Here is a 56,707-nt window from a genome sequence, read left to right as displayed (position 1 = left end):
CGCCTATGCCGGCGACCCTATCCTCTCCTTAATGGAGCGTTTCAAAGAAGATCCTCGCAGCGACAAAGTGAACCTCAGCATCGGTCTGTATTACAACGAGGATGGCATCATTCCTCAATTAAAAGCCGTTGCCGAAGCCGAAGCGCGTCTGAACGCTGTTCCACACGGTGCTTCTCTTTATCTGCCGATGGAAGGGTTAAACGCCTACCGCAACACCATCGCTCCGCTGTTATTCGGTGCCGATCACGCGGTGCTCGCGCAAAAACGCGTGGCGACCATCCAGACGCTGGGCGGCTCGGGTGCGCTGAAAGTGGGAGCAGACTTCCTGAAAAAATACTTCCCGGATTCAGGCGTGTGGGTCAGTGACCCGACGTGGGAAAACCACGTTGCGATCTTCGAGGGCGCAGGTTTCAACGTGGCGACCTATCCGTGGTTCGACAGCGAAACGAACGGCGTGCGCGTTGAAGCTCTGCTGGAAAAACTGAACACCCTGCCGGCGCGCAGTATTGTGCTGCTGCACCCATGCTGCCATAACCCGACCGGGGCGGATCTCACCAACGCCCAATGGGATGCGGTGATTGAGGTACTGAAGGCCCGCGACCTGATTCCGTTCCTCGACATCGCCTACCAGGGCTTTGGCGCGGGCATGGAAGAAGATGCTTACGCCATCCGCGCCGTGGCCAGCGCCGGGCTGCCTGCTCTGGTCAGCAACTCCTTCTCTAAAATCTTCTCCCTTTACGGTGAACGCGTTGGCGGTCTGTCCGTGGTCTGTGAAGACGCCGAAGCGGCGGGTCGCGTCCTGGGCCAGCTGAAGGCGACGGTGCGCCGCATTTACTCCAGCCCGCCAAACTTTGGTGCGCAGGTGGTGGCGACGGTTCTCGGTGACGAACAGCTGAAAGCGTCCTGGCTTGCCGAAGTGGAAGCGATGCGTAAGCGCATCCTGGCCATGCGTCAGGAGCTGGTTAACGTGCTGAAAGAGGCCGTGCCGGGACATAACTTCGACTATCTGCTCAAGCAGCGCGGGATGTTCAGCTATACCGGTCTGAGCGCGGCGCAGGTCAATCGTCTGCGGGAAGAGTTCGGCGTCTACCTGATCGCCAGCGGCCGTATGTGCGTGGCGGGCCTGAATGCCAGCAACGTTCATCGCGTGGCGCAGGCGTTTGCTGCTGTAATGTAAGTATTCACTTACTTGCATGCTCTATGTAGGCCGGGTAAGGCGCAGCCGCCACCCGGCTTTTTTTGTTTGCGCCGGTGCCAATCATTACCCGGTGGCGCTTCGCTTACCGAGCCTACACGCCTCTTCCACGCTTTGTGATCGTCTTCTTTTTATTCAGCTTCATAAGCAAAAACTCCTTCCCTTCACCTCCCGCTGGGGTTATGGTCGGATAGTTTTTTGACCATCCGCTCAAATTAAAACGATAACAAACTGAATATTCAGGGGAAAATATGCGCAAGATCACACTGGCGCTCAGCGCCGCCTGCTTATTGTTCTCGCTTAACAGCGCCGTCGTCGCGCGAGCTTCTGCCCCGACGCCGCTTTACACCGGCACCACCGCCGCCATTCTCGCCGAGCAGGCGCCCATTCACTGGGTTTCCGTGGCCCAAATCGAAAACAGCCTGATCGGCCGCGCGCCAATGGCCGTGGGTTTTGACATTGACGATACCGTACTGTTCTCAAGCCCTGGCTTCTGGCGCGGGAAGAAAACGTATTCACCCGACAGCGAAGCGTATCTGAAGAACCCGGAATTCTGGGAAAAAATGAATAACGGCTGGGATGAATTCAGCATCCCGAAAGAGGTTGCCCGTGCGCTTATTGCTATGCACGTGAAGCGCGGTGACAGCATCTACTTTGTTACCGGCCGCAGTCAGACCAAAACCGAAACCGTCTCTAAAACGCTGCAGGATGATTTCCAGATCCCGGCGACCAGCATGAACCCGGTCATTTTTGCCGGTGACAAAGAGGGGCAAAACACCAAGACCCAGTGGCTGGAAAAGAAAAATATCAAAGTATTCTACGGCGATTCGGATAACGACATCACCGCCGCGCATGACGTGGGGGCCAGAGGGATCAGGGTATTGCGCGCCTCTAACTCGACCTATCGACCGCTGCCGATGGCCGGAAAGTTTGGCGAAGAGGTGATCGTCAATTCGGAGTATTAAGTACCCGGCAGCGGGTTTGACTCTTTTTTAATCAAATCTCGCTGCTGCGGGTTTTACCTTTCGTCTTCTTGCTGCACACTTAGAAAGATTCATCTTTCATCACGGAGCAGCACATGTGGTACCAACAGACCCTGACCTTAAGCGCTAAACCACGCGGATTTCACCTGGTGACGGATGAAGTCATCGGGCAACTCCGCGATCTGTCGCGGGTGAAAACGGGTTTGCTGCATCTGCTGCTTCAGCACACGTCAGCCTCTCTCACGCTTAATGAAAATTGCGATCCCACCGTCCGGTCCGACATGGAGCACCATTTTCTGAAGAGTGTCCCGGACAACGCGCCTTACGAGCATGACTATGAGGGGGCGGACGATATGCCTTCCCATATTAAATCTTCCCTGCTGGGCGTGTCGTTGATGCTGCCGGTTCACAACGGGCGGCTGCTGTTGGGTACGTGGCAGGGGATCTGGCTGGGAGAGCATCGCATTCACGGTGGTTCGCGTAAAATTATCGCCACGCTACAAGGGGAATAAAGATGACAATTTCGGAGATACTTCAGTACTGCATGAGCAAGCCCGGCGCGGAGCAGAGCGTTCATAGCGACTGGAAAGCCACGCAGATAAAAGTGGGAGATGTCCTGTTTGCGATGGTGAAAGAGGTGGAAGGCCGTCCGGCGGCGTCGCTGAAAACCAGCCCTGAACTGGCGGATTTGCTACGCCAGCAGCATGATGACGTGAGGCCGAGCAAGCACCTTAATAAGGCGCACTGGAGCACCGTCTATCTGGATGGGTCGATTCCTGGATCGCAGATTTACTACCTGGTGGACGCGTCCTATCAGCAGGCGGTTGAGCTGCTGCCGGAAACCACCCGACAGCAACTCTCCGTGTGACAATTACAGCAACGGTTTAAGGAAGCGCGCGGTGTGCGAGGCTTCGCACTCTGCAACGGTCTCTGGCGTACCGGAGACGAGAATTTCACCGCCGCCGCTGCCGCCTTCCGGGCCGAGATCGACAATCCAGTCCGCGGTTTTAATCACGTCCAGGTTATGTTCGATGACCACGATGGTGTTGCCCTGGTCTCTGAGCTGATGCAGAACCTCGAGCAGCTGCTGGATGTCGGCAAAGTGCAGGCCGGTGGTCGGCTCATCCAGAATGTAAAGCGTCTGACCGGTGCCGCGTTTTGACAGCTCACGCGCCAGCTTCACGCGCTGCGCTTCACCGCCGGACAGCGTGGTGGCGGACTGCCCAAGACGAATGTAGGTCAGGCCGACGTCCATCAGCGTTTGCAGCTTACGCGCCAGCGCGGGCACAGCGTCAAAGAACTCGCGCGCCTCTTCGATGGTCATGTCCAGCACTTCGTGGATGGTCTTGCCTTTGTACTTAATCTCCAGCGTTTCGCGGTTATAGCGTTTGCCTTTGCACTGGTCGCACGGCACGTAGATATCCGGCAGGAAGTGCATCTCAACCTTGATCACGCCGTCGCCCTGGCACGCTTCGCAGCGACCGCCGCGCACGTTAAAGCTGAAGCGTCCTGGCGTATAGCCGCGTGAACGCGCTTCCGGCACACCGGCAAAGAGTTCACGTACGGGCGTGAAGACGCCGGTATAGGTTGCCGGGTTAGAGCGCGGGGTACGGCCAATCGGGCTCTGGTCGATGTCGATAACTTTATCAAAATGCTCCAGACCCTGGATGTCGCGGTACGGTGCAGGCTCGGCCAGCGTCGCGCCGTTTAGCGCCGTCTGCGCAATCGGGAACAGCGTATCGTTGATCAGCGTCGATTTGCCGGAACCGGACACGCCGGTGATGCAGGTAAACAGGCCAACCGGCAGCGTCAGGGTGACGTCTTTCAGGTTGTTGCCGCGCGCGCCGGTCAGCTTCAGCACTTTTTCCGGATCTGCCGCTACGCGCTGTTTCGGCACCTCAATCTTACGCTTGCCGCTCATGAACTGACCGGTCAGCGACTCGGGCACCGCCATGATGTCTTTCAGCGTCCCTTCCGCGACCACCTGGCCGCCGTGTACGCCAGCGCCAGGGCCAATGTCGATGACGTGGTCAGCCGCGCGGATCGCATCTTCATCGTGCTCGACCACGATCACCGTGTTGCCGAGGTTGCGCAGGTGGACCAGCGTGCCGAGCAGGCGCTCGTTGTCGCGCTGGTGCAGGCCGATGGACGGCTCATCCAGCACGTACATCACGCCGACTAAGCCCGCGCCAATCTGGCTCGCCAGACGGATACGCTGGGCTTCACCGCCGGAGAGCGTTTCTGCCGAGCGGGAAAGCGTCAGGTAGTTCAGGCCGACGTTCACCAGGAATTTCAGGCGATCGCCGATCTCTTTCAGCACTTTTTCGGCGATTTTCGCGCGCTGGCCGGAGAGCTTCAGATTGTTGAAGAAGTCCATCGCATGGCCGATGCTCATGTCTGAGATGGTCGGCAGCGCGGTGTTTTCCACAAACACGTGGCGCGCTTCGCGACGCAGACGCGTACCTTCACAGGTGGCGCAGGAGCGGTTGCTGATGAATTTCGCCAGCTCCTCGCGCACCGCGCTGGATTCGGTCTCTTTGTAGCGGCGCTCCATGTTATGCAGCACCCCTTCGAACGGGTGGCGGCGCACGGAGGTATCGCCGCGATCGTTCATATACTTGAACTCGATGTTCTCTTTGCCGGAACCGAACAGGATCACTTTGTGCACGTTCGGACTCAGGCTCGCCCACGGGGCTTCGACGTCGAACTTGTAGTGCTCCGCCAGCGATTTCAGCATCTGGAAGTAGTAGAAGTTACGCTTGTCCCAGCCGCGAATGGCCCCGCCCGCCAGCGACAGCTCCGGGTTCTGAATCACACGGTCCGGATCGAAATATTGTTGAACACCCAGGCCGTCACACGTCGGGCACGCGCCCGCCGGGTTGTTGAATGAGAACAGGCGCGGCTCGAGCTCGCGCATGCTGTAGCCGCAAATCGGGCAGGCGAAGTTGGCGGAGAAGAGCAGCTCTTCCGCTTTTGGGTCGTCCATATCGGAGACCACGGCCGTGCCGCCAGAGAGTTCCAGCGCCGTTTCAAAAGATTCCGCCAGACGCGTGGCGAGATCGTCGCGCACCTTAAAGCGGTCAATCACCACTTCGATGGTATGCTTCTTCTGCAGCTCCAGCTTTGGCGGGTCGGACAGGTCACACACCTCGCCGTCGATTCGGGCGCGGATATAGCCCTGGCTTGCCAGGTTTTCCAGCGTTTTGGTGTGTTCGCCTTTTCGCTCTTTGATGATCGGCGCCAGCAGCATCAGGCGTTTGCCTTCCGGCTGCGACAGCACGTTATCCACCATCTGGCTTACGGTCTGGGCCGCCAGCGGGACGTCGTGGTCCGGGCAGCGCGGCTCACCCACGCGGGCATACAGCAGACGCAGGTAGTCATGAATTTCGGTAATGGTACCGACCGTTGAACGCGGGTTATGCGAGGTGGACTTCTGCTCAATAGAGATAGCAGGGGACAACCCTTCAATGTGGTCGACATCCGGTTTTTCCATCAGCGACAGGAACTGACGCGCGTACGCAGAGAGCGATTCAACGTAACGACGCTGTCCTTCGGCATACAAAGTGTCGAAAGCCAGTGAGGATTTGCCAGACCCCGAAAGCCCGGTCACGACAATGAGTTTGTCGCGAGGGATTATGAGGTTGATATTCTTGAGATTGTGGGTGCGGGCGCCCCGAACTTCGATCTTATCCATTCACCTTTCCCGGTTGGAACACGGATTGCCTGATTTGTTTGAAGGACAAACGGCTGTCAGAAACGGCTAATTATGACACAATTTGACCTGTTTGAATATACAGTATTGGAATGCATTTTCTGATTGGCTGTGTAACAATGTAGAGTCCGCGAGAGATTTCTGAACCGACTACGCAACTATGCAAATTGCCGCGTGGAAATGGTACACTCGCGCGTTTACACTATTAAGAAACGTATTCAGGAGACACGAACATGGCCAGCAGAGGCGTAAACAAGGTGATTCTCGTCGGTAATCTGGGCCAGGACCCGGAAGTACGCTACATGCCGAGTGGTGGCGCAGTTGCCAACATTACGCTGGCTACTTCCGAATCCTGGCGTGATAAAGCGACCGGTGAGATGAAAGAGCAGACCGAATGGCACCGCGTAGTGCTGTTTGGCAAACTGGCCGAAGTGGCCGGTGAGTATCTGCGTAAAGGTTCTCAGGTCTATATCGAAGGCCAGCTGCGTACCCGCAAATGGACCGATCAGGCCGGCGCTGAGAAGTACACCACAGAAGTCGTGGTCAACGTGGGCGGTACCATGCAGATGCTGGGTGGCCGTCAGGGCGGTGGCGCACCGGCAGGTGGCGGTCAGAGCCAGCAGCAGGGCGGTTGGGGTCAGCCTCAGCAGCCGCAGGGCGGCAACCAGTTCAGCGGCGGCGCACAGTCTCGTCCGCAGCAGCAGTCTGCTCCGGCGCCGTCTAACGAACCGCCAATGGATTTCGACGACGACATTCCGTTCTGATTTCCGCGTGCTGAAAACAAAAAACCCAGACTAGCGTCTGGGTTTTTTTATTCCGTCAGGGATCAGGTAATCACCATCGGCCAGTCTGGCGGCGTGTGGCTCATCGCCTCAACCATCACCACTTTAATATTTTCCCAGACGGCGGCGATATCCAGCAGGGTGATGCCAAGCAGGCCCGTTGCAAACCAGCAGGCCGCACCCAGCCCCAGCAGGGTGCTGATGACAGCAAGACCCGCATAGTCAGATTTACGAAACTGAATGTTCAGCGTGCTGGCTAAAAACATCAGTACCGCACTCAACAAAGGCCAGCGCAGGAGAACCATGCTGGTAGTAATGGTTGCCATAAAACCCATCCTCTATAAAACAGACGAACTGAATGAAACGGTGTTTCTCGTTACAAAATATGTGTGAACTATATCACATTTGTTGATTTATTCGCCAGCATCTGAACGATCAAAAAAGAGGATTTTATTCCTCAGAAAAGGCGATTGCGCGGGCTGGTCCTGCCTTCGGCGCACGAGGAGGCGGAGCCACAGCTTGCCGAAAATGCCCTTCGGGCAAGTGGGGATAGCGCAAATTCAGTTTTTATAAGAGGGGCGTTATTCTCCGCCAATACTCAAAATATTGTGGTGTAGGCTGACTATTTATAAATCAACGAACACAATGCCTCAGAGCAAATAGCATAAAACGTCATGATGAAATTGTACTTTTTTCATGCTGTCAGACGTTTGGCTTAATCAACGATTGTCTGTTGTGTTATCTTCCCGTCTGCCTGACGGGCTGGATAATTATTTTCCTTAATTGAAACGGAACGAATACTTACAGTTTAACTTACGGGAAAATATTATCGGCATAACGAAATTTAAGATTTTTAATACTAAAAGTCAGTTGCTAACTTCGCATGATTCATGCAACGTAATCACCTGTTTAACAAAGCATCCGGCCTTAAGTACTACAGGCGTACAACATGCAGGGATATAGGGCGGGAAATGAATCGTAGCGCGCGGCGCAAAATGCTCAGGGTGGTAGGGATCATCATGGTAGTTATGCTGCCGGTGATGCTTGCGCTATGGTTTGCCCAACTGCGTGCCGTGTCTGAAACAAGCGCCCAGCTACGCACATTTGCTGAACTGGCTTTAGACAAAACAGAGCTGGTTATTCAACAGGTTGAGCTTGCCAGGGACGAGGCGGTAAAATATCAGGGCGAGCTTTGCACGCCGGGACACCGTCAATATATGCTGAACGTTGTTCGTGGTCGCCTGTTTGTCGCCGATTTAATTTACGCTGAAGGTCAGAATTTTCTTTGTTCGACCGTTTTTACACCGGATCACCCCTACGCCATTCCTGTCGCTAATTACACGCGTAAACCTGACGTCGCTATCTATTATTATCGCGATACCCCATTTTATACTGGCTATAAAATGACATATATGCAGCGCGGAAATTATGTGGTGGTCGTCAATCCGCTTTCATACAGCGAAGTCATGTCCGCGGATCATTCTCTCTCCTGGGGTGTGTACGACACGGTAACCAATGCTTTCTTTTCCGTCAGCCAGAAAGCCAATGTTTCTTTATTAAATTCGATGATTCGGGATAAGGAATCGGTATTTCAAAAAGATAACCGCTTTTATACGATCGTAACATCTCCCAAAAGACCGATTGCGGCCATTGTCTCGACATCAAATAAACGCTTTTATGAAACGCTTTATCACCAGGCGACGTTGACGCTACCGCTGGGCATGATCTGCAGCATTATTATTTTGCTGGTATGGTCCCGTACCCATCGTGAACTCAATTCGCCGGGGCGCTTACTGCACCGCGCGCTGAACAAACGACAGCTTTGCGTACACTATCAGCCGATTATTGATATTAAGAATAACCAGTGTGTGGGCGCGGAGGCGCTGTTACGCTGGCCTGGCTTTAACGGCCAGGTGATGAGCCCGGCTGAGTTTATTCCGCTGGCGGAAAATGAGGGGATGAGCGAGCGGATTACGGACTATGTCGTTGAGGAGGTGTTCAACGATCTGGGCCATTTCCTGGCCGAGCATCCGCATCTCTATATTTCGATTAACCTGTCGGCCACGGATTTCCACTCCTCGCGGCTGATCGCCATGATTTCCGACAAGGCCCGCCACTACGCCGTCCGTGCGCAGCAAATCAAAATAGAAGTGACGGAACGCGGTTTTATCGATGTGCCAAAAACCACCCCGGTGATTCAGGCTTTCCGTCAGGCGGGTTATGAAGTCGCGATCGATGATTTCGGTACCGGTTACTCGAACCTGCACAACCTCTACTCGCTGAACGTGGATATTCTGAAAATCGATAAATCGTTTATCGATACCTTAACGACCAACAGTACCAGCCACCTGATCGCCGAGCATATTATCGAGATGGCGCAAAGCCTGCGGCTGAAAACCATTGCGGAAGGGGTAGAGACGGCAGAGCAGGTGAGCTGGCTGTTGAAGCGCGGCGTCCAGTTTTGTCAGGGATGGCACTTCGCGAAAGCGATGCCGCCCCAGGAATTTATGACCTGGCAGCAGCAGCCTTTGCACTGAGGGTGATTAATTCAACTGGTGGCGATAGTCGCTCGGCGTGCGGTCAAACTCGCGGCGAAACACGCGGGAAAAGGTTTGTTGCGACACATAGCCCAGATCCATCGCGATATCAAAAATGGGCCGCTGCGTTGAGCGTAGCGCCTGCGCCGCCAGCAGCAGTCTGCGCTGGCGAATGTACTCACCCAGCGTCTGATGCATGACCGTGCGGAACATTCTCTGTAAATACCATTTCGAATAGCCCGACTTTTTAGCGACCACATCAATGTTCAACGGTTGGTCGATATGTTCATCAATCCATTCAATAAGCGTCTGAATAATCTGCTGATGCGACATAAGGTTGCCCCTCTGTAGATACAACTATCTCGGTTAATTCGTCGTTTTCTCTGCGGGCGAGTATAATTCCTCAAGTTAACTTGAGGTAAAGAGGTTTTATGGAAAAGAGATTGCCGCGCATTAAAGCGCTGTTAACCCCCGGTGAAGTGGCGAAGCGAAGCGGCGTTGCGGTATCCGCGCTCCACTTCTATGAAAGCAAAGGGTTAATTAAAAGCATCCGCAACGGGGGCAACCAGCGTCGCTATACCCGCGACGTGCTCCGCTACGTGGCGATTATCAAAATTGCGCAACGAATCGGAATTCCCCTGGCCACGATCGGCGAGGCGTTTGGCGTGCTGCCGGAAGGGCATACGCTGAGCCCGAAAGAGTGGAAAGAGCTGTCGTCCCAGTGGCGTGAAGAGCTGGACCGGCGTATTCATACGCTGGTCGCGCTGCGTGACGAGCTGGATGGCTGCATCGGCTGCGGCTGCCTGTCGCGTAGCGATTGTCCGTTGCGTAACCCCGGCGACAGGCTGGGCGAGCAGGGGACGGGGGCGCGGTTGCTGGAAGAGGATTGAGATTGTGCGGCCGGTTTGCCGGGTGGCGGCTGCGCCTTACCCGGCCTACAAAACCGGGAACGTAGGCCGGGTAAGCGAAGCGCCACCCGGCAAAAGCATTATAAAGAACTAAAGCGCCACATAAGGGCGCTTTAGTTTTTCCCGGTCTTTGTCTTTCACTCTATCCCGCTGGTTCACGGGAGGGTTTCCCCCGACATCAGCACCCCTCAGTGTCGAGCTGGTTGGGGAGGTTCCGGATTGTGCTGACACTTTAATTCTATGCAAGACCCGTTTTTTCGCCAGCCTCATCGACCGTTTTTTCGACGAATTTTTTTCGCGGTGTTGTTCAATTTTCTATAGTTAAAAAGTATGAATAACAGGAGAAAGCCATGCTCACGGTACACCACCTTAACCAGTCGCGCTCGCACCGCGTGATTTGGGCGCTGGAAGAACTCGGCCTGCCTTATGAGATCGTTCACTACCAGCGCGAAAAGAACATGCTGGCACCGGAGGCTCTTAAAAAGGTGCATCCGTTGGGCAAATCGCCGGTTATCGAAGATAACGGACTGATCCTTGCGGAGTCCGGCGCCATCCTGGAGTACCTGCAGGAGACGTACGATCCCGAGTCACGCCTTAAGCCTTTAGACCCGTCGCATAAGGTGCAATACCGCTTCTGGCTGCATTACGCCGAAGGATCGCTGATGCCGCTGCTGTTAATGAAGCTGGTCTTCAACAGCCTCGGCAAGCCGCCGGTGCCGTTTGGTATCAGAACCCTGGGCAAAGCGCTGGGGCAGGGGGTGCAGAAAGCGTATCTCAACCGTCAACTGGAAACCCATGCGCGCTTTATTGAGTCACATCTTGCCGAAAACAGCTGGTTTGCCGGGGATTCGCTCAGCATGGCCGATATCCAGATGAGCTTCCCGATCTTTGCGCTGCTGGCGCGCGGCGGTATCGCTAATCTGCCGCATATTCAGGCGTGGAAGACAAAAGTTGAGAACACCCCAGGCTGGCAAAGAACCCTGGAACAGGGGGGACCGTTATCTATCCCGGGCGAGGACTGAAATGTAAACAAATTGCGCATAGACGATAACGTTTGCGCATCCTCTGTTTATTTCTTCAGCGTCATAAGGGAATTTTAGCGAAAAACGAGAAAGTTCAGTTGAAAAGGGCGGGGATTACGCTAGATAATCGTTTGCCTTAATTTGACCACCCGTTTGTAAGCGCGGAGCTAAACGTTTGCTTTTTTTGTGACGCCCTTTCGTCACAAACGCAACACAAGGATTTGACGTTTAGCTGGCAGTGGCGTCTCCACCTCGCTTACGGACTTCCTAAAAAACTCTCAGGGGATGTTTTCTATGTCTACGCCATCTGCGCGTACTGGCGGTTCACTTGACGCCATGTTTAAAATTTCGGCCCGCGGCAGCACCGTGCGCCAGGAAATTGTTGCCGGTTTGACAACGTTTCTGGCGATGGTTTATTCCGTCATCGTTGTGCCGGGCATGCTGGGCAAAGCAGGCTTCCCGCCAGCGGCTGTCTTTGTGGCGACCTGTCTTGTGGCCGGCGTGGGCTCCATCGTGATGGGTCTGTGGGCGAACCTGCCGCTGGCGATTGGTTGCGCCATTTCCTTGACCGCGTTTACCGCGTTCAGCCTGGTGCTGGGTCAGCACATCAGCGTACCGGTTGCGCTGGGTGCCGTGTTCCTGATGGGTGTGCTGTTTACCGTGATTTCAGCGACCGGCATCCGTAGCTGGATTTTGCGCAACCTGCCGCAGGGCGTGGCGCACGGTACCGGTATCGGTATCGGCCTGTTCCTGTTGCTGATCGCCGCCAACGGCGTTGGTCTGGTCATCAAGAACCCGCTGGACGGTCTGCCGGTAGCGCTGGGCCACTTCGCCAGCTTCCCGGTGATTATGTCGCTGATCGGTCTGGCGGTGATTATCGGTCTGGAAAAACTGAAAGTCCCGGGCGGCATTCTGCTGACCATTATCGGCGTTTCTATTGTCGGCCTGATTTTCGATCCAACCGTACACTTCTCCGGTATCTTCGCCATGCCGTCGCTGAGCGATGACAAAGGCAACTCCCTGATTGGCAGCCTGGATATCGTTGGCGCGCTGAACCCGGTGATCCTGCCAAGCGTGCTGGCGCTGGTCATGACCGCCGTGTTTGACGCGACCGGTACCATTCGTGCGGTGGCCGGTCAGGCGAACCTGCTGGATAAGGACGGTCAGATTATTGATGGCGGCAAAGCGCTGACCACTGACTCCCTGAGCAGCGTCTTCTCCGGTCTGGTGGGCGCGGCGCCTGCGGCGGTGTACATCGAGTCCGCAGCGGGTACGGCGGCAGGCGGTAAAACCGGCCTGACGGCGATCACCGTCGGCGTGCTGTTCATGCTGATCCTGTTCCTCTCTCCGCTCTCCTATCTGGTTCCGGCGTATGCGACCGCGCCAGCGCTGATGTACGTTGGCCTGCTGATGCTGAGCAACGTAGCGAAAATCGACTTTGCGGACTTCGTGGACGCGATGTCTGGCCTGATTACCGCGGTCTTCATCGTCCTGACCTGTAACATCGTGACCGGCATTATGATCGGCTTCGCGTCGCTGGTGATTGGTCGTCTGGTCTCCGGTGAATGGCGCAAGCTGAACGTCGGCACCGTGATTATCGCCGTTGCGCTGGTAGCGTTCTACGCGGGCGGCTGGGCAATCTAAGTTGTCCATTGATGCGAAAACGGGTGGCTCAGGCCGCCCGTTTTTATTTTCAGGACTCATCCTGTTGCCTTTTGCGTTACTCTGGAGAAGATAGAATAAAAGGCACGACGCCTTCCGGAGTACATAAGCAACACAGCAAACAGGGAACGCATGGAAATCTTCTTCACAATACTCATCATGACCCTTGTGGTCTCGCTATCCGGGGTGGTTACACGCGTACTGCCCTTTCAGGTCCCCCTGCCATTAATGCAAATTGCCATCGGCGCGCTGCTGGCTTGGCCGACGTTTGGCCTGCACGTGGAATTTGACCCCGAACTGTTCCTCGTGCTGTTTATCCCGCCACTGCTGTTTGCCGATGGCTGGAAAACGCCCACCCGCGAATTCCTTGAGCACGGGCGCGAGATCCTCGGCCTGGCGCTGGCGCTGGTGGTGGTCACCGTCGTCGGGATTGGTTTTCTGATCTACTGGGCGGTACCGGGTATTCCATTAATACCGGCTTTTGCGCTGGCCGCCGTGCTGTCGCCAACCGATGCCGTGGCGTTGTCCGGCATTGTGGGTGAAGGTCGTATTCCGAAGAAAATCATGGGGATTTTACAGGGTGAGGCGCTGATGAACGACGCCTCCGGCCTGGTCGCCCTGAAGTTTGCCGTGGCCGTTGCGATGGGCACGATGGTCTTTACCATCGGCGGCGCAACCCTGGAATTCTTCAAGGTGGCGATTGGCGGTATTCTGGCGGGCTTCGTGGTGAGCTGGCTGTACGGCCGCTCATTGCGCTTCCTCAGCCGCTGGGGCGGCGATGAGCCCGCAACGCAGATCGTACTGCTGTTCCTGCTGCCGTTTGCCTCTTATCTGATTGCCGAACATATCGGCGTGTCGGGCATTCTGGCTGCGGTTGCGGCGGGGATGACCATCACCCGTTCCGGCGTAATGCGTCGCGCGCCGCTGGCCATGCGTCTGCGTGCCAACAGCACCTGGGCCATGCTGGAATTTGTCTTTAACGGCATGGTGTTCCTGCTGTTGGGCCTGCAACTGCCGGGCATTATGGAATCCTCGCTGGTGGCGGCGGAGGCCGATCCGAACGTTGAGGTCTGGATGCTGTTTACCGACATCGTGCTGATCTACATGGCGCTGATGCTGGTGCGTTTCGGCTGGCTGTGGACGATGAAAAACTTCAGCGTACGTTTCCTGAAGAAAAAGCCGATGGAGTTCGGCTCGTGGACAACGCGTGAGCTGCTGATCGCCTCTTTTGCGGGCGTACGCGGGGCGATCACCCTTGCCGGTGTACTCTCCATTCCGCTGCTGCTGCCCACGGGCGACGTCTTCCCGGCGCGCTACGAGCTGGTCTTCCTGGCGGCGGGCGTGATTCTGTTCTCCCTGTTTGTCGGCGTGATTATGCTGCCGATTTTACTCCAGCATATTGATGCCGGTGATTCGACCCAGCAGCATAAAGAGGAGCGTATTGCCCGGGCGGCCACCGCCGAAGTGGCAATTGTCGCGATTCAGAAAATGGAAGAGCGTCTGGCCGCGGATGCGGAAGAGAACATCGACAATCAGCTGCTGACGGAAGTCAGTTCCCGCGTGATTGGTAACCTGCGCCGCCGCGCGGACGGGCGTAACGATGTGGAAAGCTCGCTGCAGGAGGAAAACCTGGAGCGCCGGTTCCGCCTGGCGGCGCTGCGCTCCGAGCGCGCCGAGCTGTACCATCTGCGCGCCACGCGGCAGATCAGCAACGAAACGCTGCAAAAGCTGCTGCACGATCTGGACCTGCTGGAAGCGCTGTTGATAGAGAATCAGTAGCGCTGTTTTTGCCCGGTGGCGCTGCGCTTACCGGGCCTGCGTGCTCGATCGGTTCCCTCTCCTTGTGGGCTGCGGGTTTCCCACAAAATAATGCCTGCACGGACGACCCCCTCTCCCTTGAGGGAGAGGGCTGGGGTGAGGGGGAACATACGGCTGTGGAGGTCATTCCGTTCACTTTATGTTCCTTGCTACTCTGTAACGACATGACCGGTGAACGTGCCAGGGTGGCTCAATCGCCACCACCCTGGCGACCCGGGCTCCCGGCGGTAAATCGCCGCTTCGCGGTGCCCTCAGCTTATTCCTTCAGGCTATCGGGTCGGGCATGAGCCTGCATCCCTGCAGGCCACGCCCTCTCGGCGCATCCCTGCGCCTCGCCCCGGCCTTACGGAAACGCTTCGGCGATTTACAGCCGGACCAGGGTGTCGCTGTAAGCCATTAATTTTGCAGGAGAAGTGTTCATCGCTTCAGGCAAAAAATTACTGGGGATTCCTCAGCCCTGTGGGAGAGGGTTAGGGTGAGGGCACCCAAAACCCCTCACAACACTGCAGCCACGCCTGCGCGCTCTGCGATAAATACACCCCTTCGCGCCAGATCATCCCCAGCTGCCAGTGCAGGTCGCTCTCCAGCGGGATCCAGCGCAGCGTGTTTTTATCCAGACGCTCGCAAATCGGCTGCGGCAGGATGGCAATCCCCACGCCGGCCTGCACCATCGCCGCCAGGAAATCCCACTGTCCGCTGCGCACCGCTATGCGCGGCTTGACGTTATGCTGGTTAAACAGCGTCATCAGCTGGCGGCTGAGGGCGAAGTCTTCGTTGTAGATCAGCAGAGGGTGCTCGCCGAGCAGTTCAGGTCTCACCGAGTCCAACTTCAGCCAGTCGCCGGAGCGGGGAACCAGCACGCACAGCGGGTGGCTAAAGAGCGGAAGCGTCGCCAGACCGCTCTCTTCCTCAACGGGGAGGACGGTCATTGCCACGTCGAGCTCGCCGTTGGTGACGGCCTGCTGGACGGTTAACCCACCAAACTCCGAAATCTTCAGCTCAACGCCGGGATAACGCTGGCGAAACAGGCTAATCGGCCCGGCCATCATCATCCCCACCATGGGCGGAATGCCGAGGCGAAGCACTCCTTTCTTCAGATGATTGATATCGCCCAGCTCTGCTTCCAGCTGGCGAAACTCCGCCAGAATCGCCAGCCCGCGTTCGAATACTACGCGTCCGGTGTCGGTCAGCAACAGCTTGCGCCCGTCGCGGATCAGCAGGGTACAGTTCAGTTCATCTTCGAGGTTTTTCAGCATCTTGCTGATGGTGGGCTGGGTAACAAACAACTTCTCCGCTGCGCGGGTAAAACTTTGCTGACGAACCACTTCGACAAAATAGCGCAGCGTTCTTATGTCCATGATTATTCCTCGAAACTATACCTTTGATGATTTTAATTCATTTCAGTCCATACCGTGCGCTCTCTATACTGGCGCCTCGTCTCATTTTTGAGGAAAACCCCCATGGCCGTGGCGTTAAGCCGTGTTACGCCTGCCGTTGTGCAACGACTCCAGGTCCCGGTGCAGGTACTGCTCTACGCGGGACTGTTTGTTTTCGCGGAATATCTTGTCGGCTGGCTGCATCTGCCGCTGCCCGCCAATCTTGTCGGGATGCTGCTAATGCTGACGCTTATTCTGTGCCGCGTGATCCCCCTTAACTGGGTGCGCGCCGGGGCGCGCTGGCTGCTGGCGGAGATGCTGCTGTTCTTTGTTCCGGCGGTGGTGGCGGTGGTGAACTATGCGCAGCTGCTGATGGTGGACGGCTGGCGAATCTTTGCGGTTATCGCGCTAAGCACGCTGATGGTGCTGGGGGCGACCGCCTGGGTGGTGGATAAAGTGTATCGCTTTGAAATCAGCAGGCACAAACATGACTAATTTTCAGGTCAGCGTCTTGTGCCTGATTGCGACGCTGGCGATCTACTTTGCCAACAAGCGGCTGTATCGCCGCTTTCATGCCCTGCCGCTGATGCCGCTGGTCTTCACGCCGATCCTGCTGGTGCTGATGCTGGTCTTCGGCCATATCTCCTGGCAGAACTACATTGGCGAATCCCACTGGCTGCTGTGGCTGCTCGGCCCGGCGACCATCGCTTTTGCCGTCCCCGTTTACGACAACCTGGCGATTATCAAACGCCACTGGATGTCGCTCAGCGCGGGCGTGATCACCGCCACGGTGGTCGCGGTGTGTAGCTCCGTCTGGCTGGCGCGGCTGTTTACGCTGCCCGATGAAATTCAGCGCAGCCTGGCGGTGCGTTCGGTGACCACGCCGTTTGCGCTGGCGGCCGCTAAACCGCTCGGCGGGCAGCCGGACCTGGTGGCGCTGTTTGTTGTCGTGACGGGTGTGTTCGGTATGGCGGTCGGCGATATGTTGTTCCTGCGCTTGTCGATCCGGGAAGGGATGGCGAAAGGCGCGGGGTTTGGCGCGGCGTCGCACGGGGCTGGCACGGCACGTTCGTATGAGCTGGGGCAGCAGGAGGGCGTTGTCGCAAGCCTGGTAATGATGCTCTCAGGCGTAGTGATGGTGCTGATTGCGCCGCTGGTGGCGTGGGTGATGTTTTAAGCTCCCCGGCCAGAATGACCGGGGAGAAAGGCTTAGTGCGCGCGGCCCTGCTCAACGCCCAGGCCGGTTTGAGAACGGATGAACTGGGCGCGGAATTTCTCTCGCTCCAGGTTACCCTCCGGCGAATTGTCGGTGGCCGAGAAGAACCAGATGCCGATAAACGCCACGGCGATCGAGAACAGCGCCGGGTATTCATACGGGAAGATAGCGCTTGCGTGACCGAGGATCTGCACCCAGATGGTCGGGCCCAGAATCATCAGGATCACCGCCGTCAGCAGCCCCAGCCAGCCGCCAATCATCGCGCCGCGCGTGGTCAGCTTCGACCAGTACATGGAGAGCAGGATGATCGGGAAGTTACAGCTTGCCGCAATCGAGAAGGCCAGCCCCACCATAAACGCGATGTTCTGCTTCTCAAACAGAATGCCTAACAGAATCGCCACGACGCCCAGCACCAGCACGGTGATTTTCGAGACCTTCAGCTCGTCGCGCTCGCTCGCGCCTTTGCGGATAACGTTGGCGTAGAGGTCATGCGACACCGCAGACGCGCCGGCGAGCGTCAGCCCAGCAACTACCGCAAGAATGGTGGCGAAGGCCACGGCGGAGATAAAGCCGAGGAACAGGTTACCGCCCACCGCGTCCGCCAGGTGCACCGCCGCCATGTTGTTACCGCCAATCAGCGCGCCCGCCGCGTCTTTAAACGCCGGGTTCGCCCCCACCAGCATGATCGCGCCAAAGCCGATGATAAAGGTCAGTATGTAGAAGTAACCCATAAAACCGGTGGCGTAGAAGACGCTCTTGCGTGCTTCACGCGCATCGCTCACGGTGAAGAAGCGCATCAGGATATGCGGCAGGCCCGCGGTACCGAACATCAGGCCGAGACCGAGCGAGAGCGCGGATATCGGGTCTTTCACCAGCCCGCCCGGGCTCATGATCGCTTCCCCTTTCGGGTGGACCGCCATCGCTTCGGTGAACAGGTTATTGAAGCTGAACCCGACGTGCTTCATCACCATAAAGGCCATAAAGCTGGCGCCGAATAGCAGCAGGACGGCTTTGATGATCTGCACCCAGGTGGTTGCCAGCATGCCGCCGAACAGCACGTACATCACCATCAGCACGCCAACCAGCACCACCGCGACGTGGTAGTTCAGGCCGAACAGCAGTTCGATCAATTTACCCGCGCCGACCATCTGCGCAATCAGGTACAGCGCCACCACCACCAGCGAACCGCAGGCGGAGAGGGTGCGAATCGGCCCCTGCTTCAGGCGATAGGAGGCCACGTCAGCGAAGGTATAGCGGCCCAGGTTACGCAGGCGTTCGGCAATCAGGAACAGGATGATCGGCCAGCCGACGAGGAAGCCGAGGGAATAAATCAGGCCGTCATAGCCGGATGTATACACCAGCGCGGAGATCCCGAGGAACGAGGCGGCGGACATAAAGTCACCCGCAATCGCCAGCCCGTTCTGGAAGCCGGTAATGTTGCCGCCCGCGGTGTAGTAATCGTTACGGGAGCGCACGCGTTTCGACGCCCAGTAGGTGATGTACAGCGTCAGCAGGACGAAAATCAGGAACATCACAATGGCCTGCCAGTTGGTTGGCTGGCGCTGGACCTCGCCGGTAATGGCATCCGCCGCGTGGGCGGCAAAGGGAAGCGTGGCGGCGAGCGCCGTCAGAACTCTCTTCATGATGCTTTTACCTCTTGCAGTACCGCTTTATTAAGTCGATCGAATTCACCGTTCGCGCGCCAGACGTAGACGCCGGTCAGCAGGAATGAAATCACAATCACGCCAATGCCAATCGGAATACCGCGCGTTACGCTGGTCCCCTCGTGCAGCGGGGTGCCCAGCCAGTGCGGGGCAAAGGCGATCAGCAGAATAAAGCCGACGTAGATAACCAGCATGATGATGGAAAGGATGAAGGCAAACCGTTGCCGCTTATCGACGAGCTCCCTGTAGTGCGCACTATTCTCTATCTGCTGACAAATATCGTTATTCATCACAGAGTCTCCAAAGGTAAGGTAGGTTTGTTTTTAGTCCCCTCTCCCTTTTGGGGAGAGGGTTAGGGTGAGGGGAGGAAGGTGCGGTCTGATGCCCTCACCCCAGCCCTCTCCCACAGGGAGAGGGAGAAAACACTAGGAAGGCATCGCGATGGCCTGCTTCTCTTCGAGCAGTTTTTCCACCACGCCAGGATCCGCGAGCGTTGAGGTATCACCGAGGTTGCTGGTGTCTCCAGCCGCGATTTTGCGCAAAATACGACGCATAATTTTGCCGGAACGGGTTTTCGGCAGCGAGTCGGTCCAGTGCAGCACGTCCGGCGTCGCCAGCGGGCCAATCTCTTTACGCACCCAGTTGCGCACCTCAGCGTAGAGCTCAGGCGACGGTTCTTCACCGTGGTTCAGAGTGACATAGGCGTAAATCGCCTGGCCTTTGATGTTGTGCGGAATGCCCACAACCGCCGCTTCGGCAATCTTCGGATGCGACACCAGCGCCGATTCAATCTCAGCGGTGCCCAGACGGTGGCCGGAGACGTTCAGCACGTCGTCCACGCGCCCGGTTATCCAGTAATAGCCGTCTTCGTCACGACGCGCGCCGTCGCCGCTGAAGTACATGTTTTTAAAGGTCGAGAAGTAGGTCTGCTCGAAGCGATCGTGATCGCCGAACAGGGTACGCGCCTGACCCGGCCAGGAGTCTGTGATCACCAGGTTGCCTTCGGTGGCGCCTTCCAGCGGGTTGCCTTCGTTATCCACCAGCGCAGGCTGCACGCCGAAGAACGGACGGGTTGCGGAACCGGCCTTCAGCTGCGTGGCGCCCGGCATCGGAGTGATCATGAAGCCGCCGGTTTCGGTCTGCCACCAGGTGTCCATCACCGGGCATTTCTCGTTGCCGATTTTCTTCCAGTACCACTCCCAGGCTTCCGGGTTGATTGGCTCACCCACGGAACCGAGGATGCGCAATGAAGAGCGGTCAGTGCCTTCGATGGCTTTATCGCCTTCCGCCATCAGTGCGCGGATCGCCGTTGGCGCGGTGTAGAGAATGTTGACCTGGTGTTTGTCGACCACCTGACACATACGCGCCGGGGTCGGCCAGTTTGGTACGCCCTCAAACATCAGCGTTGTTGCGCCACAGGCCAGCGGTCCGTACAGCAGGTAGCTGTGTCCGGTAACCCAGCCCACGTCGGCGGTACACCAGTAGATGTCGCCCGGATGGTAGTCGAAGACGTATTTGAAGGTGGTGGCCGCATAGACCAGATAGCCGCCGGTGGTGTGCAGGACGCCTTTCGGCTTACCGGTGGAGCCGGAGGTATAAAGAATGAACAGCGGATCTTCTGCGTTCATCTCTTCCGGCTGATGCTGGTCGCTCGCGTTCTCAATCAGGTCGCTCCACCACAGGTCGCGCCCCTCGGTCCAGTCGATTTTGCCGCCGGTACGCTTAAGGACGATGACGTTACTGACCGTTTTGACGTTCGGGTTTTTCAGCGCTTCGTCGACGTTTTTCTTCAGTGGGATACCGCGTCCGGCGCGCACGCCTTCATCGGCGGTGATCACCAGTTTTGAACTGGAATCGACAATACGGCCCGCAACCGCCTCTGGCGAGAACCCGCCGAAAATCACCGAGTGGATCGCGCCGATACGCGCGCAGGCCAGCATGGCCACCGCAGCTTCCGGCACCATCGGCATATAGATAGCGACCACATCGCCTTTTTTAATGCCCTTTTCCAGCAGGACGTTGGCGAAGCGGCACACGTCGCGGTGCAGCTCTTTGTACGTAATATGTTTGCTTTGCGAGGCGTCATCGCCTTCCCAGATGATGGCCGTCTCATTCCCGCGCTCGGCGAGGTGACGATCGAGGCAGTTCGCCGCCAGGTTCAGGGTGCCATCTTCATACCATTTAATGGAGACATTGCCGGGCGCAAAGGAGGTGTTCTTCACCTTCTGATAAGGTTTGATCCAGTCAAGGATATGGCCCTGCTCACCCCAGAAGGTGTCCGGGGCGGTGATAGATTGCTGATATTTCTCGTGGTACTGCTCCGGGGTGATCAGGCAACGGTCCGCAATATTTGCGGGAATGTCGTGTTTATGTATTTGGCTCATGGCTTTTTTTCTCCTTGTAAGATGTTAATAATATGTCGCAAAAACGTTAATTGTAGGGGCTTTACAAGCTTTGTTTATTATTTGGGCTACAGATCACGCATTGTTTGAATAGTATGAAAATTGAGCGAATGAAACTTTGAAGGAAAATAATTGATGCTGACGATTATTCACATTTATGTTTAAAAAAGCGTTTTTATAACAAAAGGTTATTTATCAGAATTAGAACAAACTCCCGTCATCGTCGCTTTTGTGAGTGAAACGCGTCGTTCTTTAAGGCTTGCGCAACAGGTCGCGCAAATGATACTCATACGCCGCGTTAAAAAATCCCATAAACCAACGCAACACAATTCATACCCTTTCAGTATGTCTCCCTGTTCATGCAGTTTGAGTGAACAAGGCGCTTCATTGAGGAAGTCAGTTTCTATGAAAAACGTTAAAGTCAGCCTTGCCTGGCAGATCTTAATCGCCCTTGTGCTGGGCATCTTGCTGGGCAGTTACCTCCACTATCATAGCGACAGCCGCGAATGGCTGATTGCGAACTTGCTTTCACCGGCAGGGGATATCTTTATTCATCTGATCAAGATGATTGTGGTGCCGATTGTGATCTCGACGCTGGTGGTCGGTATTGCGGGCGTCGGCGATGCGAAGCAGTTAGGCCGTATTGGTGCGAAAACCATTATCTATTTCGAAGTGATCACTACGGTTGCGATTATCCTCGGTATCACGCTGGCGAACGTGTTCCAGCCGGGGTCCGGGATCGATATGTCGCAGCTGGCAACGGTGGATATTTCGAAATACCAAAGTACGACCGCTGACGTGCAGAGCCATGCGCATGGCCTGATGGGCACTATCCTGTCGCTGGTGCCGACCAATATCGTGGCGTCGATGGCGAAGGGCGAGATGCTGCCTATCATCTTCTTCTCGGTGCTGTTTGGTCTGGGGCTCTCTTCCCTGCCGGCGACGCACCGTGAGCCGCTGGTGACCGTGTTCCGCTCTATCTCCGAAACCATGTTTAAAGTGACGCACATGGTGATGCGCTATGCGCCGGTAGGGGTGTTTGCGCTTATCGCGGTGACCGTGGCGAACTTCGGTTTTGCCTCCCTGTGGCCGCTGGCGAAGCTGGTGCTCCTGGTGCACTTCGCCATTCTGTTCTTCGCGCTGGTGGTGCTGGGGATCGTGGCGCGCCTGTGCGGGCTGAGCATCTGGATCCTGATTCGCATCCTGAAAGATGAGCTGATTCTGGCGTACTCCACGGCAAGTTCTGAGAGCGTGCTGCCGCGCATCATTGAGAAGATGGAAGCCTACGGCGCGCCTGCCTCTATTACCAGCTTCGTGGTACCGACCGGCTACTCCTTTAACCTGGACGGTTCGACGCTGTACCAGAGCATCGCCGCTATCTTTATTGCGCAGCTGTACGGCATTGACCTGTCGCTGTGGCAGGAGATCGTGCTGGTGCTGACGCTGATGGTGACGTCCAAAGGTATTGCAGGCGTTCCGGGCGTCTCCTTCGTGGTGCTGCTGGCGACGCTTGGCAGCGTCGGTATTCCGCTGGAAGGTCTGGCGTTTATCGCCGGTGTGGACCGTATCCTCGACATGGCGCGTACCGCGCTGAACGTGGTGGGGAATGCCCTGGCGGTGCTGGTTATCGCCAAGTGGGAACACAAATTCGATCGTAAAAAAGCGCTGGCGTATGAACGCGAGGTGCTGGGTCGTTTTGATAAGACGGCTGACCAGTAATGTTAAAAGCCGGGTGGCGGCTTCGCCTTACCCGGCCTACACAAGCCGTAGGCCCGGTAAGCGCAGCGCCACCGGGCAATGCTTTACTCTCCGCTCAGCGCATCAAACTCTTCGCATCCCGTATCAAACCCTTCAGTGCAGCTCAGGTTCAACCAGTACAGCGCTTTCTGTTTATTGGGCGTGATAAAGCCTTTCTCACCCTGCCTGAACAACATCCCCGCCCAGTACTCGGCGTAGCCCGTGCGTGAAAGTGCCGAGCTCCGCTTGAACCACGAGGCGGCCTGTACGTCGTCCTGGACCACTTCAACGCCGTTGGCATAAATCAGCCCCAGCAGCATTTGCGCATCTACCGCAGAGTCGTTGTCGATATCTTCGGTCGCCGTTTGCAGCAGTTTGATGGCCTGGGGATAGTCGGTTGTACCTGCCTGAGTGTTGACCAGCACGCGCGCCAGCATGATCGCGCCGCGTTTGCTGCCCGCGATGGTTGCCTGCTGCGCCAGTGCCTTAGCTTGCGCATAATTTCCCTGGGTAAAGAGGATTTGAGAGAGCAGCCCCATGGCGTCGACATCGCCACCTTTAGCGGCTTTCTCGGCCCACAGCGCGGCCTGCTTGCTGTCACCGGAGCTAAAGTATGTATCGGCCAAATAATACTGGGCACGGGCGTCACCCGCTTCAGCCTGTTCTTTGTACTGACTGCCAATCTCGTCGGCACGGACAAGCGATGTAAAAAGTAACAACAACAGAAAAATATGTTTCATGGGTTCTTATCATCGGGGTACACGCCGCGCAGTATAATCGCGGCGACAGAAGAAAAAAATGGGTGCATTAAGACCTCAGCATCCTGCAAGCCGGGCGGAACAGTGGTTCCGCCCGTAGAGGTTAGCCTGCGTTACAGGCTAATTTTGCCGCCACCTCCTGATGTTCACCCTTTATTGAAAACTCGCATAACTTACCTCGAGTAATAAAGGTAAAGATCACTATCGTCAGGCAAATAATAAAGACGATGCCTAACGCAGTTTTTAATGGCGTCATGCCTTTTACTCCTTGTCAAAAAAAGAATAAGAGGCTACTCTCAACTTGTCGGAGTTGAGGGAGAGTAGCCTCGGGTAAATGAAAATTTCCCGGGGCTTTCTACTTTCTGTCCCTCAACAATGCTCAAGACAGAAAGTCTTAAGCACCCGCCGCACATCTTATCCCTCTGAATTAAAATGCAAAGATGTAATTCTTTTTCGCGAAAATTACATTATTTCTGCGAGCCGCTTTCCAGAATAATAATTCATATATTTGATGAGTTAATCGGAAATAAAAAGGGAGTGAATATCTCACTCCCTTTATTCACTGATTAATTAACGGCTTCAGCCCATTGCGCTTTCGCGCAGTCGGGCTTTCAGCTTGTTATATTCGTCGATGACATACTGTTCCGCAGCGTGCTGATCCGCAATCGGCTCCACGCGTACGGCGCAGTATTTATACTCCGGCGTTTTGGTTATCGGACTTAAGTTCTCCGTCACCAGCTCGTTACAGGCGCCAATCCACCACTGGTAGGTCATATAGACCGCCCCTTTGTTCGGACGATCGCTGACCTGCGCTCGGGTAATGATCCGGCCTTTGCGCGAGTTCACCCACACCAGCGCTTCATCCTCAATGCCGAGGCGCGCTGCGTCGGCGGTGTTGATTTGCGCGTAGCCCGGTTCGTCCGCCAGCGCCGCCAGCGCGGCGCAGTTACCCGTCATCGAACGACAGGAGTAGTGGCCCACTTCACGCACGGTGGAGAGCACCATCGGATACTCGTCGGTGAGTTTATCGATCGGCGCGACCCAGTCGCAGGTGAAGAACTGCGCCAGCCCGTTCGGGGTGTCGAACTTCTCTTTAAAGAGGTATGACGTCCCCTGATCGGCTTCGGACTCATCGCGACACGGCCACTGGATGTATCCCAGCTCACCCATTTTTTCGTAGGTTGCCCCGTAGAAGTCCGGGCACAGATTGCGCAGCTCGTCCCAGATCTCCTGAGTGTTGTTGTAGTGCATCGGGTAGCCCATGCGGGTGGCGATTTCGCTGATGATCTGCCAGTCCGTTTTCAGGTCCCACTTCGGCTCGACCGCCTTAAAGAAGCGCTGGAAGCCGCGGTCCGCCGCCGTGTAGACGCCTTCATGCTCGCCCCAGGAGGTCGACGGTAAAATCACATCCGCCGCCGCCGCGGTTTTGGTCATGAAGATATCCTGGACAATCACCAGCTCCAGATCCTCAAACCCCTTGCGCACCGCAGACAGCTCGGCGTCGGTCTGAAGCGGATCTTCACCCATGATGTAGGCCGCACGTACTTCGCCGTGCGCCGCGCGGTGCGGCAGCTCGCTGATGCGATACCCGGTGTGTTCCGGCAGGCTTTCCACGCCCCAGGCCTTCGCGAACTTAGCGCGGTTTTCCGGGAACTTCACGTACTGGTAGCCCGGGTAGGTGTCCGGCAGCGCGCCCATATCGCAGGCGCCCTGGACGTTATTCTGACCACGTACCGGGTTAACGCCGACGTGCGCTTTACCCAGATTGCCGGTCAGCATCGCGAGGCTTGTCAGAGAACGCACGGTTTCCACGCCCTGATAGAACTGGGTCACGCCCATTCCCCACAGGATGGCGGCGGTTTTCGCCCCGGCATACATCCGTGCCGCCTGGCGGATCTCCTGCGCGCTGACGCCGGTGATTGTTTCCACCGACTCTGGCGTATAGCCTTCGACAATTTTCCGATACTCTTCAAAACCTTCCGTACGGGTCGCGACAAACGCCTGGTCGTACAGGTTCTCCTCAATAATGACGTGCCCCATTGCGTTCAACAGCGCGATGTTCGAGCCGTTTTTTAACGCGATGTGCATATCCGCAATGCGCGCGGTTTCAATTTTGCGCGGATCGCAGACGATGATTTTCGCCCCGTTCTGCTTAGCGCGAATAACGTGGTTCGCGACGATAGGGTGAGAATCCGCCGGGTTATAACCAAAGATGAAGACGAGATCGGTGTTATCTATCTCGTTGATGGCATTACTCATTGCGCCGTTACCGACCGACTGGTGCAGACCTGCAACCGATGGGCCGTGTCAGACGCGAGCGCAGCAGTCGACGTTATTGGTTCCAATAACGGCGCGCGCGAATTTTTGCATCACATAGTTGGTTTCATTCCCCGTCCCGCGTGAGGAGCCGGTGGTCTGAATCGCATCCGGGCCATACTTGGCCTTGATGGCGCTCAGACGCGTGGCGACGTAATCCAGCGCCTCGCTCCAGGAGACGGCTTCCAGCTTGCCGCCGCGCTCGCGGCGGATCATAGGGGTTTTCAGGCGCGGGGTGAGGATTTGGGTATCGTTAATAAAATCCCAGCCGTAGTAACCTTTCAGGCATAGCGTGCCCTGGTTGGTTTTCCCCTGTGCGGCCTCCGCCCGGACGATTTTGCCGTTATCGACCACCAGGTGGATCTTGCAACCTGAGGCACAATAAGGGCAAACCGTGACGACTTTTTTCATCAGTCTGCTCCAGTTAATCGAATCATTCGCACCCACTATGCAGCTTCTATGCCATGTTTTTTGTATGGGTATACCCTGACTTTACGGTCCCTTCGCGGTGAAAACCCTGACAAAAAGCAGCCAATCGTCAAAATTGACGTGTCGACAGGGCAGCGGATGTGACATGGGTTGAATTTCCGTCACTGAAAAAACCATTTGACTGGAGCCGACGGCAGAATGGTTCAGACTTAACATAATCCCCTGACGGAAGCATACGATGAAACCGGCGATCCTGGTGGTTGATGACGATACGGCAGTCTGCGAACTGCTTCAGGACGTGCTGAGCGAGCACGTCTTTAGCGTGCTTATTTGCCATAACGGCCAGGATGCACTGCGGCAGGTACAACAGGAGCCGAATATCGCGCTGGTGCTGCTGGATATGATGCTGCCGGATATCAACGGCTTACAGGTTTTGCTGCAGCTGCAAAAGCAGCGCCCGGCGCTACCGGTGATTATGTTAACCGGGCTGGGCAGTGAGTCAGACGTGGTGGTGGGGCTGGAGATGGGGGCCGACGATTATATTGGCAAACCGTTCAACCCGCGCGTGGTGGTCGCCCGCGTAAAAGCGGTATTGCGCCGTACCGGCGTACTGGCGGCGGAAGTCCCCGCAGCGCCCGTAGCGGGCATTGCTTTTAACGGATGGACGCTTGATACCACCCGCTGTGAGCTGAGCGATCCGCAGCGTAACCCTGTCCCCTTAACCCAGGGCGAGTACGGCCTGCTGCTGGCGCTTACGCAAAATGCCCGTCGGGTGCTGAGTCGTGACCAGCTGCTTGAGCTGACCCACAGCGAAAGCGCGGACGTGTTCGACCGCACGATTGACGTGTTGATCATGCGCCTGCGCCGGAAGATAGAGGCTAACCCGCATCAGCCTGCGCTCATCAAAACCATCCGTGGGCTGGGCTATGTGTTTGCCACCGACGTTTCCCATAGCGAGAAAGCGGCCTAAGTATTCTCTTTGATAAACAGCTGCAGCTCGGCCAGCGTTTTCGCGCCGTCAATCGCGTTGGCGGCCAGCAGGCTGGCCCGCGCGCAGGCGTGTGCAAGATAAATGCTCTCCGTGAGCGGCAGCGATTCATGGCAGCCGTATAAAAACCCCGCGCAAAACGCATCGCCCGCGCCAACGCTGCCGACAATCTCTTTCTGCTCCAGCAACCATGATGGGATCCAGCGGCCTTGCTCACCCGGTGCTTCGCCCCATGCGCCTTCCGGACAGTGGATCACCACCCGCTGACGCACGCCTGCCGCCAGCAGCTGCGTCGCGGCATCGGCGATATGGGCGATATTCAGCGCATCGTCGGCGTCGCGCATCTCCAGTCCGCTAAACTCCCCGGCTTCCAGCTCGTTAATCACCAGATAATCAAGGTGGCGCAGGGCTGGGAGCACCAGCGGCTGATAGCGCGGGTCGCCCTTGCGGGAAACCAGATCGAGCGACGTTTCATACCCCTGGTCGCGCATCTGCGCCAGCAGGCGCGCGCTGCGGGTGCCAAACTCGTCATCGGGCATATCCAGGCTGTCGAGCAGCAGCAGGTAGCCGAGATGGAAGATCTTCATCGATCCGTCTAAGCGATCGAAGGCGGGAAGATCCAGCAGGCGGTTGGCGCCCGGCGAGTGGAAGAAGGTGCGCTGTCCGCTGGGATCGGTCATCACCTGCGACATGGAGGTCGGGGCAAAGGTGGTGCGCTGAACCCGCTGGCGGTTGACGTGGTACTGGTCGAGCATCGCCAGAATGTAATCCCCGTCGGCATCTTCGCCAATCAGCCCCACCGCCTGCAGCGGCAGGCCAACGTGCATTTTCGCCAGCGTCAGCAGCACGTTGAGCGGCGCGCCGCCGGTGGAGCGTTCGCTGTGGGTAATTTCCGCCAGCCAGCCACGCTCCGGCCACTGCACGATCTGGTGGACGTGATCCACCAGCATGTTGCCTGCGGCGATGATGCCTTTGCGTTCCATTATGCCTGCCCCGTGCTGCCGAAGATGCGCATCTGTTCGGCGACCGTATCGGCAATCGCCTCTTCTATCCCCAGCAGCAGTTCAGCAAATTCATCGTACAGCGGCTGGCGGTTCGCCATGCGCTGCTCAACGGCGGCGAGTGCGGCCTGCGACATGCCGGTGTAGAAGTTGATTTTATGAATGCCGAGCTCGATGGCGCGGCGGAAGTCGGCATCGCTAATCCCGGAGCCGCCGTGTAAAACCAGCGGCAGGCCCGTCTGCTGGCGAATGGCGTCCAGGCGTGGGAAATCGAGTTTTGGCTCGCCCTTGTATTTGCCGTGCGCGTTGCCGATGGCAACCGCCAGCGCGTCAATGCCGGTTGAATCGACAAACTCGCGCGCCAGCTGCGGGTCGGTAAAGAACGCTTCATCCGCATGCCCGTACAGCGCGCCGCCTTCATCGCCACCGACCGCGCCCAGCTCCGCCTCCACCGACACGCCGACCGCGTGGCACATCTTCACCACCTCCCGCGTCTGGCGAATATTCTCCTCATAGCTCAGCGTAGAGCCGTCGAACATTACCGAGCTGAACCCTAAGCGCAGGGCGCGCACCACCGCCTCGAAATGCAGGCCGTGGTCGAGGTTGAGCACCACGGGAATATCGTGACGGGCGGCTTCGAACTTAACCGCTTCGACAAGCGAATCCAGGGAGACGTATTTAAAATGCACTTCGGCGATGTTGATAATAAACGGCGAGCGTTCCTGCTTCGCGGCGGCGAACAGCGCGCGCAGGAAGTGGGAGTCGAGCACGTTAAACGCGCCCAGCGCGTAGCGATGCGCCCTGGCGTGCTCCAGACCGTCGGCAAGAGAGATCAATGGCATCATTTACTCCTTATATCCGGAACAGGTTGTACTCGTTGCACAGCACCAGCAGCGCCGGTTCGTCTTCTTCGATGTTGTTATAGCGGGCAACGGGCTGCAAAAAGTGGTTGTCGTGCTCGTCGTCGTTTACCGATGACACCTCCCCAACCAGCACGTCGCCGAAGCCGCGTTCGCCCCAGAAGCTGTGGTACAGAGTGGGTGTCAGGCAGATGCTTTCCCCTGGCGTGAGGCGCAGCTGGCTGCCGGGCGCGTGGGTCTGACGACAGCCGTCGACGGTGACCGTCACGTCGGTGTTTTCCGTCTCTTCATACGCCCCGGCATTCCATAACTCAATAATCAGATTCCCGCCGCCCCGGTTGATGATGTCTTCCCGCTTGCGCCAGTGAAAATGCATCGGCGTCACCTGGCCGTCGCGCACGTGCATAATTTTTTCGGCATAGCACTTTTCATAAGGCACGCCGTTGGGCGAGCCGTTGCGCAGGGTAAACAGCGTCAGGCCCTCAGCGGCAAAGCTGTTGCCGCCGAACGCCGTCACGTCCCAGCCGAGCTTGAGGTCGAACACTTCCTGCCATGCGGCCTGGTCAAGCTGCTGCCATTTTGTGGGCGGGAAGCTGGCAAACGGCGGGAGGTGCACGTCGTGCATGGAAAAAAACTGTCGCGTGTGGCCGAGAATTTCATTGATGTCGGAGCGTTTCATGGGGACTCCTGGCTTTTTTTGCAAAACCCTAGCCCTCACCCTCAAGGGGGAGGGGGAGTAAGTTCCCTCTCCCTGTGGGAGAGGGTTAGGGTGTGGGCATCAGGCCGCAACGAGGTTACTTAACCGTCCAGCCCTTATAGGTCCCGACGTTCTTTTTATCGATCATCGTCACCGGGATCAGCACCGGCGCTTTCGGCGCAGGTTTGCCCTGTAGAATGTCATAGCCGATCTCCACCGCTTTTGCCGCCATCACCTGCGGATCCTGCGCCGGGGTCGCGACAAACAGGGAGTTTTCGCGCTTCAGCGCTTCCTCACCGTCCGGGCTGCCATCCACGCCGACGATAAAGAACTCGTTGCGTTGAGCCTGTTTCGCGGCCAGATCGGCACCGATCGCCGTCGGATCGTTAATCGCAAACACGCCGTCGATCTTCGGATTGGCCGCCAGCAGGGAGGTCATGACTTCCAGACCGCCTTCACGACTGCCCTTGGCGTTTTGGTTATCCGAGAGCACCTTGATATCCGGATGTTTTTTGAATTCCGTCTGGCAGCCTTCCACGCGGTTTTGCACCGCAGAGACCGGCGGTCCGTTGATGATCACCACGTTGCCTTTGCCTTTCAGGCGATCGGTAATGTACTTACAGGCCATTTCGCCCGCCTGGGTGTTATCGGAGGTGATGGTCGCATCCGCCCCTTCCGCCGCCACGTCAACCGCAACGACCACGATCCCGGCGTCCTTCGCGCGCTTCACCGCCGGGCCGATCCCTTTGGAATCCGCGGCGTTGAGGATGATCATGTCCACCTTCGCGGCAATGAAGTTATCGATCTGCGCCACCTGCTGGCCCAGATCGTAACCGCTGGAGACCAGCGTCACCTTGACGTTATCGCCAGCCAGCTTGCGCGCTTCCAGCTCGGCACCTTTGGTGATCTGCACGAAGAACGGGTTGGCCAGGTCGCCCACCGTCACGCCGATGGACTTCAGATCTTTTGCCTGCGCAAACGGCGTTGCGGCAAGCAGCGCGCCAGCACAGAGCGCGGTCACTAACGGTTTCAAACGCATGTTGTTTTCCTCGAAGCTGTAGGGTTTTGTTGTTATGCACTTTGATGGTGTCGGGTACGGTATTTGTCGATCAGCACCGCTATGATGATCACCGCCCCTTTGATCACCAGCTGCCAGAAGTAGGAGACGCCCATCAGCGTCATGCCGTTGTTGAGGGTGGCGATGATCAGCGCGCCGACCAGCGTGCCGGTGATCGTGCCGATCCCGCCGACGAAGCTGGTGCCGCCGAGGATCACCGCCGCAATCGCATCCAGCTCGTAGCCCGTGCCGAGGTTGCCGTTGGCGCTGTAGAGGCGCGAGGCGCTCATCACGCCGCCAAGCCCGGAGAGCAGGCCGCTCATGCCGTAGACAAACAGCAGCACCAGCCAGACCTTGATGCCGGTCAGTCGCGCCGCCTGCATGTTGCCGCCCACTGCATAGATATGTACGCCTAGCGTGGTGCGGCGCAGGATGAACCAGCAGATAGCAATCACCGCAAGGGCAATGACTACCAGCCACGGGATCGGGCCGAGGTAGTTATTGCCGATCCACTCGAAGCTGATGTTGGAGTTAATGACCGTCGTGCCGTCCGCCAGCAGATACGCCGCGCCGCGCAGCGCCGTATAGGTGCCGAGCGTCACGATGAAGGGCGGCAGCCCGGCAAAGGCCACCAGCGCGCCGTTGAACAGGCCCAGCACCATGCCGAGCATCAGCGCGGCCGGAATGGAGAGCATCGCAAATTCAGGGATAAGCGAGACCACCATCGCCGCTACCGCCGTGGTGCCCAGAATCGAGCCCACGGAGAGGTCAATCCCGCCGGTTAAAATGATGAAGGTCATTCCCGCCGCCAGCACGATGTTGATCGACGCCTGACGGGTAATGTTGAGCAGATTGCTCTCGGTGAAGAAGTTCGGGGCGATAAAGCCAAATACCGCCACAATCAGGATAAGAATCGGCAGGATGCCGACCGTTTGCATCAGATCGCTCATCAGCATTTTTTTGGCGGAGGCGGATTTCGCCACCTGCTGCGGATGGGTTGGAGTTGTCATGATTGCACCGCCTGATGATGAGTGTCGTTCACGCCGGTTGCCAGCGTCATAATGTTTTCCTGAGAGATGTCGCGCCCGTGGAGTTCACCCGCAATGCTGCCTTCCCGCATCACGTACACCCGGTCGCTCATGCCCACCACTTCCGGCAGCTCGCTGGAGATCATTAAAATCGCCACCCCTTTGCGCGCCATCTGGTTCATGATGCGGTAGATCTCGCTTTTCGCGCCGACGTCCACGCCGCGCGTGGGTTCGTCCAGAATCAGAATGCGCGGACCGATGGCCACCCAGCGGGAGATCAGCAGCTTTTGCTGATTGCCGCCGGACAGCCCGCCCGCGCGCACCTGCGAATGGGGTACGCGGATGTTAAGCAGGGCAATGGCGTCATCGGAAATCGACTGGGCTTTTTTGCGGTTTAACATACCGAAGGTGGCGTCGCGCTCCAGCGTCGCCATGGTGATGTTCTCCTGCGCCGCCAGCTCCAGAAACAGCCCCTGCTCCTTGCGGTTCTCGGTGAGAAAACCGATGCCGTTTTCGATGGCCGCACGCGGGGAGTGGATCACCACCGGCTCGCCGTCGACCTCAATCATGCCGCCGGTGGCTTTACGCACGCCGAAAATCAGCTGCGCCAGCTCGGAGCGTCCGGCCCCCACCAGGCCCGCCAGCCCGACGATTTCGCCGGAACGGACCTGCAGGCTGCACGGCTGTACCTTTTTACCGTCGGTGAGGTGGTGGACGTTGAGGCGCGGGCTGCCGAGGGGAATATCACGCTCTTTGTTGAACAGATCGCTTAACGGGCGGCCCACCATCATGCGCACCAGCTCGGAGGCGTTCAGCTTGTCGCGCGTCAGGCTGCCGACGTACTGCCCGTCGCGCAGAACGCTGACGCGGTCAGAAAGTTCATACACTTCCGCCATGCGGTGGCTGATATAGATGATCGCCATCCCTTCATCGCGCAGGCGCAAAATCAGTTCAAACAGGCGATGCGTTTCCCGCGAGGAGAGGGCGGCGGTGGGCTCATCCATCACCAGAATGCGGCTGTTGCGGTGCAGCGCGCGGGCGATTTCCACCTGCTGCTGCTCGGCGATGGTCAGCTTCATCACCAGGTCGGTGGCATTGAACTGTGCGCCGAGGCGCTCAATCACCGCCTGCGCCTGGGCGGCCATCTCTTTGCGCTGCACCATCCCGCCGCGCGACAGCTCGCTGCCAAGAAAAATATTTTCGGCAACGGTCAGGTTGGGCGCGAGCTGCATCTCCTGATAAATCAGGGTAATGCCTGCGGCCAGCGCATCTTTCGGCCCTTTAATGTGAAACGGCTGACCGTCGATCAGGATCTCACCGCTGGTGGCGGTATAGGCTCCCGCGAGGATTTTCATCAGCGTGCTTTTTCCCGCGCCGTTTTCGCCCATCAGCGCGTGGATCTCTCCGGGAAAGACCGTCAAATCCACACCCTTGAGCGCGTGGAAACTGCCAAACGTTTTGGCAATGCTGCGCATCTCTAATACCGGGGTTCTGCTCATGGCGGATCTCCTGCGAATGCCGATATCTGCACTTCATCACAGGTGCGTAAATGCAAAATGTCAGAAGCTGTTCATATTTGTCATAGTTATGAATAGCTAATGTAGATCACAGTTATTGAACTACCCTCACCCCGGCCCTCTCCCTGAAAGGGAGAGGGAGCAAATCATTCCCTCGCCCCTTTGGGGAGAGGGTTAGGGTGAGGGGACACCAAACCGCACAGGAGCCCAAGCCCATGCCATCACGCCGTCCGCCCTTTTTCGCCAGCGCCCGAGGCCGCCTGCTGATTTTTAATCTGCTGGTGGTCGCCGTGACGCTAATGGTGAGCGGCGTGGCGGTGCTCGGCTTTCGTCACGCCAGTCAAATCCAGGAGCAGGTTCAGCAGCAAACGCTGGACGATATGACCGGCAGCATGAACCTGGCCCGCGATACCGCCAACGTGGCGACGGCGGCGGTGCGGCTTTCGCAGGTCGTCGGGGCGCTGGAGTACAAAGGCGAAGCCGAGCGCCTGAAGCAGACGCAAATGGCGCTGCGCCGCTCGCTGGAACAGCTTGCGGAAGCGCCGCTGGCGCAGCAGGAGCCGGCGCTGGTGGCGCGTATTATTCAACGAAGCAATGAGCTACAGCAGAGCGTGACGGAGATGCTTGAGCGCGGACAGCGGCGCCATCTGGAGCGTAACGCGCTGCTGAGCTCGCTGTATCAAAGCCAGAGCTACCTGCGTCATCTGCAGGACATCAACCGCCGTTACGACAGCAACGTGCCGGATGCGCAGCAGCTGATGGAGATGGACCGGCTGATCGCTGCCGCCATCGACACCCCTTCGCCGCGCGCGACCGTTCAGCAGCTGGACGCCGTGGCCGCAGCGCTGCCCCGGAGTGCCGTACAGCCGGTCGTGAAGGGAGTTCTGCCTGATTTTAATGCCGAGTTAGGCAAGCTCGCCCCGCTGTCGAAGCAGCTGGAAGAGAGCGATCTGGCGATAAGCTGGTATATGTTCCACATCAAGGCGCTGGTGGCGATCCTCAACAGCGACATTAATCAGTACGTCGGGCAGGTGGCGCAGGCTTCCCGGCTTCGCACGGCCCAGAGCCATCACGAGCTGCAGTCCATCAGCGTGTTTATCAGCTTCTTCGCCGTGCTGGCGCTGATCATCACCGGGTGCGCCTGCTGGTATATCTACCGCAATCTGGCCTCTAACCTGACGGCTATTTCCCGGGCAATGTCGCGCCTTGCTCACGGCGAGCAGGATGTCTCCGTTCCCGCCCTCCAGCGGCGCGATGAGCTGGGCGAGCTGGCGCGCGCGTTTAACGTGTTTGCCCGCAATACCGCCTCGCTTGAGCACACCACGCGCCTGCTGAAAGAGAAAACCACGCAGATGGAGATCGACCGCGTTGAGCGTCAGGGGCTGGAAGAGGCGCTGCTGCACAGCCAGAAGATGAAGGCGGTCGGACAGCTGACCGGCGGGCTGGCGCATGATTTTAACAACCTGCTGGCGGTAATCATCGGCAGCCTTGAGCTCACCGACCCCGAATCAAAAGACGCGCCGCGCATTACCCGGGCGCTGAAGGCGGCCGAGCGGGGTGCCTTACTGACGCAGCGCCTGCTGGCGTTTTCCCGCAAGCAGTCCCTGACGCCGCATGCGGTAGAGATGCTGCCGCTGCTGGAGAACCTCCGGGAGCTGATGCGCCACTCCCTGCCTGCTACCCTCACCCTGGAGATTGAAGCGCAAACCCCGGCGTGGCCCGCGTGGATTGACGTTAGCCAGCTGGAAAACGCCATCATCAACCTGGTGATGAACGCGCGCGATGCGATGGAAGGGCAAAGCGGGGTGATTAAAATCCGGACCTGGAATCAGCGCGTCACCCGCAGCGACGGGCGCAGGCAGGATATGGTGGCGCTGGAGGTGATTGACCGCGGCAGCGGCATGTCGCAGGAGGTGAAATCCCGGGTCTTTGAACCGTTCTTCACCACCAAGCAGACCGGAAGCGGGAGCGGATTAGGCCTGTCGATGGTCTACGGCTTTGTGCGCCAGTCCGGCGGCCGCGTGGAAATTGAAAGCGTGCCGGGGCAGGGAACGACCGTTCGGCTTCACCTCCCGCGCTCGGTGCTGCCTGCTGCGGCAGACGATGAAGCGTTGTCAGCCACCGCCTCCGTCGATAGCGAGCGGCTGGTGCTGGTGCTGGAAGATGAAGCCGATGTTCGGCAAACCCTGTGCGAGCAGCTGCATCAGCTCGGCTACCTGACGCTGGAAGCGGACAACGGCGAGCAGGCGCTGAATATGCTGGAGGCTGCACCGGATATTGGCATGTTTATCAGCGACCTGATGCTGCCCGGCAGCCTCAGCGGCGCCGAGGTGATTAACCATGTGCGCAGCCATTACCCGCAGCTTCCGGTGCTGCTGATCAGCGGCCAGGACCTACGGCCCGCGCATAACCCTCAGCTGCCGGACGTCCAATTGTTGCGTAAGCCGTTTACGCGGGTGCAGCTGGCGCAGGCGCTGCGCAAGGTTATGGTAATTTGAGATTCCTCCGCTACCCCGGCTTCCCGCCGTTCATTATCGTAAGGCCAGTTCACCTGCGAGTCTGGCCTTATGAAACGTTACTCAACTGCTCTGTTATTCGGTCTGCTGTCACTCACCAGCCAACTGGCTCATGCCGATATTGTTGATGATGCTATTGGCAACATTCAGCAGGCGATCAACGATGCCTATAACCCCAGCAGCAGCCGCAGCAATGACGACGACGATCGTTATGACCGCAGCCGTCAAATCGACAGCCGACAGTACGACGATCGTCGTCGGCAGCTTGAAGACAGACGCCGTCGTTTAGATGAACGTCAGCGTCAGCTGGATGACGATCGCCGTCGGTTAGAAGAGGATGAGCGCAGGTTAGAAGACGATTACGATCGAGGCTAAGTGCGGCCTGTTGCCCTCAACCACTAGAGAGGGAGAAAAGCTAATCCAGCACCAGCACCATCCCGTCATAGCCCGCTTCTATGCCCTGCGGCAGCGGGTTATCCATCATCCACACGTCAAACTGATGGCTGATATGCGTCAGGATCACCTGCGGGCAGCCAATTATCTCGTTTAACGCAATCACGGTATTTAAGTCGCAATGGTTTCGCGGCGTTTCCTCGCGCGGCTCATGGCTGCAGTCGATAATCATCGCCTGCGGCTGGCTGTTGAGCAGGAACTTCACCGTTTTTTCCGGCAATCCGGCGGTGTCGGAAAGCCAGGCCACGCGGCTGTGGGCCGATTCCAGCAAATACCCGAAGGTCAGTTTTGAATGGTTGAGCGGCAGCGGCGTGACCCGCAAACCCTGAAGCTCAAACATCACAAACGGTTCGACCGTGTGGCTGAAATCCAGAATGCCGGGGTGCTTAAACAGGTCGTCGCATCCGGCGTCGTCCGGCGGACCGTAAACCGGGATCGTCGCCCCCACGCCCCAGCGCAGGGGGAACAGCCCCTGAACGTGATCCATATGGTAATGGGTGAGCAAGAACTGCTGGAAGCTGCCCGCCGGCCAATCGTCCATCAGGTGCGGAATACCGGCATCCAGCAGGGTGACGGCATCGTTGAATTTCACCACCGCGCTGCACGGGCGACGGCGATAGTTATCCTGCAGGCGCGCCCGGCGACACGCCGCGCAGTCGCAGCCAAAGACCGGCACCAGCTGGGCGCCACCCGTTCCCGTCAACGTGATGGTCAGACTCATAGCGCACCTCTACAGCGGTTTGGTGAATCGGAAATGGCTCTGCGTGTATCCTTCACGAACGTAAAAACGGTGCGCGTCGGTGCGCTTCACGCTGGTGGAAAGTTCGGTCAGCTCCGCGCCGGCCTGTCGCGCTACCTCTTCCGCCCAGGCCAGCAGCTGACTTCCGACCTTTAACCCTCGCGCCTGCGGCATCACCACCAGCTCCTGGATCTCGCCGATCCAGCGCGCATGGTGCAGGTGAAACTGCATGTGCAGGCCGATCATGCCGATGACCTGTCCCTCTCTCTCCGCAAGCTGGTAGCGCATGTTGCGATCCTGCAGGTTGGCAAGAAACCCGGCGTGGAACGCCTGATGGTCGAACTCTGCCTGCTTGAGCTCGCAGATCAGGGCGTAAACACTCTGCGCATCGTCGGCTGTGGCGGGGCGAAGCTGGCAGTCAGGCATGCTGTTTCTCCTTCTGACGGATAAGCGATAAAAAGGTATCGACTGACTGTAGCAAACTTCCGTCGTTATTGAGGATGTAGCAGCCCGACGGGGCATAGCGGGCCGCACGCTCAAGCCGCAGATCGATCTCACGGGCTGATTCACGCCCCCGACTCTGCAACCGGCTGCGCAGAACGTCCGGCGAAACCTGCAGGCAGACCGGCAGCAGGGCCGCCTCATAGCGGGCGCGCGCTTGCGGCAGATGCGCACGCGAGCCGTTAACCAGCACGTCGAACCCCGCATGCAGCCAGAGGTCGATTTCGATGCCCACGCCATAGTAATAACCGTTGGCGTGCCAGCTCAGCGCCAGCAGGTTTTGCCCGGCGCGGATGAAAAACTCCTGCTCGCTCAGGGCGATATGATTTTCGCTCCCGGCATGGGCCGCGCGGGTAATATAGCGATGCGCGACCAGCAGCTGCGGATGTTCCCGCTGCCGTAAGGCGGACAGCAGGCTGTCTTTACCGGAACCCGAGGGCCCCATTAACCAGATGAGCCTTCCCATCAGAACACCCTTTTTCCCTGACGCCAGACGTGGTCGATGTGAACGTGCTCGCCCTTGCGGTGGGCCAGCACCAGATCCGCGCGTTTACCCTCGGCGATTTCCCCGCGATCCTGAAGATTAAGCGCCGAGGCCGGGTTTTTCGTCACCAGGCGAATCGCCTGCGGCAGCGTAAAGCTGTTGCTCTCGTCGTCGGCGACCCGGAACGCCGCATCCAGCAGGCTGGCGGGGTAGTAGTCGGACGAGAGAATATCCAGCAGGCCGAGCGAGGCAAGCCTGCTTGCCGCGACGTTGCCGGAGTGCGATCCGCCGCGCACGATGTTTGGTGCGCCCATCAGCACGTTCATGCCGTGCCTGCGGGAGGCTTCAGCCGCTTCAAACGTGGTGGGAAATTCGGCGATTACGCTGCCAAGCTGGTGGGATTCGCGCACGTGATCGTGCGTGGCATCGTCATGGCTGGCCAGCGCGATATTGCGGTCACGACACATCGCGGCAATCCTGAGACGGTTTGGCTGCGACCACTGGGCGGCAAGCGCCAGCTGCTCTTCCTCGTAGCGCGCCATCTCTGCGTCGTTGAGGGAGTATTTGCCCTGATAGTATTCGCGATACTTTTCAATGTTGGCGAACTGGCGCTGCCCCGGCGAGTGGTCCATCAGGGAGACCAGCGACACCGGCTCGCGCCCGACCAGTTTTTCAAACAGCGGCAGGGTGGTGTGGTGCGGCAGCTCGCAGCGCAGGTGCAGACGGTGCTCGGCGCGGTTGAGGCCGCGCTTTTGCGTCTCCTCCACGGCGTTGATCATCTTCTCCAGATTCTCCAGTCGATCGCCGCCGTCGCGCACGTCGCCAATCGCCACCGCGTCCAGCACGGTGGTGATGCCGCTGGCGACCATCAGCGCGTCGTGGCTGCTCATCGCCGAGTGGGCGGGCCAGTCGACCTTCGGGCGCGGGGTGAAGAATTTGTCCAGATTATCGGTATGCAGCTCAATCAGCCCCGGCAGCAGCCAGCCGCCTTCACCGTCCATCGCTTCAGGGGTACGGCTTTGGGTTTCGGCAAAGGCGCGAATAACGCCTTCATGAACTTCAACCGAGCCATTAACGACTTCATTTTCCAGCACCAGCCTGACGTTATTGATAATCATGCGTGGACCCCCATCGGGTGCAATCTGTCCGCCACGCGGCTGCGTACGGCGTCGTCGTGGAAGATCCCGACGATCGCCGCGCCGCGCGCTTTGGCCTGTTCGATCAGCTCCACCACGGCCGCGCTGTTTTTGCCGTCGAGCGAGGCGGTGGGTTCATCCAGAAGTAAAATCGGGTAGTCGACGATAAACCCGCGGGCGATATTGACGCGCTGCTGCTCGCCGCCGGAAAAGGTCGACGGGGCGAGATGCCACAGGCGCTCCGGCACGTTGAGGCGCGTCAGCAGGCTGGCGGCTTTGGCGGCGCAGGCTTCTCGCGGCACGCCCAGATCCAGCAGCGGCTGCATCACCACGTCCAGAGCGGAGATCCGCGGGATCACCCGCAGAAACTGGCTGACCCAGCCGATCGTCGTGCGGCGCACTTCCAGCACTTTGCGCGCGGGGGCCTGCACCAGATCGACCCATTCATCGTTGTGGCGAATGTGAATGTGGCCTTCATCCGGCAGATAGTTGGCGTACAGGGAGCGTAGCAGGGTGGATTTTCCGCTGCCGGAATGGCCGTGCAGCACCACGCATTCGCCGCTGCTGACCTCTAACGAGGCATTTTGCAGCACCGGCAGGCGCACGCCGTTTTGCTGGTGGAGCACAAAGGTCTTACTTACGTTTTGTACGTGGATCATGTTGGCCTCTTAATTCTGTAATACCGAGGACACCAGCAGCTGGGTGTACGGATGGTGCGGATCGTCGAGCACCCGGTCGGTTAACCCACTTTCCACCACCTGGCCCTGCTTCATTACCAGCAGGCGGTCCGCCAGCAGGCGCGCAACGCCTAAATCATGGGTGACAATCACCACCGCAAGGTTCAGCTCCACCACCAGACCGCGCAGCAGGTCGAGCAGGCGCGCCTGCACGGAGACGTCCAACCCGCCGGTGGGTTCATCCATAAACACCAGCTTCGGGTGGGTGACCAGGTTGCGGGCAATCTGCAGGCGCTGCTGCATTCCGCCAGAGAAGGTCGTCGGCAGGTCGTCGATGCGCGAGGCGGGGATTTCCACCTCTTCCAGCCAGTGCTGGGCGGTGGCGCGGATGTTGCCGTAGTGGCGCGCGCCGGTGGCCATCAGGCGTTCGCCGATGTTGCCCCCGGCAGAGACCTGACGGCGCAGGCCGTCCATCGGGTGCTGATGTACCACGCCCCATTCGGTGCGCAGCAGGCGGCGGCGTCCGGCCTCGCTCATGCCGTACAGCGAGGCGCCCTCATACAAAATGTCGCCTTTCTGCGGCGTCAGGCGCGCGGAGATGGACTTCAGCAGGGTGGTTTTGCCGGAGCCGGACTCGCCGACGATCCCCAGCACTTCGCCCGGCCACAGCTCGAACGACACGTCGCTAAAGCCTTTGCCCGGCGCATACAGGTGAGTCAGGTTATTAACCGAAAGCAGCGGTTTCATTGGCTGTTCGCCTCGCTCTGTTGGCGGCAGTAATCGGTGTCGGAGCAGACAAACATCCGTTTGCCCGTATCGTCCAGCACCACTTCGTCCAGATAGCTGTGTTTGGATCCGCAGATGGCGCACGGCTCGTCCCACTCCTGCACCGTAAACGGGTGATCGTCGAAATCCAGGCTTTCGACACGCGTGTAGGGCGGGACGGCGTAGATGCGTTTCTCGCGCCCGGCGCCGAACAGCTGCAGGGCGGGCATCATGTCCATCTTCGGGTTATCGAATTTTGGGATTGGCGACGGGTCCATCACGTAGCGCCCGTTCACCTTCACCGGGTAGGCGTAGGTGGTGGCGATATGGCCGAAGCGGGCGATATCCTCATACAGCTTCACCTGCATGACGCCGTACTCTTCCAGCGCGTGCATGGTGCGGGTTTCCGTTTCGCGCGGCTCGATAAAACGCAGCGGCTCCGGGATCGGCACCTGGAAAATCAAAATCTGATCTTCAGTGAGCGGGGTTTCCGGGATGCGGTGACGGGTCTGGATCAGCGTTGCGTCTTCGGTTTTTTCGGTGGTATTGACGCCGGTTACGCGCTGGAAGAAGCTGCGGATCGACACGGCGTTGGTGGTGTCGTCGGCACCCTGGTCGATGACCTTCAGCACGTCCGCCTCGCCGATCACGCTGGCGGTGATCTGAATACCGCCCGTGCCCCAGCCGTAGGGCATCGGCATTTCGCGGCCGCCGAACGGCACCTGATAGCCCGGAATGGCCACCGCTTTTAAGATGGCGCGGCGGATCATGCGTTTGGTTTGCTCATCCAGATAGGCAAAGTTGTAGCCGCTTAAGTTAGCCATTTTTGCGCTCCCGTTGCAGGCGTTTCAGCAGTTCCAGTTCGGCCTGGAAATCGACGTAGTGCGGCAGCTTGAGGTGCGAGACGAAGCCAGCGGCCTCAACGTTATCCGCGTGGGCCAGCACAAACTCTTCGTCCTGCGCCGGGCCTGCAACGTGCTCGCCGTAGTCCGGTGCCTGCAGGGCGCGGTCGACCAGCGCCATGGCCATGGCCTTGCGCTCGCCGAGGCCGAACACCAGCCCGTAGCCGCGGGTAAAGTGCGGGTCTTCGTCTTCCGGGGCGACGAAACCGTTCACCATTTCACACTCGGTCATTAGCAGTTCGCCGACGTTCACCGCAAAACCCAGCTCTTCCGGTACGATTTCAATGTCGATATAGCCACTGCGAATTTCGGCCGCAAACGGGTGGTTGCGCCCGTAGCCGCGCTGGGTGGAGTAGGCCAGCGCCAGCAGATAGCCTTCGTCGCCGCGCATCAGCTGCTGCAGGCGGGACGAGCGCGAGCACGGGTAAACCGGCGGCGTGCGGGTGATGTCATCCGGCTGCGCGCCTGAATCTTCTTCCGTCTTCGCCAGGCCCTGTTTTGCCAGCAGGCTGAAGACGTGCGGAGACGGTTCCTGTTCGGCGTCGGAGGTGCTGAGCTGCGGCGATTCGCCGTTCGCCAGCAGGGTGAAATCCAGCAGGCGGTGGGTGTAGTCGTAGGTGGGGCCAAGCAGCTGGCCGCCGGGAACGTCTTTATAAACGGCAGAAATGCGGCGTTCCAGGCGCATCTCCGCCGTATTCACCGGCTCGCTGACTGCCAGTTTCGCGAGCGTGGTGCGGTAGGCGCGCAGCAGGAAGATGGCTTCCACGTTGTCGCCGCTGGCCTGCTTCAGGGCCAGCGCCGCCAGCTCGCGGTCGGCGATGCCGCCTTCGGTCATCACGCGGTCGACGGCGAGGTTTAGCTGCTGTTCAATCTGGGCGACGCTCAGCTCGGGAAGCCGTTCATCGCCCCGTCGTCTGTGCGCCTGTAGCGCATGGGCGGCGGCGATGGCCTTCTCACCCCCTTTGACGGCAACGTACATCAGCACACCTCCACGTGGGTGGTCCGCGGGATTGCCAGCAGGCGCTCGCCGCAGGTCAGGATCAGGTCAATGCCCAGCGGGAACGGGTGCGGGCGCTCGGTCAGCTCGTGAATGATGCACTCCGGCAGCTGCGGCGCGACCATGCGCTCGTCGGCGATGCCTGCCCCCGTGAGGCGCAGCATGCGGCCGCCGCTCAGGCTGGAGACCTGCAGGATCAGCGTGGCGCTGGTCTCCGGGGCGACGGCGCTGCCTTCGCTCAGGGCGTTCAATTGCTCATGGCTGATTTGCTCGTCAGCCACGGCAAAAACCGCCTGCTGGGGCTGATCGACCAGCGGCGCACCGGTGTGAAAACGCAGGTTCTGGCTGGCGATATCGTTCGACAGCGCGCCCGAAAGCCACACCGGTGTGTCGTTGTCGGCAAGCGTCAGCAGCACGCTGGTGGTCGCCAGGTTCAGCGGCAGCCAGCCCTGGGAGAGCTGGTGCAGCGAGACGATCACGCCCGGCTCGCTCATCGCTTTCAGCAGGCGACGAAAACTGTGTTGGGCATCCTGGACGGCCAGGGTAAAAGCAGGTTGAAGCGTCATGCGTTGTCTCCGCGAACGAGCGTAAAGAAGTCGACCCGGCTGGTGTTCACTTCGGCCTGACGTGCGGCAATGCGCGCGGCGCGGTCGGCTTCCAGCGGGGCAATAAGGGTTTCCATTAACGTCTGGAAATAGGGTTGTTCTTGTAAAAGCGCGTCGATCACCGCGCAGCGCTCGGCGTGCGCTTTGTCGCGCCCCAGCACGTAGCTGTAGCCCAGCGTGCCGCTGTTCAGGCGGATTGCCGCGCGGGTGAGGGTGGCGTCTCCGGCGAAAAAGCGTTCTCCGGTGCCGCCCATGCGCGCCTGGATCTGAACGAGGCCGATCTCCGGGGCGCGAAGGGTGTCGTAGTCTGGCGTCAGGCTGAGCGCGTTCATGCGGGCAGCCAGCGCAGCAGGCTGGCTATGGGCCAGCACGCGCATCCAGCGCTGTCGGGTGGCGGTGTCGAAGTGCATTCAGTGCTCCATGGTGAATTCGATCATGTCGGCGCGGGTCAGGCTGACGGAGTATTCCGTCGCGTTGATCTCGCCGTCACGGTGGTTGAGGGTGCGCACGCAGAGCAGCGGGGCCATATTGGGGATTTCGAGCACTTTGCTCTCTTTCGCCTGCGCGCGACGGGCGCTGATGCGGGTCTGGGTGCGCTTGAGCGCAATGCCGGTCGCATCCTGAAGAAAATCATGCAGCGAGCCGCTGGAGAAATGCTGGAGCACGGGCCAGAGGGCGAGGTCCGCAAAGTAATGGTCTATCTGGCATACCGCCACGCCGTTAACGCGACGCAGGGTACGCAGGTGAATGACATCGTCGCCCTCCTGAATGCCCAGCGCGTCCGCCACGTGGCTGGAGGCCGGGCGCAATACCGAGAGCAGCTTTTCGCTGGTCGGGTGGCTGCCCTGATCCAGCAGGTTCTGGCTAAAGCGCGCCTGGGCGTTCAGCGGGTAGTCGAACGGGCGCATCAGCACCAGCACGCCCACGCCCTGGCGGCGCTGGACCCAGCCGCGCTCGACCAGCTGGTCAATGGCGCGACGCAGGGTGTGGCGGTTCACTTCATAGCGGTCGGCAAGCTGCTGCTCGGCGGGCAGGTAGTCCCCGCAGCGGTAGTGCGTGCGCAGCTCCACTTCGAGCTTTGCCGCAATCTCTTGCCAGCGGGTCGGGTAACTGGTCGGATGTCTGGATAAGTGCATAGAAAACAAAGCCTCGCTTCTCAGATGAAGTGCTTACGCAAACGTTGAGAGAGGAAATCCAGCAGGCTGACGGTGACGATGATGAGCACCATCAGGGCGCAGGTTTGCTGGAACTGAAAACCGCGAATCGCTTCCCACAGGGTGACGCCAATCCCGCCTGCGCCCACCATGCCGACCACCGTCGCGGAGCGGACGTTGGACTCAAAGCGGTACAGGGAGTAGGAGATCAGGAGCGGCATGACCTGCGGCAGGACGCCGTACAGGATCTCTTCGATTTTGTTGGCACCCGTTGCGCGGATGCCTTCCACAGGGCCGGGCTCGATGGCTTCGACCGCTTCAGAAAGCAGCTTGGAGAGCACGCCGGTGGTGTGGATGAACAGTGCCATCACGCCGGCGAACGGACCCAGGCCAACGGCGACCACGAACAGCATCGCAAAGACCATCTCGTTGATGGCGCGACAGGCGTCCATCAGGCGACGCATCGGCTGATACACCCACCACGGCACGATGTTTTCGGCGCTCATCAGGCCAAAGGGAATGGAGAGAACGACGGCAAGGGCGGTGCCCCAGACGGCGATTTGCAGGGTGACCGCCATTTCGCTGAGGTAATCCTGCCACTGGCTGAAGTCCGGCGGGAAGAAGTCGGCGGCGAAGGTCGCCATGTTGCCCGCGTCTTTGAAGAGCAGCAGCGGATCCATTTCCGCGCCCTTCCAGGAGATAACCAGCACCGCCAGCAGGATGGCCCAGCTTATGAGCGAGAACCAGCTGCGCTTCGGCGGCGGGAGGGTGATGGTTTGCATGTTGGCTCCTTTGGGTTTAGTCCCCTCTCCCTTGAGGGAGAGGGTTAGGGTGAGGGGGAAATGTGCGCGCTGATGCCCTCACCCCGGCCCTCTCCCACTGGGAGAGGGAGAAAGGCACTACTGCACCGCTTTATTCACGCTCGTCATCGCACCGAGCGCGGCGGTCAGGCGGTCGAGGTCTTCCAGCTGGGCTTCAATTGCGGCCACTTTGCTGGTCTTCTCCTCGTCCTTCAGCCCTTTGTTGTCCTTCACGCCCTGCATCTCTTTAAACAGCGCCAGCTGGCGAATCGGGACCAGCTGCAGGTCGCTTGACGGGCGGAACGGTGCCCAGCCCAGACGCGCCAGGACCGCTTTCTCTTCCGGCGTTTTGCCATAGGTCATAAAGAAGTCGTACACCTTGTCCTTGGTGCTCTCGGAGAGATTTTTACGCCAGACGATCGGGTCGCCCGGGATCAGCGGCGATTTCCAGATAACCTTGATCTCTTTCAGCTTGTCCGGCGCGGAAGTTTTCAGCTTGTCGAGGTTCTCGGTGTTGTTGGTAGCAACGTCCACCTGCTTGTTGGCCACGGCCAGGGCGTTGGTTTCGTGGCTGGCGTTCACCGTGCGTTTGAAGTCGCTGGCGGAGGCGTTGTTTTTGGCGAAGACGTAGTAGCCAGGGACAAGGTAGCCGGAGGTCGAGTTCGGGTCGCCGTTGCCGAAGGTCAGCTCTTTGCGTTTGGCGAGCATGTCGTTGAGGTTGTTGATCGGGCTGTCTTTGTTGACGATCAGCACGCTCCAGTAGCCCGGGGAGCCATCTGCCGCGACGGTCTGGGCAAAGACCTGGCCGTTCGCGCGGTCCACCGCTTCCATGGCGGAGAGGTTGCCGTACCAGGCGATGTCCACTTTATTAAAGCGCATCCCCTGGATGATGCCCGCGTAGTCCGGGGCGAAGAAGGCGTTCACTTTGATCCCCAGCTTAGTTTCCATATCTTTCAGGAACGGTTCCCACTGAGGCTTCAGGTTCTGCTGTGATTCCGTCGAAATAATGCCGAAGTTCAGCGCTTTTTCCTGCTCTTGTGCATACGCCGGGCTTAACAGGGTGCTGAGGCTGAACATGCTGGTAAAGGCCAGCGCGGCAACGGCTTTGTAGCTCATGTACTTTCCTCGGATCGGGTTTAATTAAGCAGCCTGCGCGTTCTCTTCGACGCGGTTAATGCTGCGGTAGAGATGGTCAAAACGTTCGTTATCAAACTGATGGCTCGCGCCATCAAAGAACACATGTCCCTGACGCAGGGCGACAATGCGTTCGCAGTAGCGCAGGGCGTAATCCACCTGATGCAGCGTGACCACTACGGTGATGCCGTCGTTCTGGTTAATGTCGCGCAGGGTTTCCATCACGATGCGGGCGGACTCCGGGTCCAGCGAGGCAATGGGTTCGTCTGCAAGAATGATTTGCGCTTTCTGCATCAGCGCGCGCGCAATCGCCACGCGCTGCTGTTGCCCACCGGACAGGGTGGAGACGCGCTGGTGGGCAAAATGCGCCATGCCGACGCGGGTCAGGGCCTGCAAGGCTTCCTGCTTCTGTGAAGGAGAGAACCAGCGCAGACAGGTGCGCCAGAACGGGGTGCTGCCGAGCGCGCCAATCAGCACGTTCTCCAGCACCGTCAGGCGGTTCACCAGGTTGAACTGCTGGAAGATGTAGCCCGTCTGGGCGCGGCTCTTGCGGATATCGCTGGCGAGACGCCCCGCGCGCTGCACGGTATTGCCCAGCAGCTCGACGTGGCTTTCCGGCGTTTTATCGCAGGTGATAAGACCGCTTAAATGACGCAGAAGGGTGGATTTACCGGAACCGGATGGCCCCAGCAGCGCCACCATTTCGCCCTGCTGGACGGTCAGATCAACGGCATGCAGAGCCTTATTGTGATGGAAGGTCTTGCTCAGTTTCTCGACGCGGATGACGGTTTGCATGTGCTGGGCCTCACGATAAATGTGGCCTCATGCTGGCGCATCAATGTGACATTTGGGTTAAGTCTGGGTTGCGGGAGTTTGAAGAGTTGAAGTGAAAGCGATGACAGTCACCATAGGCCCGGTCAGCGCAGCGCCACCGGGCGCTGTTGCCGGCTGCGCTGCGCTTATCCGGCCTAAGACGTTTGCTGCTGCTTAACGACGTTAATCATCCACGGCACGCCGTATTTATCGGTGACTTTACCGAAACCGTGTGCCCAGAAGGTTTCCTGCCAGGCCATGTCGATATTCCCGCCCGCGGCGAGGTTGTCGAACCAGCGTTTGCCTTCATTAACGTCCTGGGTGTCGAGAACCAGCGTGAAGCCCGCGTACTGCGCGTTGCTGCCCGGCGGCATCCCGTCGCTCATCATGATATCGCTGCCCGCAATGCGGACGTTGGAGTGAGCGATAGCCGAATCCGGAAATTGCATACCGGACGGACAGCCTTCTTCGCTGTTATCGCTTTTTGGCATTTCGCCGAAGGTGATTTTATAGAGAAGCTCTGCGCCGACGGCTTGCTGGTAGAAAGAAGTGGCTTCTGCACAGTTGCCGGCAAAAGAGATGTAGGGACTTAACGGCATAATCTTTACCTCACGTAAGAAAAGCCCGTTAAGTGTAGTTCCCGAAAACCCGGTAAGCGAAGCGCCACCGGGCGGGTAAATCAGTTCTTTTTCACGAACTCTGATTTCAGCTTCATCGGACCGAAGCCGTCAATTTTGCAGTCGATATTATGATCGCCTTCAACCAGACGGATATTCTTCACTTTGGTGCCGATCTTCAGCATGGAAGAACTGCCTTTCACTTTCAGATCTTTAATCACGGTTACGCTGTCGCCGTCCGCCAGCAAATTGCCGTTCGCATCTTTTACGACAAGTGCATCAGCATCGTGTGATGGTTCGGCATCGTTCCATTCGTGAGCGCATTCCGGGCAGATGAACATGCCATTATCTTCATAGGTGTATTCAGAATTGCATTTTGGGCAGTGTGGGAGTGACATATCGGTATCCTCAAAAAGTGTAAACGCGCTGGAAAGTGCCAGCTAAATGACGGCAGCGTGCCGAAAAAGGCGGCAAGTATAGCGCAAATCCACACGTTTGTCGGTGACATTGTGAATTAAAAAAATGCAAAAAGCGTATCGGGAGTGACACTTCCTGTCAGTCAGTTAAGCGATGCTTACCTCATTAACACGTTGGGAAGAAATGACGCTAAATATATCGAATATTTTATTGCAGCAAATTGCTACGCTCCTTCATTTCGGATAAGGTGAAGCGACACATTGTTATTTATCTCCTGACTTCGCTGCCATCCATATCTTTTGGCAGGGGCGTATTACCTCTCTTTTTAGGTGGGTAAATAATGATGATATATCCTGAAGTTTCTTAAAATTGGGCTACGCTTTTTTCCTTTGGCCGTCAGGCCAGGAGGGGAGCTATACACGCCATGCAAGGATAGCGAATTATTTCTGATTATCATCAATCAGTTATATTTCGGCGGACATGTTTTCCACACGTGATCATATAAGCCTGAACAACATAATTAATACCAGTGGCTTAATAAAAGTAATAAATTTGCGTTAAGGAAAGGCTTTTATCATGCACACACAGACCATTTTTGAATTAAGCCAGGAAGCTGAGCGTTTGCTACAGCTCGCCCGGCAAAACCTTGATACGTTGAAATCAATGCCGACTGCGATGCTGGAGAGCACCGCGGCTGCTATTACGGGTGAAAAGAACAACGTTTTACCTTTGCATTTTAGCGCGCGCGGTGTCGAAGCGCAGCAGGCGATGCTGAATAATGAATTACGAAAAATAACCCGGCTGGAAATGGTCCTGGCTATTGTTGGCACTATGAAAGCGGGGAAATCGACCACCATTAATGCGATTGTGGGGACCGAAGTGTTGCCGAACCGCAATCGTCCGATGACGGCGCTTCCTACCCTGATTCGCCACACGCCGGGTCAGAAGGAGCCGGTGCTGCATTTCTCACATGCCTCGCCCATTGATGAATTGATCCAACTGCTTCAGAAAAAGCTATGCGATTACGATCGCGGAAAGCTGGCCCAGCATCTGGAAATTGATAAAGACATGAATACGCTGCTGGAGCGCATTGAAAAAGGAGAGGCTTTTGAGAAGCATCACCTGGGCGCGCAGCCGATATTTCATTGTCTGAAAAGCCTCAACGACCTGGTGAGGCTTTCCCAGGCGTTAGGGGTGGAGTTTCCGTTCTCTGAGTATGCGGCTATCGAACATATTCCGGTGATTGAAGTGGAGTTCGTGCATCTTGCGGGTCTGGATGCTCATCTCGGACAGCTGACGCTGCTCGATACGCCCGGGCCGAATGAGGCCGGACAGCCGCACCTGCAAAAAATGCTAAGCGAGCAGTTGTCCCGCGCGTCGGCGGTGCTGGCCGTGATGGATTATACCCAGCTTAAATCCATCTCTGATGAAGAAGTCCGCCAGGCCATTTCCGCGGCGGGAAAATCCGTGCCGCTGTATGCGCTGGTCAATAAATTCGATCAGAAAGATCGCAATAGCGACGATGAAGAGCAGATCCGGGCGATGATCTCCGGCACCTTAATGAAAGGCAATATTTCGCCTGGCCAGATCTACCCCGTTTCGTCCATGTGGGCCTATCTGGCGAACCGCGCTCGCTACGAGATGAGTACCCACGGACAACTGCCGGATCATCAGGAGCAACCCTGGGTACAGGACTTTGCCGAAGCGGCGCTTGGGCGACGCTGGCGTACGGCGGACCTGGACGATATAGACCATATTCGTCATGCTGCCGATTTGCTCTGGGAAGATTCGCTTTTCGAACAACCGATACGCAAACTGATTTACGCCGCCTATGCCAATGCCTCGCTTTACGCGCTGCGTTCGGCCTCGCACAAGCTGCTCAACTACGCACAAAATGCCCGGGAGTACCTCGACTTCCGCTATCAGGGGCTGACGGTTGCCTTTGAGGCTCTGGAACTGAATATCGCACGTCTGGAAGAGGACATGGCGCTTCTCCAGACGCGTCAGAGCGTGGTGAGCGATGAGGTGAAACATGAAGTTGAGGAGGCGCTGAACGCCACCGCGGACTTTATGGGAGCGCAAAAAACCGCGCTTAACCAGGCGATTGGCGAGGTGTTCAGCGCTCAGCATATTCTTGATTTAGCAGGCATCGATCGGCAGAACCCTCACGGTGACGAGCTGAAGCAGCTGGTTCTGGACGATGAAGGGCAGGCGCAGATCGCGCTGAGTAAAATTCGCTCCTCCTGCGAATTGGTGATGCTGGATGCACAGACGAAAATCTGCCGGGAGCTGGCGTTACGCTTCGACCAGCTTGAATCTACGCTGGCGCGTTCCCTGAACGAAGCCATGCGCCCCATCGAAACGCGTATTAAAGAGCATCTGAGCCATGCGGGTTTTCGGGCGCGAATCAGTTTCCCGGCGTTTCAGGCTCACCAGCTCAACTTCAATACGCGGGCGCTGTTTAACGACGCGATAGCGCAGGATGACAGCCAGGCAGGCCCGTCATCAGGCGGGAGCAGCATGCGAGAAACGGTCTCTCGCTGGCTCAATAATCCGGGCTGGGGCTGGGATGAGTATGTGGAAACGCGCACGCGATATGTTATCGATATTGCGCAGCTACATGACAAATTTAAGCAACATATTGAGCTGTTTTGTGAACAAATACGTAAAGCTTTGTCCGCGCAGGTCGATGTCTCTGTTACGGCAGGAATGGCGACGTTCTTTGCAGAATTCTCGCTGTGCCTGACCGGGTTACAGGAAAGCTTGCGTGATAGCCTCGCAGTGCGTCAACAGAATGAGCATTCAACCCGAGCGCTCTGCCAGCTGTTGAAGCAAAGTATTACGACTGCGGCGTGGATACAGGAAGATACCCGACTGTTACGCGATGATATTCAAACTCTATTCGCGGCAGAGCAACCATGACAACACCACTACTGGACGGCCCCGGGCGAACGCTGGAGTGTATTAATCCAAAATTTATGGTCGATCTGGTTCAGGGAGTGGACGCGGCGCGTCATCCTCACCTGGGACCACAACAGCTTCAGTTTCGTGAGCGTTTGACTCAAGAAATCATGACGCATACCCGGCTGCGCCCCTGGGCGATGGCGGGTATGCTCAATGAAAATGCGGCGCTGCGCCTGGGGCTGGCGGAAAAACTGGCCGGCATGCTTGACCCGGGTCATCTCGCGCTGACTCTGATGGCAGAGAAACTGATTGCTTTGCGCCAGCAGACGCACCCGCGCGCCCAGCAGTCCCCCGGGCTGATGCAGCAGTACGCTGAACTTGCTTCTCATTTTACCCAACGCGCCGCCTATAAAGAGAAGGCGCTAACCCAGCGCGGGCTGACGGTGCAGGCGGGCGAGCACAGCGAGCAGATTTTTACCCGCTGGCGGGCCGGGCATTATGATGGCTGGTCGCTGGCCGGGCGCTGTTTTATCGTCCTGGAAGAGCTGCGCTGGGGGGCATTTGGTGACGCATGCCGCCTCGCGAATGAAGATGTGGCGGCAATGCTTAAGGATAACCTGCGCAGCATGGCGGCTAACTATCTGGCACAGGGCATCAATGCGTCCCCCACGACCCGCCATTTCTATCACCAGTGGCTGACAACGCCGGCCTCTCCGGGTTTAATCGATCATAAAGACATGCTGGGCTGGCTGGGGGACTGGTGTCAGGCGGATCAACATCCGGTGAGCTGGTCAGTGACGCAAAACTGGCAGACCGTCGCGCTGGGTATGCCGAGGCTTTGTTCGGCAAAACGGCTTGTGGACGGGATGGTGGAAGAGATTTTTGGGTAAATCCCTCACCCTCTCCCCGTTGGGAGAGGGAATGGTGCGGTGTGTTAATGATTCATTTCTATCGGCTTCGGTTCAGGCAGGGTCTCTTGCATATTCCCGTAGCGTTTCGCATACAGCGCCGTGATGATAGGGACCAGAATCGCGGTGACAATTACGCTCGCGGCAACCAGTGCCGTCGCTGAAGCGGCGACCGGTTCGAAGGCCGGGTTAATTTGGGCGATAATCACCGGGTTTGCAACAGCAGCCCCCGCGGCTGAAGAGGCGGCGACGCCGGCCGTGCCGTTTCCTCCTCCGATAACGCGGTCGGCAATAATCAGCGGAATACCGGTGATGACGATCACGGCGACACCCAGCACAATGCCCAGCAGGCCGGTATCAAGAATGACCTTCAGGTTGATGGTGTTCCCCAGTGCGAAACCGAAGAACGGAATCAGCACCGGCGTGGCTTTGCTGAAGAAATCACGCAGATCGCGATCGAGATTGCCAAGGGCGAAACCGACCAGGAAGGGCAGGATTGCGCCGACAAAGTGGTGCGGTTCAAACGAGGCCAGGCCAGCAGACCCCAGGATCAGCATCGTCATCAATGGGCCGGACTCCAGAGACATCAACACAAATGCGCCGGACTCTTCTTTCGTCCCGTACTGATTCATCAGGCTGGCGTACAATCCGCCGTTGGTCATATCCATCGCCGAGACAATCGCCAGGACCGATAAACCCGCAAAGAACCCGGTCTGAATTCCATTCTCCGGAATGAACATCGCGCATATCATTGCCACTGCCCAGGCTACGGCTATTTTGGTGATCACCAGCGTGCCGGATTTCCGTAATACTGTCCCCGTTGCCCGTAAATTAATGGATGCGCCGATACAAAAAAACCAGACGGCAAGAATGGGAACCGTGCCTGTTATCATGCCTTTTGTGAAACCGCCAAAATAAGCTCCGGTATTGGGAGCAAGGGTATTCAGGATCGCGCCCAGCACCAGCGGAACCAGCATCATGCCGCCGGGTATGCGTTCTATCGTGGCTTTAATCTTCATAGACAAACCTCACATCGGATCCCGCAGTACGGGGGATAGGCGTTAAAAATTAGTCAATAAATTCAATTGATTGCTCGTATTGCTTGTGGTGTTTTTTCGAAAGCCCTGCAACAAAATTAAATGCGTGCTCTCAATTAACCTTTTCCTTAAACACGTAAAACGCTGAATTCGGATTTATGATGCGATCATTGGAATATTGATTCAATGAAAATAAAACATCGTTTTAGTTATCTTTATCACATATTCAATGTAAAACCTGAGGCCGGTTCCTGCTGATGAAAATTTATGTAAACCTGATGTGAATTAACGTGGTTTGTTTTTCTGTTACGAAAGAAATAATGACGTGCGGGAGGATGTTCTTTAGGTGGGATAAGGAAGTACTTATTGGCACTCCTTGACAAAAATTTGCCTGAGCTGACCAGACACGAAAATATGTGTGAAGTTGATCACAAATATAAACGCTGGTAGGGTAAAAAGGTCATTAACTGCCCAGGCAGGCGTCAACAGGTTCGGTTGTATCGACGTAAAACGTCAATGTAAGTAAACCTGCTACGCTTGAATAAGGCGATTCGCATGGAGCGGATCCCATGGTTCACAGAACGCTAACTGAACTGTGAAACAGACAGGGCCGAGTCAACGAGGATAGCTATGCTGAGAAGGAAAAAGATTAAACCCATCACGCTTCGCGACGTCACCATTATTGATGACGCAAAGCTGCGTAAAGCCATTACCGCAGCCTCGCTCGGTAATGCGATGGAATGGTTCGATTTTGGTGTCTACGGCTTTGTGGCCTATGCGTTAGGTAAAGTGTTTTTCCCCGGGGCCGATCCCAGCCTGCAGATGATCGCCGCACTGGGTACGTTCTCCGTTCCCTTCCTGATTCGCCCGCTGGGTGGTCTGTTCTTCGGTATGCTCGGCGATAAATATGGTCGTCAGAAGATCCTGGCCATCACCATCGTCATTATGTCGATCAGTACATTCTGTATCGGCCTTATACCGTCTTACGCCACCATCGGCATTTGGGCACCGATTCTCCTGCTGATATGTAAGATGGCGCAGGGCTTCTCCGTGGGCGGTGAATATACCGGTGCTTCAATCTTTGTTGCCGAGTATTCCCCGGACCGTAAGCGCGGATTTATGGGGAGCTGGCTGGACTTCGGCTCGATTGCCGGGTTTGTCATGGGCGCGGGCGTAGTGGTACTGATTTCAACCGTGGTGGGCGAAGATAACTTCCTCGACTGGGGCTGGCGTATCCCGTTCTTCCTGGCATTACCGCTGGGGATTATTGGTCTTTACCTGCGTCATGCGCTGGAAGAGACGCCTGCTTTCCAGCAGCACGTCGAAAAACTGGAACAGGGTGACCGCGAAGGGCTGCAGGATGGTCCGAAGGTGTCGTTCAAAGAGATTGCCACTAAGCACTGGCGCAGCCTGCTGACCTGTATTGGTCTGGTGATTTCGACCAACGTGACCTACTACATGCTGTTGACCTACATGCCGAGCTATCTGTCGCATAACCTGCACTACTCGGAAGATCACGGTGTGCTGATTATTATCGCCATCATGGTGGGTATGCTGTTTGTCCAGCCGATTATGGGCCTGTTGAGTGACCGTTTTGGTCGTCGACCGTTCATTATCCTGGGAAGCGTTGCGCTGTTTGCTCTGGCAATTCCGGCATTCATTCTGATTAACAGTGATGTGCTGGGGCTGATTTTTGCTGGTCTGCTGATGCTGGCGGTGATCCTTAACTGCTTTATCGGGGTGATGGCCTCCACGTTGCCCGCGATGTTCCCGACGCATATTCGCTACAGCGCGCTGGCCGCGGCCTTTAACATCTCGGTGCTGATTGCCGGTCTGACCCCGACGCTTGCCGCCTCGCTGGTCGAGAGCACGCAGAACCTGATGATGCCTGCTTATTACCTGATGGTGATTGCGGTGATTGGTTTGATTACAGGTCTTACCATGAAGGAGACGGCGAATCGCCCTCTGAAAGGCGCAACGCCTGCGGCGTCTGACATCCAGGAAGCGAAAGAGATCCTGCGCGAGCACTACGATAACGTAGAGCAGAAGATTGAGGATATTGACGCAGAGATTGAAGAGCTGCAGAAAAAACGCTCCCGACTGGTGGACCAGCATCCACGCATCAACGAGTAATAAAGAAACCCGCCAACGGCGGGTTTTCTTTTATTAGCATCCGGCAGCGATGTAGTCGCCATTGGCGCTGACGGGGATCACCGTCAGGAACAGCACCGTCGCAAACAGGATCAGGACTATCCCTCCAGCTATTTTGACTGCCGGTACCAGCCATCTCAATGAGGCGCTTTCTCCGAACCAGGTCACCGTGCGCTCGCGGGCGTAACGTACAGCCAGGGAAAGCCCCACAATAGAAAGTGCGGTGCCCAAAGACATGGTCATGACCGCAGCCACTCCCCAGGTGACAATGCCCAGCGCGTTCGAAAACATCAGAATCATGATCGCCCCGCTGCACGGGCGTGCGCCAATCGCCAGAATGACGCCCAGGCGCGTTTTCCAGTCGCCTTGTGTCAGGTTTACCCCCACGCCGTGGTGGCCGCAGCCACAGTGTTCATCATGCTGATGAAGCGGCTTGATGGCGGAGATAGTCATTCTGCGCGGGCGCAGGCTCTTCAGCGCCTGGTAAATGACAAAAGCACCGAATGCGCCAATAAGCACTGCGCTTATCTTTTCCACGTACCAGCGGCTGGTACTGATATCCCCGGAGGCGAGGTTAAACCCCACCGCCAGAATAAAGACAAACAGAATGGCGCTGACGCCCTGCATCAGGCTACCCAGGAAGGGGACAACCCGGGCGGCCAGCTCGCTTTCCTTATTGGTGGTCAGATAGGTCGTCACGATGAATTTTCCGTGTCCGGGGCCAATGGCGTGGAGAACACCATAAAGGAAAGCCCCCGTTAACAGCCATAATCCGCCGCTGTACTGGTGGTTATTAAGCTGCAGCAGATACATCACCAGATAGCGGTGCAGCGTAATTTGCGTGGCGAGACACCACTGGATAAAGGCGTTCCAGTGCGCATGCAGGGTAAAACCCGCAAAGAGGATTGCCAGCAGCATCAAACCTGCGGTAGGGAGACGCCAGTCGCGGGCGAGGCGTTGTGTGGTCATGAGGGGGGCCTGCACAGGGGAGATTATTTGCCGCTAGTATAGTTGATCTTCCCGCTCAATTCGTAGGATCGCATCGCGATTCGCTCATGATTGTGGATAACTTTGTGCATAAAAGGGTATAAGGCGGGGTTTTGCTGTGGAATGCAGCAGTCAGTCATTTTTCTGACATTTAGCGGTTGCGGCCAGCCGAGAACTCCCTATAATGCGCCTCCATCGACACGGCGGATGTGAATCACTTCACAGACAACCCGGTCGGTTGAAGAGAAAAATTCTGAAATAACGGGTTGACTCTGAAAGAGGAAAGCGTAATATACGCCACCTCGCAACGGTGAGCGAAAGCCGCGTTGCACTGCTCTTTAACAA

General features: G+C 57.6%; 53 protein-coding genes (1 of these 53 cut by a window edge). 19 read left to right on the top strand and 34 right to left on the bottom strand.

Features of this window, described 5'->3' with window-relative positions:
- The 4 genes from tyrB to UR289_RS17255 all read left to right on the top strand — a co-directional run.
- Positions 1-1,177, top strand: the 3' portion of a protein-coding gene (gene tyrB / locus UR289_RS17270) for an aromatic amino acid transaminase (protein ID WP_320711057.1). 17 nt of this gene lie to the left of the window's left edge; 1,177 of the gene's 1,194 nt are visible here — the last part of the coding sequence; its start codon lies off the left edge, out of view; the stop codon is at positions 1,175-1,177.
- A 269-nt stretch (positions 1,178-1,446) separates the two neighbouring features.
- Positions 1,447-2,160, top strand: a complete 714-nt coding sequence (gene aphA, locus UR289_RS17265; RefSeq protein WP_032662578.1) for an acid phosphatase AphA — start codon at positions 1,447-1,449, stop codon at positions 2,158-2,160.
- A 113-nt stretch (positions 2,161-2,273) separates the two neighbouring features.
- Complete coding sequence (locus UR289_RS17260; RefSeq protein ID WP_023310052.1) at positions 2,274-2,690, top strand: secondary thiamine-phosphate synthase enzyme YjbQ; 417 nt, start codon at positions 2,274-2,276, stop codon at positions 2,688-2,690.
- A gap of 2 nt (positions 2,691-2,692) precedes the next feature.
- Positions 2,693-3,046 (top strand): MmcQ/YjbR family DNA-binding protein, encoded by a 354-nt coding sequence (locus UR289_RS17255; RefSeq protein ID WP_023310053.1) that lies wholly within the window; start codon positions 2,693-2,695, stop codon positions 3,044-3,046.
- 3 nt (positions 3,047-3,049) lie between these two features.
- Here UR289_RS17255 and uvrA read toward each other — a convergent pair whose 3' ends face one another.
- Positions 3,050-5,872 carry an excinuclease ABC subunit UvrA gene (gene uvrA, locus UR289_RS17250; RefSeq protein ID WP_029740212.1) on the bottom strand — a complete coding sequence of 941 codons (2,823 nt, stop codon included), beginning with the start codon at positions 5,870-5,872 and terminating at the stop codon, positions 3,050-3,052.
- 251 nt (positions 5,873-6,123) lie between these two features.
- Here uvrA and ssb1 point away from each other — a divergent pair, with 251 nt between their 5' ends.
- Positions 6,124-6,654 carry a single-stranded DNA-binding protein SSB1 gene (ssb1, locus tag UR289_RS17245; protein ID WP_029740211.1) on the top strand — a complete coding sequence of 177 codons (531 nt, stop codon included), beginning with the start codon at positions 6,124-6,126 and terminating at the stop codon, positions 6,652-6,654.
- 62 nt (positions 6,655-6,716) lie between these two features.
- On the opposite strand, the gene UR289_RS17240 is transcribed toward ssb1, so the two are convergent.
- Positions 6,717-6,998, bottom strand: a complete 282-nt coding sequence (locus UR289_RS17240) for a YjcB family protein (protein WP_008503385.1) — start codon at positions 6,996-6,998, stop codon at positions 6,717-6,719.
- A 645-nt stretch (positions 6,999-7,643) separates the two neighbouring features.
- Here UR289_RS17240 and UR289_RS17235 point away from each other — a divergent pair.
- Positions 7,644-9,209 carry an EAL domain-containing protein gene (locus UR289_RS17235; RefSeq protein ID WP_029740210.1) on the top strand — a complete coding sequence of 522 codons (1,566 nt, stop codon included), beginning with the start codon at positions 7,644-7,646 and terminating at the stop codon, positions 9,207-9,209.
- A 6-nt stretch (positions 9,210-9,215) separates the two neighbouring features.
- Here UR289_RS17235 and soxS read toward each other — a convergent pair whose 3' ends face one another.
- On the bottom strand, positions 9,216-9,542 hold the full coding sequence (soxS, locus tag UR289_RS17230; protein ID WP_013095071.1) for a superoxide response transcriptional regulator SoxS: 327 nt from the start codon (positions 9,540-9,542) through the stop codon (positions 9,216-9,218).
- Positions 9,543-9,640: 98 nt separating this feature from the next.
- Here soxS and soxR point away from each other — a divergent pair, with 98 nt between their 5' ends.
- The 4 genes from soxR to UR289_RS17210 all read left to right on the top strand — a co-directional run bounded on the left by soxR (position 9,641) and on the right by UR289_RS17210 (position 14,580).
- Positions 9,641-10,099 carry a redox-sensitive transcriptional activator SoxR gene (gene soxR, locus UR289_RS17225; RefSeq protein WP_023331806.1) on the top strand — a complete coding sequence of 153 codons (459 nt, stop codon included), beginning with the start codon at positions 9,641-9,643 and terminating at the stop codon, positions 10,097-10,099.
- Positions 10,100-10,467: 368 nt separating this feature from the next.
- On the top strand, positions 10,468-11,139 hold the full coding sequence (locus UR289_RS17220; protein WP_320711054.1) for a glutathione S-transferase: 672 nt from the start codon (positions 10,468-10,470) through the stop codon (positions 11,137-11,139).
- A 294-nt stretch (positions 11,140-11,433) separates the two neighbouring features.
- A complete protein-coding gene (gene ghxP / locus UR289_RS17215) occupies positions 11,434-12,783 on the top strand; it encodes a guanine/hypoxanthine transporter GhxP (RefSeq protein WP_023310059.1) in 1,350 nt (449 codons plus the stop codon).
- Between the two features lie 150 nt (positions 12,784-12,933).
- Positions 12,934-14,580: a Na+/H+ antiporter gene (locus UR289_RS17210; RefSeq protein ID WP_320711053.1), complete on the top strand. Its 1,647-nt coding sequence runs from the start codon at positions 12,934-12,936 to the stop codon at positions 14,578-14,580.
- Positions 14,581-15,089: 509 nt separating this feature from the next.
- On the opposite strand, the gene UR289_RS17205 is transcribed toward UR289_RS17210, so the two are convergent.
- Positions 15,090-15,977 (bottom strand): LysR family transcriptional regulator, encoded by an 888-nt coding sequence (locus UR289_RS17205; protein WP_320711051.1) that lies wholly within the window; start codon positions 15,975-15,977, stop codon positions 15,090-15,092.
- Between the two features lie 102 nt (positions 15,978-16,079).
- Here UR289_RS17205 and UR289_RS17200 point away from each other — a divergent pair, with 102 nt between their 5' ends.
- Both UR289_RS17200 and UR289_RS17195 read left to right on the top strand, forming a co-directional pair.
- Positions 16,080-16,490, top strand: coding sequence for a CidA/LrgA family protein (locus UR289_RS17200; protein WP_021242769.1), 411 nt, complete (start codon positions 16,080-16,082; stop codon positions 16,488-16,490).
- On the top strand, positions 16,483-17,172 hold the full coding sequence (locus tag UR289_RS17195) for an LrgB family protein (RefSeq protein WP_047653092.1): 690 nt from the start codon (positions 16,483-16,485) through the stop codon (positions 17,170-17,172). Before UR289_RS17200 ends, UR289_RS17195 begins: the two co-directional genes overlap by 8 nt.
- Before the next feature lie 32 nt (positions 17,173-17,204).
- Here UR289_RS17195 and actP read toward each other — a convergent pair whose 3' ends face one another.
- From actP to acs, 3 genes are all read right to left on the bottom strand, one after another.
- Positions 17,205-18,854, bottom strand: coding sequence for a cation/acetate symporter ActP (gene actP, locus UR289_RS17190; RefSeq protein WP_033144419.1), 1,650 nt, complete (start codon positions 18,852-18,854; stop codon positions 17,205-17,207).
- On the bottom strand, positions 18,851-19,165 hold the full coding sequence (locus UR289_RS17185) for a DUF485 domain-containing protein (RefSeq protein WP_023310065.1): 315 nt from the start codon (positions 19,163-19,165) through the stop codon (positions 18,851-18,853). Before UR289_RS17185 ends, actP begins: the two co-directional genes overlap by 4 nt.
- Positions 19,166-19,300: 135 nt before the next feature.
- Entirely contained in the window at positions 19,301-21,259 is a 1,959-nt protein-coding gene (gene acs, locus UR289_RS17180; protein ID WP_048976116.1) for an acetate--CoA ligase, read from the bottom strand.
- A gap of 423 nt (positions 21,260-21,682) precedes the next feature.
- Here acs and gltP point away from each other — a divergent pair, with 423 nt between their 5' ends.
- Complete coding sequence (gltP, locus tag UR289_RS17175) at positions 21,683-22,996, top strand: glutamate/aspartate:proton symporter GltP (protein WP_023310067.1); 1,314 nt, start codon at positions 21,683-21,685, stop codon at positions 22,994-22,996.
- Between the two features lie 83 nt (positions 22,997-23,079).
- On the opposite strand, the gene UR289_RS17170 is transcribed toward gltP, so the two are convergent.
- The 3 genes from UR289_RS17170 to fdhF form a co-directional block, all read right to left on the bottom strand.
- A complete protein-coding gene (locus UR289_RS17170; protein WP_064672981.1) occupies positions 23,080-23,754 on the bottom strand; it encodes a tetratricopeptide repeat protein in 675 nt (224 codons plus the stop codon).
- A gap of 121 nt (positions 23,755-23,875) precedes the next feature.
- Positions 23,876-24,028: a Hok/Gef family protein gene (locus UR289_RS17165; RefSeq protein WP_032644722.1), complete on the bottom strand. Its 153-nt coding sequence runs from the start codon at positions 24,026-24,028 to the stop codon at positions 23,876-23,878.
- 323 nt (positions 24,029-24,351) lie between these two features.
- Positions 24,352-26,499 (bottom strand): formate dehydrogenase subunit alpha, encoded by a 2,148-nt coding sequence (gene fdhF / locus UR289_RS17160; RefSeq protein ID WP_080958252.1) that lies wholly within the window; start codon positions 26,497-26,499, stop codon positions 24,352-24,354.
- A 256-nt stretch (positions 26,500-26,755) separates the two neighbouring features.
- On the opposite strand from fdhF, the gene UR289_RS17155 reads away from it, so the two are divergent.
- Positions 26,756-27,487, top strand: coding sequence for a response regulator (locus tag UR289_RS17155; RefSeq protein WP_033144423.1), 732 nt, complete (start codon positions 26,756-26,758; stop codon positions 27,485-27,487).
- Here the strand turns inward: UR289_RS17155 and UR289_RS17150 are convergent.
- The 6 genes from UR289_RS17150 to UR289_RS17125 all read right to left on the bottom strand — a co-directional run bounded on the left by UR289_RS17150 (position 27,484) and on the right by UR289_RS17125 (position 33,647).
- Positions 27,484-28,488 (bottom strand): carbohydrate kinase family protein, encoded by a 1,005-nt coding sequence (locus UR289_RS17150; protein WP_039262394.1) that lies wholly within the window; start codon positions 28,486-28,488, stop codon positions 27,484-27,486. The two genes, UR289_RS17155 and UR289_RS17150, sit on opposite strands and share 4 nt — an antisense overlap.
- The gene (locus UR289_RS17145) at positions 28,488-29,348 is read right to left on the bottom strand and encodes a ketose 1,6-bisphosphate aldolase (protein WP_320711101.1); all 861 of its coding nucleotides are present in this window, start codon (positions 29,346-29,348) and stop codon (positions 28,488-28,490) included. The genes UR289_RS17150 and UR289_RS17145 overlap by 1 nt, the downstream gene beginning before the upstream one ends.
- A gap of 10 nt (positions 29,349-29,358) precedes the next feature.
- Positions 29,359-30,045 (bottom strand): D-lyxose/D-mannose family sugar isomerase, encoded by a 687-nt coding sequence (locus tag UR289_RS17140; RefSeq protein WP_221703280.1) that lies wholly within the window; start codon positions 30,043-30,045, stop codon positions 29,359-29,361.
- 115 nt (positions 30,046-30,160) lie between these two features.
- Entirely contained in the window at positions 30,161-31,102 is a 942-nt protein-coding gene (locus UR289_RS17135; RefSeq protein WP_021242935.1) for an ABC transporter substrate-binding protein, read from the bottom strand.
- A 32-nt stretch (positions 31,103-31,134) separates the two neighbouring features.
- Positions 31,135-32,130 carry an ABC transporter permease subunit gene (locus UR289_RS17130; protein ID WP_032662554.1) on the bottom strand — a complete coding sequence of 332 codons (996 nt, stop codon included), beginning with the start codon at positions 32,128-32,130 and terminating at the stop codon, positions 31,135-31,137.
- Positions 32,127-33,647 carry a sugar ABC transporter ATP-binding protein gene (locus UR289_RS17125; RefSeq protein WP_023310078.1) on the bottom strand — a complete coding sequence of 507 codons (1,521 nt, stop codon included), beginning with the start codon at positions 33,645-33,647 and terminating at the stop codon, positions 32,127-32,129. The genes UR289_RS17130 and UR289_RS17125 overlap by 4 nt, the downstream gene beginning before the upstream one ends.
- A gap of 233 nt (positions 33,648-33,880) precedes the next feature.
- Between UR289_RS17125 and UR289_RS17120 the strand changes: the two genes are divergently transcribed.
- Together UR289_RS17120 and yjdP are read left to right on the top strand one after the other, a co-directional pair.
- Positions 33,881-36,163 (top strand): ATP-binding protein, encoded by a 2,283-nt coding sequence (locus UR289_RS17120; RefSeq protein ID WP_320711041.1) that lies wholly within the window; start codon positions 33,881-33,883, stop codon positions 36,161-36,163.
- Between the two features lie 69 nt (positions 36,164-36,232).
- Entirely contained in the window at positions 36,233-36,556 is a 324-nt protein-coding gene (gene yjdP / locus UR289_RS17115) for a DDRRRQL repeat protein YjdP (RefSeq protein ID WP_033144428.1), read from the top strand.
- Between the two features lie 40 nt (positions 36,557-36,596).
- Here yjdP and phnP read toward each other — a convergent pair whose 3' ends face one another.
- The 16 genes from phnP to UR289_RS17035 form a co-directional block, all read right to left on the bottom strand.
- On the bottom strand, positions 36,597-37,355 hold the full coding sequence (gene phnP, locus UR289_RS17110) for a phosphonate metabolism protein PhnP (protein WP_248203077.1): 759 nt from the start codon (positions 37,353-37,355) through the stop codon (positions 36,597-36,599).
- Positions 37,356-37,364: 9 nt separating this feature from the next.
- Entirely contained in the window at positions 37,365-37,799 is a 435-nt protein-coding gene (phnO, locus tag UR289_RS17105) for an aminoalkylphosphonate N-acetyltransferase (RefSeq protein ID WP_033144430.1), read from the bottom strand.
- Positions 37,792-38,343: a ribose 1,5-bisphosphokinase gene (gene phnN / locus UR289_RS17100; protein WP_320711099.1), complete on the bottom strand. Its 552-nt coding sequence runs from the start codon at positions 38,341-38,343 to the stop codon at positions 37,792-37,794. Before phnN ends, phnO begins: the two co-directional genes overlap by 8 nt.
- Positions 38,340-39,476 (bottom strand): alpha-D-ribose 1-methylphosphonate 5-triphosphate diphosphatase, encoded by a 1,137-nt coding sequence (gene phnM / locus UR289_RS17095; RefSeq protein ID WP_048979059.1) that lies wholly within the window; start codon positions 39,474-39,476, stop codon positions 38,340-38,342. The genes phnN and phnM overlap by 4 nt, the downstream gene beginning before the upstream one ends.
- Positions 39,473-40,153, bottom strand: coding sequence for a phosphonate C-P lyase system protein PhnL (phnL, locus tag UR289_RS17090; RefSeq protein ID WP_064672971.1), 681 nt, complete (start codon positions 40,151-40,153; stop codon positions 39,473-39,475). Before phnL ends, phnM begins: the two co-directional genes overlap by 4 nt.
- A 9-nt stretch (positions 40,154-40,162) precedes the next feature.
- A complete protein-coding gene (phnK, locus tag UR289_RS17085; RefSeq protein ID WP_048976472.1) occupies positions 40,163-40,918 on the bottom strand; it encodes a phosphonate C-P lyase system protein PhnK in 756 nt (251 codons plus the stop codon).
- The gene (phnJ, locus tag UR289_RS17080) at positions 40,915-41,760 is read right to left on the bottom strand and encodes an alpha-D-ribose 1-methylphosphonate 5-phosphate C-P-lyase PhnJ (protein WP_033144435.1); all 846 of its coding nucleotides are present in this window, start codon (positions 41,758-41,760) and stop codon (positions 40,915-40,917) included. The genes phnK and phnJ overlap by 4 nt, the downstream gene beginning before the upstream one ends.
- Entirely contained in the window at positions 41,753-42,817 is a 1,065-nt protein-coding gene (locus UR289_RS17075; RefSeq protein WP_033144436.1) for a carbon-phosphorus lyase complex subunit PhnI, read from the bottom strand. The genes phnJ and UR289_RS17075 overlap by 8 nt, the downstream gene beginning before the upstream one ends.
- Complete coding sequence (gene phnH, locus UR289_RS17070) at positions 42,817-43,401, bottom strand: phosphonate C-P lyase system protein PhnH (RefSeq protein ID WP_096150964.1); 585 nt, start codon at positions 43,399-43,401, stop codon at positions 42,817-42,819. Before phnH ends, UR289_RS17075 begins: the two co-directional genes overlap by 1 nt.
- A complete protein-coding gene (phnG, locus tag UR289_RS17065) occupies positions 43,398-43,850 on the bottom strand; it encodes a phosphonate C-P lyase system protein PhnG (protein ID WP_033144437.1) in 453 nt (150 codons plus the stop codon). The genes phnH and phnG overlap by 4 nt, the downstream gene beginning before the upstream one ends.
- Positions 43,851-44,576, bottom strand: coding sequence for a phosphonate metabolism transcriptional regulator PhnF (gene phnF / locus UR289_RS17060; protein WP_023310091.1), 726 nt, complete (start codon positions 44,574-44,576; stop codon positions 43,851-43,853). It abuts the gene before it with no gap.
- A 20-nt stretch (positions 44,577-44,596) separates the two neighbouring features.
- Positions 44,597-45,376 carry a phosphonate ABC transporter, permease protein PhnE gene (gene phnE / locus UR289_RS17055; RefSeq protein WP_023334213.1) on the bottom strand — a complete coding sequence of 260 codons (780 nt, stop codon included), beginning with the start codon at positions 45,374-45,376 and terminating at the stop codon, positions 44,597-44,599.
- 117 nt (positions 45,377-45,493) lie between these two features.
- The gene (gene phnD, locus UR289_RS17050) at positions 45,494-46,510 is read right to left on the bottom strand and encodes a phosphonate ABC transporter substrate-binding protein (protein WP_047059567.1); all 1,017 of its coding nucleotides are present in this window, start codon (positions 46,508-46,510) and stop codon (positions 45,494-45,496) included.
- Between the two features lie 24 nt (positions 46,511-46,534).
- Complete coding sequence (phnC, locus tag UR289_RS17045; protein WP_033144439.1) at positions 46,535-47,323, bottom strand: phosphonate ABC transporter ATP-binding protein; 789 nt, start codon at positions 47,321-47,323, stop codon at positions 46,535-46,537.
- Positions 47,324-47,496: 173 nt separating this feature from the next.
- Complete coding sequence (gene yjdN / locus UR289_RS17040) at positions 47,497-47,940, bottom strand: VOC family metalloprotein YjdN (protein WP_045889388.1); 444 nt, start codon at positions 47,938-47,940, stop codon at positions 47,497-47,499.
- 80 nt (positions 47,941-48,020) lie between these two features.
- Positions 48,021-48,356, bottom strand: a complete 336-nt coding sequence (locus UR289_RS17035) for a zinc ribbon domain-containing protein YjdM (protein ID WP_023310096.1) — start codon at positions 48,354-48,356, stop codon at positions 48,021-48,023.
- A 595-nt stretch (positions 48,357-48,951) separates the two neighbouring features.
- Here UR289_RS17035 and crfC point away from each other — a divergent pair.
- On the top strand, positions 48,952-51,297 hold the full coding sequence (gene crfC, locus UR289_RS17030) for a clamp-binding protein CrfC (protein WP_033144441.1): 2,346 nt from the start codon (positions 48,952-48,954) through the stop codon (positions 51,295-51,297).
- A complete protein-coding gene (locus UR289_RS17025; RefSeq protein ID WP_033144442.1) occupies positions 51,294-52,169 on the top strand; it encodes a diguanylate cyclase regulator RdcB family protein in 876 nt (291 codons plus the stop codon). The genes crfC and UR289_RS17025 overlap by 4 nt, the downstream gene beginning before the upstream one ends.
- A gap of 44 nt (positions 52,170-52,213) precedes the next feature.
- Here UR289_RS17025 and kdgT read toward each other — a convergent pair whose 3' ends face one another.
- Positions 52,214-53,206 (bottom strand): 2-keto-3-deoxygluconate transporter, encoded by a 993-nt coding sequence (gene kdgT / locus UR289_RS17020; RefSeq protein ID WP_033144443.1) that lies wholly within the window; start codon positions 53,204-53,206, stop codon positions 52,214-52,216.
- A gap of 648 nt (positions 53,207-53,854) precedes the next feature.
- On the opposite strand from kdgT, the gene proP reads away from it, so the two are divergent.
- A complete protein-coding gene (proP, locus tag UR289_RS17015) occupies positions 53,855-55,357 on the top strand; it encodes a glycine betaine/L-proline transporter ProP (RefSeq protein ID WP_029740241.1) in 1,503 nt (500 codons plus the stop codon).
- Between the two features lie 33 nt (positions 55,358-55,390).
- Here proP and UR289_RS17010 read toward each other — a convergent pair whose 3' ends face one another.
- Positions 55,391-56,344: a nickel/cobalt transporter gene (locus UR289_RS17010; RefSeq protein ID WP_069303545.1), complete on the bottom strand. Its 954-nt coding sequence runs from the start codon at positions 56,342-56,344 to the stop codon at positions 55,391-55,393.
- Positions 56,345-56,707 lie beyond the last annotated feature (363 nt).

The organism is Enterobacter sp. 302C9, assembly GCF_034106085.1.
In the GTDB taxonomy this organism is placed as follows: Bacteria; Pseudomonadota; Gammaproteobacteria; order Enterobacterales; family Enterobacteriaceae; genus Enterobacter; species Enterobacter asburiae_B.
This window is presented reverse-complemented; position numbering and strand designations above follow the sequence as displayed.

Bases quoted from the DNA above. Each gene is read 5' to 3' on its own strand.
- aphA (WP_032662578.1), top strand. From the start codon at position 1,447: ATGCGCAAGATCACACTGGCGCTCAGCGCCGCCTGCTTATTGTTCTCG.
- UR289_RS17260 (WP_023310052.1), top strand. From the start codon at position 2,274: ATGTGGTACCAACAGACCCTGACCTTAAGCGCTAAACCACGCGGATTT.
- UR289_RS17255 (WP_023310053.1), top strand. From the start codon at position 2,693: ATGACAATTTCGGAGATACTTCAGTACTGCATGAGCAAGCCCGGCGCG.
- uvrA (WP_029740212.1), bottom strand. From the start codon at position 5,872: ATGGATAAGATCGAAGTTCGGGGCGCCCGCACCCACAATCTCAAGAAT.
- ssb1 (WP_029740211.1), top strand. From the start codon at position 6,124: ATGGCCAGCAGAGGCGTAAACAAGGTGATTCTCGTCGGTAATCTGGGC.
- UR289_RS17240 (WP_008503385.1), bottom strand. From the start codon at position 6,998: ATGGCAACCATTACTACCAGCATGGTTCTCCTGCGCTGGCCTTTGTTG.
- UR289_RS17235 (WP_029740210.1), top strand. From the start codon at position 7,644: ATGAATCGTAGCGCGCGGCGCAAAATGCTCAGGGTGGTAGGGATCATC.
- soxS (WP_013095071.1), bottom strand. From the start codon at position 9,542: ATGTCGCATCAGCAGATTATTCAGACGCTTATTGAATGGATTGATGAA.
- soxR (WP_023331806.1), top strand. From the start codon at position 9,641: ATGGAAAAGAGATTGCCGCGCATTAAAGCGCTGTTAACCCCCGGTGAA.
- UR289_RS17220 (WP_320711054.1), top strand. From the start codon at position 10,468: ATGCTCACGGTACACCACCTTAACCAGTCGCGCTCGCACCGCGTGATT.
- ghxP (WP_023310059.1), top strand. From the start codon at position 11,434: ATGTCTACGCCATCTGCGCGTACTGGCGGTTCACTTGACGCCATGTTT.
- UR289_RS17210 (WP_320711053.1), top strand. From the start codon at position 12,934: ATGGAAATCTTCTTCACAATACTCATCATGACCCTTGTGGTCTCGCTA.
- UR289_RS17205 (WP_320711051.1), bottom strand. From the start codon at position 15,977: ATGGACATAAGAACGCTGCGCTATTTTGTCGAAGTGGTTCGTCAGCAA.
- UR289_RS17200 (WP_021242769.1), top strand. From the start codon at position 16,080: ATGGCCGTGGCGTTAAGCCGTGTTACGCCTGCCGTTGTGCAACGACTC.
- UR289_RS17195 (WP_047653092.1), top strand. From the start codon at position 16,483: ATGACTAATTTTCAGGTCAGCGTCTTGTGCCTGATTGCGACGCTGGCG.
- actP (WP_033144419.1), bottom strand. From the start codon at position 18,854: ATGAAGAGAGTTCTGACGGCGCTCGCCGCCACGCTTCCCTTTGCCGCC.
- UR289_RS17185 (WP_023310065.1), bottom strand. From the start codon at position 19,165: ATGAATAACGATATTTGTCAGCAGATAGAGAATAGTGCGCACTACAGG.
- acs (WP_048976116.1), bottom strand. From the start codon at position 21,259: ATGAGCCAAATACATAAACACGACATTCCCGCAAATATTGCGGACCGT.
- gltP (WP_023310067.1), top strand. From the start codon at position 21,683: ATGAAAAACGTTAAAGTCAGCCTTGCCTGGCAGATCTTAATCGCCCTT.
- UR289_RS17170 (WP_064672981.1), bottom strand. From the start codon at position 23,754: ATGAAACATATTTTTCTGTTGTTGTTACTTTTTACATCGCTTGTCCGT.
- UR289_RS17165 (WP_032644722.1), bottom strand. From the start codon at position 24,028: ATGACGCCATTAAAAACTGCGTTAGGCATCGTCTTTATTATTTGCCTG.
- UR289_RS17155 (WP_033144423.1), top strand. From the start codon at position 26,756: ATGAAACCGGCGATCCTGGTGGTTGATGACGATACGGCAGTCTGCGAA.
- UR289_RS17150 (WP_039262394.1), bottom strand. From the start codon at position 28,488: ATGGAACGCAAAGGCATCATCGCCGCAGGCAACATGCTGGTGGATCAC.
- UR289_RS17145 (WP_320711101.1), bottom strand. From the start codon at position 29,348: ATGCCATTGATCTCTCTTGCCGACGGTCTGGAGCACGCCAGGGCGCAT.
- UR289_RS17140 (WP_221703280.1), bottom strand. From the start codon at position 30,045: ATGAAACGCTCCGACATCAATGAAATTCTCGGCCACACGCGACAGTTT.
- UR289_RS17135 (WP_021242935.1), bottom strand. From the start codon at position 31,102: ATGCGTTTGAAACCGTTAGTGACCGCGCTCTGTGCTGGCGCGCTGCTT.
- UR289_RS17130 (WP_032662554.1), bottom strand. From the start codon at position 32,130: ATGACAACTCCAACCCATCCGCAGCAGGTGGCGAAATCCGCCTCCGCC.
- UR289_RS17125 (WP_023310078.1), bottom strand. From the start codon at position 33,647: ATGAGCAGAACCCCGGTATTAGAGATGCGCAGCATTGCCAAAACGTTT.
- UR289_RS17120 (WP_320711041.1), top strand. From the start codon at position 33,881: ATGCCATCACGCCGTCCGCCCTTTTTCGCCAGCGCCCGAGGCCGCCTG.
- yjdP (WP_033144428.1), top strand. From the start codon at position 36,233: ATGAAACGTTACTCAACTGCTCTGTTATTCGGTCTGCTGTCACTCACC.
- phnP (WP_248203077.1), bottom strand. From the start codon at position 37,355: ATGAGTCTGACCATCACGTTGACGGGAACGGGTGGCGCCCAGCTGGTG.
- phnO (WP_033144430.1), bottom strand. From the start codon at position 37,799: ATGCCTGACTGCCAGCTTCGCCCCGCCACAGCCGACGATGCGCAGAGT.
- phnM (WP_048979059.1), bottom strand. From the start codon at position 39,476: ATGATTATCAATAACGTCAGGCTGGTGCTGGAAAATGAAGTCGTTAAT.
- phnL (WP_064672971.1), bottom strand. From the start codon at position 40,153: ATGATCCACGTACAAAACGTAAGTAAGACCTTTGTGCTCCACCAGCAA.
- phnK (WP_048976472.1), bottom strand. From the start codon at position 40,918: ATGAAACCGCTGCTTTCGGTTAATAACCTGACTCACCTGTATGCGCCG.
- phnJ (WP_033144435.1), bottom strand. From the start codon at position 41,760: ATGGCTAACTTAAGCGGCTACAACTTTGCCTATCTGGATGAGCAAACC.
- UR289_RS17075 (WP_033144436.1), bottom strand. From the start codon at position 42,817: ATGTACGTTGCCGTCAAAGGGGGTGAGAAGGCCATCGCCGCCGCCCAT.
- phnH (WP_096150964.1), bottom strand. From the start codon at position 43,401: ATGACGCTTCAACCTGCTTTTACCCTGGCCGTCCAGGATGCCCAACAC.
- phnG (WP_033144437.1), bottom strand. From the start codon at position 43,850: ATGCACTTCGACACCGCCACCCGACAGCGCTGGATGCGCGTGCTGGCC.
- phnF (WP_023310091.1), bottom strand. From the start codon at position 44,576: ATGCACTTATCCAGACATCCGACCAGTTACCCGACCCGCTGGCAAGAG.
- phnE (WP_023334213.1), bottom strand. From the start codon at position 45,376: ATGCAAACCATCACCCTCCCGCCGCCGAAGCGCAGCTGGTTCTCGCTC.
- phnD (WP_047059567.1), bottom strand. From the start codon at position 46,510: ATGAGCTACAAAGCCGTTGCCGCGCTGGCCTTTACCAGCATGTTCAGC.
- phnC (WP_033144439.1), bottom strand. From the start codon at position 47,323: ATGCAAACCGTCATCCGCGTCGAGAAACTGAGCAAGACCTTCCATCAC.
- yjdN (WP_045889388.1), bottom strand. From the start codon at position 47,940: ATGCCGTTAAGTCCCTACATCTCTTTTGCCGGCAACTGTGCAGAAGCC.
- UR289_RS17035 (WP_023310096.1), bottom strand. From the start codon at position 48,356: ATGTCACTCCCACACTGCCCAAAATGCAATTCTGAATACACCTATGAA.
- crfC (WP_033144441.1), top strand. From the start codon at position 48,952: ATGCACACACAGACCATTTTTGAATTAAGCCAGGAAGCTGAGCGTTTG.
- UR289_RS17025 (WP_033144442.1), top strand. From the start codon at position 51,294: ATGACAACACCACTACTGGACGGCCCCGGGCGAACGCTGGAGTGTATT.
- kdgT (WP_033144443.1), bottom strand. From the start codon at position 53,206: ATGAAGATTAAAGCCACGATAGAACGCATACCCGGCGGCATGATGCTG.
- proP (WP_029740241.1), top strand. From the start codon at position 53,855: ATGCTGAGAAGGAAAAAGATTAAACCCATCACGCTTCGCGACGTCACC.
- UR289_RS17010 (WP_069303545.1), bottom strand. From the start codon at position 56,344: ATGACCACACAACGCCTCGCCCGCGACTGGCGTCTCCCTACCGCAGGT.